The 55,281-nt window shown below is 72.4% G+C and carries 55 protein-coding genes and 1 riboswitch (1 of these 56 cut by a window edge); of the genes, 34 read left to right on the top strand and 21 right to left on the bottom strand.

The window, feature by feature from the left end:
- The 6 genes from ACYVM4_RS07605 to gcvP form a co-directional block, all read right to left on the bottom strand.
- Positions 1 to 1,003: the 5' portion of an SDR family oxidoreductase gene (locus tag ACYVM4_RS07605; RefSeq protein ID WP_460668138.1), read on the bottom strand. It extends 92 nt beyond the left edge of the window; the window shows 1,003 of its 1,095 coding nt (coding positions 1-1,003); the start codon lies at positions 1,001 to 1,003; its stop codon lies beyond the left edge, outside the window.
- Positions 1,004 to 1,094: 91 nt separating this feature from the next.
- Positions 1,095 to 2,525 carry an L-serine ammonia-lyase gene (locus ACYVM4_RS07600; RefSeq protein ID WP_460668137.1) on the bottom strand — a complete coding sequence of 477 codons (1,431 nt, stop codon included), beginning with the start codon at positions 2,523 to 2,525 and terminating at the stop codon, positions 1,095 to 1,097.
- Between the two features lie 118 nt (positions 2,526 to 2,643).
- Entirely contained in the window at positions 2,644 to 4,014 is a 1,371-nt protein-coding gene (glyA, locus tag ACYVM4_RS07595; protein WP_460668136.1) for a serine hydroxymethyltransferase, read from the bottom strand.
- A complete protein-coding gene (gene gcvH / locus ACYVM4_RS07590; protein WP_368821503.1) occupies positions 4,011 to 4,388 on the bottom strand; it encodes a glycine cleavage system protein GcvH in 378 nt (125 codons plus the stop codon). The genes glyA and gcvH overlap by 4 nt, the downstream gene beginning before the upstream one ends.
- 91 nt (positions 4,389 to 4,479) lie before the next feature.
- Positions 4,480 to 5,601 carry a glycine cleavage system aminomethyltransferase GcvT gene (gcvT, locus tag ACYVM4_RS07585; RefSeq protein WP_460668135.1) on the bottom strand — a complete coding sequence of 374 codons (1,122 nt, stop codon included), beginning with the start codon at positions 5,599 to 5,601 and terminating at the stop codon, positions 4,480 to 4,482.
- A gap of 56 nt (positions 5,602 to 5,657) precedes the next feature.
- The gene (gene gcvP, locus ACYVM4_RS07580; RefSeq protein WP_460668134.1) at positions 5,658 to 8,528 is read right to left on the bottom strand and encodes an aminomethyl-transferring glycine dehydrogenase; all 2,871 of its coding nucleotides are present in this window, start codon (positions 8,526 to 8,528) and stop codon (positions 5,658 to 5,660) included.
- Between the two features lie 150 nt (positions 8,529 to 8,678).
- A riboswitch (glycine riboswitch) is annotated at positions 8,679 to 8,781 on the bottom strand.
- Between the two features lie 202 nt (positions 8,782 to 8,983).
- On the opposite strand from gcvP, the gene ACYVM4_RS07575 reads away from it, so the two are divergent.
- The 3 genes from ACYVM4_RS07575 to ACYVM4_RS07565 are packed head-to-tail and all read left to right on the top strand — an operon-like array spanning position 8,984 to position 12,733.
- Complete coding sequence (locus ACYVM4_RS07575; protein WP_460668133.1) at positions 8,984 to 10,354, top strand: GntT/GntP/DsdX family permease; 1,371 nt, start codon at positions 8,984 to 8,986, stop codon at positions 10,352 to 10,354.
- Positions 10,355 to 10,379: 25 nt separating this feature from the next.
- Entirely contained in the window at positions 10,380 to 11,858 is a 1,479-nt protein-coding gene (locus ACYVM4_RS07570) for a four-carbon acid sugar kinase family protein (protein ID WP_460668132.1), read from the top strand.
- The gene (locus ACYVM4_RS07565) at positions 11,855 to 12,733 is read left to right on the top strand and encodes an NAD(P)-dependent oxidoreductase (protein ID WP_460668131.1); all 879 of its coding nucleotides are present in this window, start codon (positions 11,855 to 11,857) and stop codon (positions 12,731 to 12,733) included. Before ACYVM4_RS07570 ends, ACYVM4_RS07565 begins: the two co-directional genes overlap by 4 nt.
- Positions 12,734 to 12,810: 77 nt before the next feature.
- On the opposite strand, the gene ACYVM4_RS07560 is transcribed toward ACYVM4_RS07565, so the two are convergent.
- Together ACYVM4_RS07560 and ACYVM4_RS07555 are read right to left on the bottom strand one after the other, a co-directional pair.
- Complete coding sequence (locus tag ACYVM4_RS07560) at positions 12,811 to 13,047, bottom strand: DUF6953 family protein (protein ID WP_017831734.1); 237 nt, start codon at positions 13,045 to 13,047, stop codon at positions 12,811 to 12,813.
- Between the two features lie 171 nt (positions 13,048 to 13,218).
- On the bottom strand, positions 13,219 to 13,746 hold the full coding sequence (locus ACYVM4_RS07555) for a 2'-5' RNA ligase family protein (RefSeq protein ID WP_368821510.1): 528 nt from the start codon (positions 13,744 to 13,746) through the stop codon (positions 13,219 to 13,221).
- Positions 13,747 to 13,866: 120 nt separating this feature from the next.
- Between ACYVM4_RS07555 and ACYVM4_RS07550 the strand changes: the two genes are divergently transcribed.
- The 11 genes from ACYVM4_RS07550 to ACYVM4_RS07500 all read left to right on the top strand — a co-directional run bounded on the left by ACYVM4_RS07550 (position 13,867) and on the right by ACYVM4_RS07500 (position 24,760).
- Complete coding sequence (locus ACYVM4_RS07550) at positions 13,867 to 14,976, top strand: ABC transporter ATP-binding protein (protein ID WP_368821511.1); 1,110 nt, start codon at positions 13,867 to 13,869, stop codon at positions 14,974 to 14,976.
- Positions 14,973 to 15,647, top strand: a complete 675-nt coding sequence (locus ACYVM4_RS07545; protein WP_368821512.1) for an ABC transporter permease — start codon at positions 14,973 to 14,975, stop codon at positions 15,645 to 15,647. The genes ACYVM4_RS07550 and ACYVM4_RS07545 overlap by 4 nt, the downstream gene beginning before the upstream one ends.
- Positions 15,644 to 16,315, top strand: a complete 672-nt coding sequence (locus ACYVM4_RS07540) for an ABC transporter permease (protein WP_368821513.1) — start codon at positions 15,644 to 15,646, stop codon at positions 16,313 to 16,315. The genes ACYVM4_RS07545 and ACYVM4_RS07540 overlap by 4 nt, the downstream gene beginning before the upstream one ends.
- A 58-nt stretch (positions 16,316 to 16,373) precedes the next feature.
- On the top strand, positions 16,374 to 17,306 hold the full coding sequence (locus ACYVM4_RS07535) for an ABC transporter substrate-binding protein (protein WP_460668130.1): 933 nt from the start codon (positions 16,374 to 16,376) through the stop codon (positions 17,304 to 17,306).
- Between the two features lie 370 nt (positions 17,307 to 17,676).
- Positions 17,677 to 19,632 (top strand): amylosucrase, encoded by a 1,956-nt coding sequence (locus ACYVM4_RS07530; protein WP_438612822.1) that lies wholly within the window; start codon positions 17,677 to 17,679, stop codon positions 19,630 to 19,632.
- A 4-nt stretch (positions 19,633 to 19,636) separates the two neighbouring features.
- Positions 19,637 to 19,954 (top strand): DMT family transporter, encoded by a 318-nt coding sequence (locus tag ACYVM4_RS07525; RefSeq protein WP_460668129.1) that lies wholly within the window; start codon positions 19,637 to 19,639, stop codon positions 19,952 to 19,954.
- Positions 19,944 to 20,330 carry a DMT family transporter gene (locus ACYVM4_RS07520; RefSeq protein WP_368821516.1) on the top strand — a complete coding sequence of 129 codons (387 nt, stop codon included), beginning with the start codon at positions 19,944 to 19,946 and terminating at the stop codon, positions 20,328 to 20,330. Before ACYVM4_RS07525 ends, ACYVM4_RS07520 begins: the two co-directional genes overlap by 11 nt.
- Positions 20,327 to 21,631, top strand: coding sequence for an MFS transporter (locus ACYVM4_RS07515; protein ID WP_460668128.1), 1,305 nt, complete (start codon positions 20,327 to 20,329; stop codon positions 21,629 to 21,631). Before ACYVM4_RS07520 ends, ACYVM4_RS07515 begins: the two co-directional genes overlap by 4 nt.
- 422 nt (positions 21,632 to 22,053) lie before the next feature.
- Entirely contained in the window at positions 22,054 to 22,584 is a 531-nt protein-coding gene (locus ACYVM4_RS07510) for an SRPBCC family protein (RefSeq protein WP_368821518.1), read from the top strand.
- A 117-nt stretch (positions 22,585 to 22,701) separates the two neighbouring features.
- Entirely contained in the window at positions 22,702 to 23,322 is a 621-nt protein-coding gene (locus ACYVM4_RS07505; protein ID WP_368821519.1) for a superoxide dismutase, read from the top strand.
- Positions 23,323 to 23,578: 256 nt separating this feature from the next.
- Positions 23,579 to 24,760, top strand: a complete 1,182-nt coding sequence (locus tag ACYVM4_RS07500; protein WP_460668127.1) for an NAD(P)-dependent malic enzyme — start codon at positions 23,579 to 23,581, stop codon at positions 24,758 to 24,760.
- Between the two features lie 89 nt (positions 24,761 to 24,849).
- On the opposite strand, the gene ACYVM4_RS07495 is transcribed toward ACYVM4_RS07500, so the two are convergent.
- The 4 genes from ACYVM4_RS07495 to ACYVM4_RS07480 are packed head-to-tail and all read right to left on the bottom strand — an operon-like array spanning position 24,850 to position 28,436.
- On the bottom strand, positions 24,850 to 25,326 hold the full coding sequence (locus ACYVM4_RS07495) for a MaoC family dehydratase (RefSeq protein WP_460668126.1): 477 nt from the start codon (positions 25,324 to 25,326) through the stop codon (positions 24,850 to 24,852).
- Positions 25,327 to 25,373: 47 nt separating this feature from the next.
- Entirely contained in the window at positions 25,374 to 26,564 is a 1,191-nt protein-coding gene (locus tag ACYVM4_RS07490; RefSeq protein ID WP_460668125.1) for an acyl-CoA dehydrogenase family protein, read from the bottom strand.
- Entirely contained in the window at positions 26,561 to 27,406 is an 846-nt protein-coding gene (locus ACYVM4_RS07485) for an amidohydrolase family protein (protein ID WP_460668183.1), read from the bottom strand. Before ACYVM4_RS07485 ends, ACYVM4_RS07490 begins: the two co-directional genes overlap by 4 nt.
- A 58-nt stretch (positions 27,407 to 27,464) precedes the next feature.
- Entirely contained in the window at positions 27,465 to 28,436 is a 972-nt protein-coding gene (locus ACYVM4_RS07480) for an SDR family NAD(P)-dependent oxidoreductase (RefSeq protein WP_460668124.1), read from the bottom strand.
- Positions 28,437 to 28,645: 209 nt separating this feature from the next.
- Between ACYVM4_RS07480 and ACYVM4_RS07475 the strand changes: the two genes are divergently transcribed.
- Positions 28,646 to 29,104: a MarR family winged helix-turn-helix transcriptional regulator gene (locus tag ACYVM4_RS07475; protein ID WP_460668123.1), complete on the top strand. Its 459-nt coding sequence runs from the start codon at positions 28,646 to 28,648 to the stop codon at positions 29,102 to 29,104.
- Between the two features lie 96 nt (positions 29,105 to 29,200).
- Here the strand turns inward: ACYVM4_RS07475 and ACYVM4_RS07470 are convergent, their stop codons facing one another.
- Positions 29,201 to 30,538, bottom strand: a complete 1,338-nt coding sequence (locus tag ACYVM4_RS07470; RefSeq protein ID WP_460668122.1) for an MFS transporter — start codon at positions 30,536 to 30,538, stop codon at positions 29,201 to 29,203.
- Between the two features lie 308 nt (positions 30,539 to 30,846).
- Between ACYVM4_RS07470 and ACYVM4_RS07465 the strand changes: the two genes are divergently transcribed.
- The 3 genes from ACYVM4_RS07465 (at position 30,847) to ACYVM4_RS07455 (ending at position 33,584) form a co-directional block, all read left to right on the top strand.
- Positions 30,847 to 32,364 (top strand): acyl-CoA synthetase, encoded by a 1,518-nt coding sequence (locus ACYVM4_RS07465; protein WP_460668121.1) that lies wholly within the window; start codon positions 30,847 to 30,849, stop codon positions 32,362 to 32,364.
- Between the two features lie 278 nt (positions 32,365 to 32,642).
- Entirely contained in the window at positions 32,643 to 32,873 is a 231-nt protein-coding gene (locus ACYVM4_RS07460) for a hypothetical protein (protein WP_368821528.1), read from the top strand.
- A 159-nt stretch (positions 32,874 to 33,032) separates the two neighbouring features.
- A complete protein-coding gene (locus ACYVM4_RS07455; protein WP_460668120.1) occupies positions 33,033 to 33,584 on the top strand; it encodes a hypothetical protein in 552 nt (183 codons plus the stop codon).
- Positions 33,585 to 33,590: 6 nt separating this feature from the next.
- Here ACYVM4_RS07455 and ACYVM4_RS07450 read toward each other — a convergent pair whose 3' ends face one another.
- From ACYVM4_RS07450 to ACYVM4_RS07430, 5 genes are read right to left on the bottom strand one after another with little or no spacing between them, the layout of a single operon-like run.
- The gene (locus tag ACYVM4_RS07450) at positions 33,591 to 34,766 is read right to left on the bottom strand and encodes a cysteine desulfurase family protein (RefSeq protein ID WP_460668119.1); all 1,176 of its coding nucleotides are present in this window, start codon (positions 34,764 to 34,766) and stop codon (positions 33,591 to 33,593) included.
- Entirely contained in the window at positions 34,763 to 35,686 is a 924-nt protein-coding gene (gene nadC, locus ACYVM4_RS07445; RefSeq protein ID WP_460668118.1) for a carboxylating nicotinate-nucleotide diphosphorylase, read from the bottom strand. The genes ACYVM4_RS07450 and nadC overlap by 4 nt, the downstream gene beginning before the upstream one ends.
- Positions 35,680 to 37,494 (bottom strand): L-aspartate oxidase, encoded by a 1,815-nt coding sequence (locus ACYVM4_RS07440; protein WP_460668117.1) that lies wholly within the window; start codon positions 37,492 to 37,494, stop codon positions 35,680 to 35,682. Before ACYVM4_RS07440 ends, nadC begins: the two co-directional genes overlap by 7 nt.
- Positions 37,491 to 38,786 carry a quinolinate synthase NadA gene (gene nadA, locus ACYVM4_RS07435; protein WP_460668116.1) on the bottom strand — a complete coding sequence of 432 codons (1,296 nt, stop codon included), beginning with the start codon at positions 38,784 to 38,786 and terminating at the stop codon, positions 37,491 to 37,493. The genes ACYVM4_RS07440 and nadA overlap by 4 nt, the downstream gene beginning before the upstream one ends.
- The gene (locus ACYVM4_RS07430; protein ID WP_368821533.1) at positions 38,783 to 39,487 is read right to left on the bottom strand and encodes an NUDIX hydrolase; all 705 of its coding nucleotides are present in this window, start codon (positions 39,485 to 39,487) and stop codon (positions 38,783 to 38,785) included. The genes nadA and ACYVM4_RS07430 overlap by 4 nt, the downstream gene beginning before the upstream one ends.
- 272 nt (positions 39,488 to 39,759) lie before the next feature.
- Between ACYVM4_RS07430 and ACYVM4_RS07425 the strand changes: the two genes are divergently transcribed.
- The 8 genes from ACYVM4_RS07425 (at position 39,760) to ACYVM4_RS07390 (ending at position 45,198) form a co-directional block, all read left to right on the top strand.
- Complete coding sequence (locus ACYVM4_RS07425) at positions 39,760 to 40,374, top strand: DUF6318 family protein (protein ID WP_460668115.1); 615 nt, start codon at positions 39,760 to 39,762, stop codon at positions 40,372 to 40,374.
- A 259-nt stretch (positions 40,375 to 40,633) separates the two neighbouring features.
- A complete protein-coding gene (locus ACYVM4_RS07420; protein ID WP_460668114.1) occupies positions 40,634 to 41,458 on the top strand; it encodes a PKD domain-containing protein in 825 nt (274 codons plus the stop codon).
- A gap of 130 nt (positions 41,459 to 41,588) precedes the next feature.
- On the top strand, positions 41,589 to 41,978 hold the full coding sequence (locus ACYVM4_RS07415) for a hypothetical protein (RefSeq protein ID WP_460668113.1): 390 nt from the start codon (positions 41,589 to 41,591) through the stop codon (positions 41,976 to 41,978).
- Positions 41,979 to 41,998: 20 nt separating this feature from the next.
- Complete coding sequence (locus ACYVM4_RS07410; protein WP_460668112.1) at positions 41,999 to 43,375, top strand: M4 family metallopeptidase; 1,377 nt, start codon at positions 41,999 to 42,001, stop codon at positions 43,373 to 43,375.
- Between the two features lie 76 nt (positions 43,376 to 43,451).
- Positions 43,452 to 43,784, top strand: coding sequence for a protealysin inhibitor emfourin (locus ACYVM4_RS07405; RefSeq protein ID WP_460668111.1), 333 nt, complete (start codon positions 43,452 to 43,454; stop codon positions 43,782 to 43,784).
- 102 nt (positions 43,785 to 43,886) lie between these two features.
- Positions 43,887 to 44,159, top strand: a complete 273-nt coding sequence (locus tag ACYVM4_RS07400; protein ID WP_460668110.1) for a hypothetical protein — start codon at positions 43,887 to 43,889, stop codon at positions 44,157 to 44,159.
- 58 nt (positions 44,160 to 44,217) lie between these two features.
- Positions 44,218 to 44,403, top strand: a complete 186-nt coding sequence (locus ACYVM4_RS07395) for a hypothetical protein (protein ID WP_460668109.1) — start codon at positions 44,218 to 44,220, stop codon at positions 44,401 to 44,403.
- Positions 44,404 to 44,757: 354 nt separating this feature from the next.
- On the top strand, positions 44,758 to 45,198 hold the full coding sequence (locus tag ACYVM4_RS07390; protein ID WP_460668108.1) for a VOC family protein: 441 nt from the start codon (positions 44,758 to 44,760) through the stop codon (positions 45,196 to 45,198).
- A gap of 13 nt (positions 45,199 to 45,211) precedes the next feature.
- Here ACYVM4_RS07390 and ACYVM4_RS07385 read toward each other — a convergent pair whose 3' ends face one another.
- On the bottom strand, positions 45,212 to 45,736 hold the full coding sequence (locus ACYVM4_RS07385; protein WP_460668107.1) for a VOC family protein: 525 nt from the start codon (positions 45,734 to 45,736) through the stop codon (positions 45,212 to 45,214).
- A 74-nt stretch (positions 45,737 to 45,810) separates the two neighbouring features.
- On the opposite strand from ACYVM4_RS07385, the gene ACYVM4_RS07380 reads away from it, so the two are divergent.
- Positions 45,811 to 46,731: a helix-turn-helix domain-containing protein gene (locus tag ACYVM4_RS07380; RefSeq protein WP_460668106.1), complete on the top strand. Its 921-nt coding sequence runs from the start codon at positions 45,811 to 45,813 to the stop codon at positions 46,729 to 46,731.
- A gap of 25 nt (positions 46,732 to 46,756) precedes the next feature.
- Here ACYVM4_RS07380 and ACYVM4_RS07375 read toward each other — a convergent pair whose 3' ends face one another.
- A complete protein-coding gene (locus tag ACYVM4_RS07375) occupies positions 46,757 to 47,119 on the bottom strand; it encodes a rhodanese-like domain-containing protein (protein ID WP_460668105.1) in 363 nt (120 codons plus the stop codon).
- Positions 47,120 to 47,368: 249 nt separating this feature from the next.
- Here ACYVM4_RS07375 and ACYVM4_RS07370 point away from each other — a divergent pair, with 249 nt between their 5' ends.
- The 6 genes from ACYVM4_RS07370 to ACYVM4_RS07345 all read left to right on the top strand — a co-directional run bounded on the left by ACYVM4_RS07370 (position 47,369) and on the right by ACYVM4_RS07345 (position 52,506).
- Positions 47,369 to 48,454, top strand: coding sequence for an alkene reductase (locus tag ACYVM4_RS07370; protein WP_460668104.1), 1,086 nt, complete (start codon positions 47,369 to 47,371; stop codon positions 48,452 to 48,454).
- Between the two features lie 106 nt (positions 48,455 to 48,560).
- Positions 48,561 to 50,282: an HNH endonuclease signature motif containing protein gene (locus ACYVM4_RS07365; RefSeq protein WP_460668103.1), complete on the top strand. Its 1,722-nt coding sequence runs from the start codon at positions 48,561 to 48,563 to the stop codon at positions 50,280 to 50,282.
- Between the two features lie 301 nt (positions 50,283 to 50,583).
- On the top strand, positions 50,584 to 50,835 hold the full coding sequence (locus ACYVM4_RS07360) for a DUF3253 domain-containing protein (protein WP_368821547.1): 252 nt from the start codon (positions 50,584 to 50,586) through the stop codon (positions 50,833 to 50,835).
- 33 nt (positions 50,836 to 50,868) lie between these two features.
- Positions 50,869 to 51,597, top strand: a complete 729-nt coding sequence (locus ACYVM4_RS07355; protein ID WP_460668102.1) for a hypothetical protein — start codon at positions 50,869 to 50,871, stop codon at positions 51,595 to 51,597.
- Between the two features lie 9 nt (positions 51,598 to 51,606).
- Positions 51,607 to 52,122 (top strand): methylated-DNA--[protein]-cysteine S-methyltransferase, encoded by a 516-nt coding sequence (locus tag ACYVM4_RS07350; RefSeq protein WP_368821549.1) that lies wholly within the window; start codon positions 51,607 to 51,609, stop codon positions 52,120 to 52,122.
- A gap of 33 nt (positions 52,123 to 52,155) precedes the next feature.
- Positions 52,156 to 52,506 carry a cupin domain-containing protein gene (locus tag ACYVM4_RS07345; RefSeq protein ID WP_368821550.1) on the top strand — a complete coding sequence of 117 codons (351 nt, stop codon included), beginning with the start codon at positions 52,156 to 52,158 and terminating at the stop codon, positions 52,504 to 52,506.
- 54 nt (positions 52,507 to 52,560) lie between these two features.
- On the opposite strand, the gene ACYVM4_RS07340 is transcribed toward ACYVM4_RS07345, so the two are convergent.
- Positions 52,561 to 53,628 (bottom strand): spore photoproduct lyase family protein, encoded by a 1,068-nt coding sequence (locus tag ACYVM4_RS07340; RefSeq protein ID WP_460668101.1) that lies wholly within the window; start codon positions 53,626 to 53,628, stop codon positions 52,561 to 52,563.
- A 143-nt stretch (positions 53,629 to 53,771) separates the two neighbouring features.
- On the opposite strand from ACYVM4_RS07340, the gene ACYVM4_RS07335 reads away from it, so the two are divergent.
- The gene (locus tag ACYVM4_RS07335; RefSeq protein WP_460668100.1) at positions 53,772 to 55,271 is read left to right on the top strand and encodes an FAD-dependent oxidoreductase; all 1,500 of its coding nucleotides are present in this window, start codon (positions 53,772 to 53,774) and stop codon (positions 55,269 to 55,271) included.
- The last annotated feature ends 10 nt before the right edge of the window (positions 55,272 to 55,281 follow it).

Genomic DNA, 55,281 nt, shown 5'->3' with positions numbered 1-55,281 from the left:
TCTTGCTCATGTCGGCGACCACCTCGATGGGCCGGCCGAGGTCGGCGTCGGTGTGCCACCAGGAGGCCACGCGCGCCAGGTCCGGCTCCACGAGCCCGTGCTCCTCGACGATCCGGGCCCAGACGTCCTCGGCGCCGCGCATCTGCTCCTGGAGGGGCCGCGGCTGCCCGGCGAAGCCCTCCCACTCGAGGCCGAACCAGGCGGCCAGGGCCGGCCACATCCGGCGCCAGCGGAAGACGTCGCCGTTGACCACGTTGTAGGCCTCGTTCCCGGCGTCCTCCGTGGTCGCGGCCCAGACCATGTGCTCGGCCAGCAGGGACCCGTCGGTCATGTCGGTCAGGCTGTTCCACTGGGTCTCGGAGCCGGGGAACACGAACGGGCGGCTCGTCTCCCGGCAGATCGCCGCCTGCACGGCCAGGGTCAGGCCCATGTTCATGGCGTTGCCCACCGCGTGGCCGATGACCGTGTGCGCCCGGTGCACGGACCAGCGGAAGCCCTGGCGTCCGGCGGCCGCCCACAGCTCGTCCTCCTGGGCGTAGTAGAAGTTCTCCACCGGCAGGCGCGGCTCCTCCTCCCGGAAGGGGGTGTCCGGCATGGTCCCTCGGCCGTAGGCCTCGAACGGGCCCAGGTAGTGCTTGAGCCCCGTCATCAGCGCCACGTGCTCGAGCGGGGCGTGGTCCAGGGCGGCCAGGAGGTGGCGCAGCATCCCGGCGTTGACGGCGATGTTCTCCTTCTCGGTGGCCTGGCGGGACCAGGCGGTGAAGAACACGTGCGTGGGCCGCTCCCCGGCCAGGGCGGCGGCCAGGCTCTCCGGGGACCGGAGGTCGGCGCCGATGTGCCGGGCCGTGCTGCCGGGGACCGGGTTCCGGGAGAGACCGAGCACGTCCCAGCCCTCGGTGCGGGTCAGCTGCTCGACGATCGCCGAACCGGCGATGCCGCTGGCCCCCACCACCAAGGCGGTTCGGCGCGGTCGGGGGCGGGTGTCCGGGGCGGGGGCTGTCACGGTGCTGTCTCGTCTCCTCGGTGGGTGCAGGCGGTGCTCGCCGGTCCGCAGGGGCAGGGCCTTCCGGGCCGACGGGCTCAGCGTCTCACGGTCAGCACTCCACGACGTTGACGGCGAGCCCGCCCAGGGCGGTCTCCTTGTACTTGTGGCTCATGTCCCTGCCGGTCTCGCGCATGGTCACGATGACCTCGTCGAGGCTGACCCGGTGGGTGCCGTCGCCCCACATCGCCATCTTGGCGGCGTTGATCGCCTTGGCCGCGGCGATCGCGTTGCGCTCGATGCAGGGGATCTGCACCAGTCCGCCGATGGGGTCGCAGGTCAGCCCGAGGTTGTGCTCCATGGCGATCTCCGCGGCGTTCTCCACCTGGGCGGGTGTCCCGTCCAGGATCTCGGCGAGGCCGGCGGCGGCCATCGAGGACGCGGAGCCGACCTCGCCCTGGCAGCCGACCTCGGCCCCCGAGATCGAGGCCTGCTCCTTGTAGAGCACCCCGACCGCCCCGGCCGTGAGCAGGAAGCGGACCACGATGTCGCGCCTGGCCGCCTCGAGCGCCTCGGGACCCTCCGCGGCGGCGGCGCGGGCGGCGGGGGAGTAGTGGGTGGCGTAGAACAGCACGGCCGGGATGATGCCGGCCGCCCCGTTGGTGGGAGCGGTGACCACGCGCCCGCCGGAGGCGTTCTCCTCGTTGACCGCCAGGGCCACGAGGTTCACCCACTCCGGCCAGAAGCCCGGGTCCCGGTCCGGGTCCTCGGTGCGCAGGCGCCGGTGCCACTCGGGGGCGCGGCGGGCGACGTTCAGCCCGCCCGGCAGCGGGCCGGTGCGCTGCAGGCTGGAGTCCTTGCACTCCTCCATCACGGTCCAGATGTGCAGCAGCTGCTGCCGGATCTCCTTCTCGCCGCGCCAGGTCCGCTCGTTGGCCAGCATCACCGCGCTGATCGGCATGCCCGTGCTCCCGCAGTGGGCCAGCAGCTGCGCGGCGGTGCGGAAGGGGTGGGGCACCTGGGCGCTGGCGGCGTCCAGTTCGGCCGCGGCCGCGCCCTCCTCGCCCTCCTGGACGATGAACCCGCCGCCCACGGAGAACCAGGTCTCGTCGGCCAGCATGGCGCCGGAGGCGTCCAGCGCCTGGAAGCGCATGCCGTTGGTGTGCCGCTCCAGGACGGTCAGCGGGTGCTGCACCATGTCCTCGACCCGGTAGGGGAGGTCCTTGCGGTGCCCGAGGGCAGCGCACAGCCGCAGCGTGCCGGTGGCGGCGAGGTCGGCGAGCCGCTCGTCCACCTCGTCGGGAAGGACCGTCTCGGGGTCGTATCCCTCCAGACCGAGCAGGATCGCGGTGAAGGTTCCGTGGCCGCGGCCGGTCGCGGCCAGGGACCCGTAGACGTCCACGCGCAGGTCCGCGGTGCGCTCCAGCAGCTCGCCCGCGGCGAGGGTCTCGGCGAAGCGCCGTGCGGCGCGCATGGGGCCGACGGTGTGGGAGCTCGAGGGGCCGATGCCCACGGTGAACAGTTCGAAGACGCTGATGGCCATGACGGTGATGCTCCCAAGGAGGTGGTGCCCCGGTGCGGGGCGGCTGCGGGTGGAACGGTCGTGGTGCGGGCCGGGGCCCGCACCACGTCCCTCGACGGTGTCCGGGTGCGGCGCGCGCTCAGCCCTCGCCCAGCGGGGCCAGCCCCGTGTAGAGCGGGTGGTCCGCGGCCAGCTCCAGGACGCGCGCCCTGAGGCCGTCGAGCACGGCCGGATCGGTGCTCCCCGCCCCGGTGCCCTCGGCCCCGGTGCTCTCGGCCGCGGCGTCGGCGCCGGCGATGAGGGTCTCGGCGATGATGTCCGCGACCTCGGCGAAGGCCTCCGCGTCGAAGCCGCGGGTGGCCAGGGCCGGGGTGCCGATGCGCAGGCCGGAGGTGACCATCGGCGGGCGCGGGTCGAAGGGCACGGCGTTGCGGTTGACGGTGATCTCGACCTGCGCGAGCAGGTCCTCGCCCTGCCGTCCGTCCAGCGCCGAGCCGCGGAGGTCCACGAGGACCAGGTGCACGTCGGTGCCGCCGCTGACCACGGAGATCCCCCGGGACTGCACGTCCGGGGAGAGCAGCCGGCGGGCGAGGATCGCGGCGCCCTCGAGGGTGCGCTCCTGCCGGCGGCGGAAGTCCTCTCCGGCCGCGATCCCGAACGCCACGGCCTTGCCCGCGATCACGTGCTCGAGCGGACCGCCCTGCTGGCCCGGGAAGACCGCGGAGTTGAGCTTCTTGGCGATGCCGGCCTCGTTGCTGAGGATCAGGCCGCCGCGCGGGCCGGCCAGGGTCTTGTGCGTCGTGGAGGTCACCACGTGCGCGTGGGGCACGGGGTTGGGGTGCAGCCCGGCGGCGACCAGCCCGGCGAAGTGGGCCATGTCCACCATCAGATAGGCGCCGACCTCGTCGGCGATCGCGCGGAAGGCGGCGAAGTCCAGCCGCCTCGTGTAGGCGGACCAGCCGGCGATGATCAGCTGCGGACGGTGCTCCCGGGCGAGCCGGGCGACCTCGGCCATGTCGACCCGGTGGTCGTCCTCGGACACCCCGTAGGCGGCGACCTGGTAGAGCTTGCCGGAGAAGTTGAGCTTCATCCCGTGGGTGAGGTGCCCGCCGTGGGCGAGGTCCAGGCCCAGGATGGTGTCCCCTGGCTTGATCAGCGCGGACATGGCCGCGGCGTTGGCCTGGGCCCCGGAGTGCGGTTGGACGTTCGCGAAGCCGGCGCCGAAGAGGTCCTTGGCCCGGTCGATGGCCAGCTGCTCGATGACGTCCACGTGCTCGCAGCCGCCGTAGTAGCGGCGCCCCGGGTAGCCCTCGGCGTACTTGTTGGTGAGCACCGAGCCCTGGGCCTGCATCACGGCCACGGCGGTGTGGTTCTCGGAGGCGATCATCTCCAGGCCCTCGCGCTGCCGGCCGAGCTCCTGGTCGATCTGCGCGGCGACCTCGGGGTCGAGCACGGCGAGATCGGCGGTCAGGGTCTCGACGTCCTGCTGTGTTCCTGCGTGCGTGCTCATGCCTGCTCCTCCTGGGCCTGCGCGTACTGCTCGGCGGTGAGCAGCTCTCCCTCCTCGGTGACCTCGACGGTGAACAGCCATCCGTCCCCGTAGGGATCGGAGTTCACCAGACCGGGCTCGTCGACGACGGCCGCGTTGACCTCCGCGACCGTGCCGGAGACCGGAGCGAAGAGCTCGGAGACGGACTTGGTGGACTCCACCTCCCCGCAGACCTCGCCGGCGGTGACGGTGGAGCCGGCCTCGGGCAGGTCGAGGTAGACGACGTCGCCGAGGGCGTCGACGGCGACCGCGGACAGGCCGACCTTCACGGGGGAGGACTCGTCCACCCACTCGTGCTCGGCGGAGTATCGCAGGTGGGAAGGGATGGTGCTCATGGTCGGAAGCCTTTCAGTAGGAGGGGCGACGGGTGGCGGAACGGGCTGGACGGCGCGGGCCGGGCCGGATCGGGGCCGGCCCAGGCGCGGGTCACTGCCCGCGCTGGTAGAACGGCAGGGACACGACCTCGAAGGGCACCGGCTTGCCGCGCAGGTCGACCTGCACCTGCGTGCCGGGCTCGGCGTGCTCGTTGTCGACGTAGGCCAGGGCGATGGGGTAGCCCAGGGTCGGGCTCAGCGCCCCCGAGGTGACCTCCCCGACGACCTCGCCGTCCACGCTGATCGGGTAGTGGCCGCGGGCCGCGCGCCGGCCCTCGCCGCGCAGGCCGACCAGCGTGCGGCCCACGCCCGCGGCCTTGCGGGCCTCCAGGACCGTGCGGCCCACGAAGTCCTCCTCCTTCTTGAAGGAGACGACCCGGCCGAACCCGGCCTCGAAGGGGGTGATGTTCCGGGTGAGCTCCTGGCCGTAGAGCGGCATCCCGGCCTCCAGGCGCAGGGAGTCGCGGCAGGCGAGCCCGCAGGGGACGAGTCCGAGGCCCGGCCCGCTCTCCAGGAGCGCCTTCCACAGCGGCACGGCCTGGGCGTCGGGCACGTAGAGCTCGAAGCCGTCCTCCCCGGTGTAGCCGGTGCGGGCGAGCAGCACGTCGATCCCGGCGACCGTGGCCGGCGCGGCGGCGTAGTACTTCAGCCCGGCGATCAGCTCCTGCTGTTCGGCGGAAGCCAGCTCCTGCAGGATCGCCTGCGCGGCGGGCCCCTGGACGGCGACCAGCGAGGTGTCGGCGGACTCGTCGGCCACGATGACGTCGAAGCCGGCGGCCCGCTCCTGCAGGGCGGCGAGCACGTCCGGGGCGTTGCCGGCGTTGGGCACCACCAGGTACTCGTGCTCGGCCAGCCGGTAGCTGATCAGGTCGTCGATGATCCCGCCCTCGGGGGTGCAGATCAGGGAGTACTTGGCCCGGCCCACGGCGACGGCGGCGAGGTTGCCCACCAGGGCCGTGTTCAGGAAGCGCGCTGCGTCCGGGCCGGTCACCCGGATCTCGCCCATGTGGGAGAGGTCGAACAGGCCGGCGGCCGTGCGCACGGCGCGGTGCTCGGCGAGCTCGGAGCCGTACTTCAGGGGCATGTCCCAGCCCCCGAAGTCGGTGAAGGAGGCCCCCAGCACGGCGTGCTCGTCGTGCAGGGCGGTGTGTCGGGAGGTGGTGCTGACGCTCATGTCGAGCCTTTCGTGGCAGTGCGGTCCGTGTCGGGGCGATCCGGTGCGGTGTCGGATCAGTTCTCGAAGGCCTCGGGGGCCGGGCAGGAGCAGATGAGGTTGCGGTCCCCGGCGGCGCCGTCGATGCGGCCGACCGGCGGGAAGTACTTGTCCTGGCGCAGATCCGGGACGGGGAAGGCGCCCTGCTCGCGGGGATAGCGGCGGTCCCAGTCGCTCGCGGCCACGACCTCGGCGGTGTGCGGGGCGTGGCGCAACGGGCTGTCCTCGGCGCTGAGCTCGCCGCGGGCGACCTGCTCGATCTCCTCGCGGATGGTGGTCATCGCGGTGATGAACCGGTCGATCTCGGCGAGGTCCTCGGACTCGGTCGGCTCCACCATCAGCGTCCCGGCCACCGGGAACGACAGGGTCGGGGCGTGGAAGCCGAAGTCGATCAGCCGCTTGGCCACGTCCTCGGCGGTCACCTTGGTGCGGGCGGTGAGCGCCCGCAGGTCCAGGATGCACTCGTGGGCGACCAGCCCCTCGTTGCCGGTGTAGAGCACCGGGTAGTGCTCGTTCAGCGCGGTGGCGACGTAGTTCGCCGTGAGGAGCGCCGTCTGCGTGGCCCGGGTGAGGCCGTCGCCGCCCATCATCGCGATGTAGGCCCAGGAGATCGGCAGCACTCCGGCCGATCCGAACATCGTGGCCGAGATCGGCGCGCCGGCCGCCCCGTCCGCCTCGGCGCGGGTGGCGTCGCCGGGCAGGAAGGGGGCCAGGTGCGCGGCCACCGCCACGGGCCCGACGCCGGGCCCGCCGCCGCCGTGGGGGATGCAGAAGGTCTTGTGCAGGTTCAGGTGGGACACGTCCCCGCCGAACTGGCCCGGCTGGGCCAGGCCGACCAGGGCGTTGAGGTTGGCCCCGTCGATGTACACCTGACCGCCGGCGGCGTGGACGGCGTCGCAGACCTGGCGCACGTCGGCGTCGTACACCCCGTGGGTGGAGGGGTAGGTGATCATGATGGCGGCCAGCTGCTCGCGGTGGGTCTCGATCTTGGCGTCGAGGTCGGCGTGGTCGATGGTGCCGTCGGTGGCCGTCTTCACGACGACGACCTTCATCCCGGCCAGGACCGCGGAGGCGGCGTTGGTGCCGTGGGCCGAGGCCGGGATGAGGCAGACGGTGCGCTCCTCCTCGCCGCGCGACCGGTGGTAGCCGCGGATGGCCAGCAGACCGGCCAGCTCGCCCTGGGAGCCGGCGTTGGGCTGGAGGGACACGGCCGCGTAGCCGGTGATCGACTCCAGGCGGCCCTCCAGGTCGGCGATCAGCTCGCGCCAGCCGGTGGTCTGGTGGGCCGGGGCCAGCGGGTGGATCGAGGCGAACTCGGGCCAGCTCATGGCGGCCATCTCGGCGGTCGCGTTGAGCTTCATGGTGCAGGAGCCCAGCGGGATCATCGTCCGGTCCAGGGCCAGGTCCCGGTTCTCCAGGCGCGTCAGGTAGCGCAGCATCTGCGTCTCGGACCGGTGGGTGGAGAACACGGGGTGCGTGAGGAACTCCGTGGTCCGCCGCACCCCCGGGTCTAGCTCGAGGCCGCGCGGCCCGGCGGCGACCGCAGCGGTCGCGTCCGCCGCGCCGAAAGCCTCGGCGACGAGCACGAGGTGCTGCTCCGTGGTCGCCTCGTCGCAGGAGATCCCGACGTGGTCGGCGTCGACGTGCCGCAGGTTCACGCCGCGGTTCTCGGCCGCGCGGACCACCTGCTCCGCCCGCCCGGGGACCCGCACGGTGAGGGTGTCGAAGAACTGCTCCGCGACGAGCTCGTGACCGGCGCCCTGCAGCACGGTGGCCAGGGTCCGGGCGCGGTCGTGCACGCGCCGGGCGATGGCCGTGAGCCCTTCGGGTCCGTGGTAGACGGCGTACATGCCGGCCACGACCGCCAGCAAGGCCTGGGCGGTGCAGATGTTGGAGGTGGCCTTCTCCCGGCGGATGTGCTGCTCGCGCGTCTGCAGCGCCAGGCGGTAGGCCGCCCGTCCGGTGGCGTCCTTGGAGACGCCCACCAGGCGGCCGGGGAGGTTCCGCTCCAGGCCGGAGCGCACCGCCATGTAGGCCGCGTGGGGACCGCCGAAGAACAGGGGGACCCCGAAGCGCTGGGAGGAGCCCACCGCGATGTCCGCGCCCTGCTCGCCGGGCGGGGTGATGAGGGTCAGGGCCAGCAGGTCGGCCGCGACCGTGACCATCGCCCCGCGCTCCTTGGCCTCCGCGATCACCGCGGCGTGGTCGACGACGCGCCCCGAGACCCCGGGCTGCTGCAGGACCACGCCGGTGATCTCGCCCTCGGGCAGGCCCGCCGTCAGATCGGCGACTTGCACGGCGAAGCCCAGCGCCTCGGCGCGGGCCAGCACCACGGCCAGGGTCTGCGGCAGCGTGTCGGCATCGATGACGATCGTCCCGTTGCCGCGGGCCTTGTTGGCCCGGCGCATCAGCAGCACCGCCTCGACCACCGCCGTGGCCTCGTCCAGCAGCGAGGCGTTGGCCACCGGCAGCCCGGTGAGGTCGGCGACCATGGTCTGGAAGTTCAGCAGCGCCTCCAGGCGCCCCTGGGAGATCTCGGGCTGGTAGGGGGTGTAGGCGGTGTACCAGCCCGGGGACTCCAGCACGTTGCGCAGGATGACCGGGGGCGTGTGGGTGTCGTAGTAGCCCTGGCCGATCATCTGCACGGCCGTGGTGTTGCGGTTCGCGAAGGTGCGCAGCTGCTCGAGCACCTCCTGCTCGCTGAGGGCCTCCGGCAGGTCCAGCGGGGTGCGCTGACGGATGTCGGCGGGCACGGCGGCGTCCGCCAGGTCGTCGAGGCTGGTTCGGCCCACACGGGCGAGCATGGTCTGCACGGCATCGGAGCCGGCACCGATGTGCCGGTCGGCGAAGACCGTCGTCGGGGACGTGATCGCGAGCTGGATCGTCATGAGGAACTCCCGGGTGCTGCACGCCAGGGCGGCGTGGATCGGTTCGAGTTCCTCCCCGCTCTGTCTGGGACCTGAGAGATTCCGCGGCCGTGGGCCGCTTGCACCGTCGGTGAGTCCGGCGACGCGCGCCGGGCTGCTTTCCAGAGTTGCCGAACCGTGGTGGTACAGGGGCCTGAGAGTTTCCTGGGGAGGAATTGCTCCTACGGCGCCCTCCCGGCTGGGTGCACCGGAGGGACTCTCCCACCACAGTTCATGGGCGTCTTCTGCATCCAGGATAGCCGGATCCGGAAAGGAGTGTCCACCGTCACGGGGAGGGGACCGGCCGTGCTCGGGCCGGCGGCCGCGACTCCGGTCAGTCGACGCCAGGGCACTCGTTGACGATGTGGTCCAGCTCACATAAGATGTCTGACATCTTACAGGTGGGGCGTGCGCCCCCGCAGCTCATCGAGGACTTCATGACCACCACCACTCTCGTCCTACTGGGCCTGGCCGCCGTCGTGGTCATCCTGGGCCTCATCATCAAGGGCCGGGTGCACCCCTTCCTCGCCCTGATGATCGCGGCCGCGGGGCTCGCCCTCGCCGCCGGGATCCCGCTCGCCGAGGTCGTCCCCACGCTGACCACCGGCATGGGCAACACCCTGGGCAGCGTCGCACTCATCGTCACCCTGGGGGCCATGCTCGGCCGGATCATCGAGGTCTCCGGCGGCGCCGACGTCCTGGCCCGCTGGCTGCTCGACAAGTTCGGGGAGAAGCGCGCCCCCTTCGCGCTCGGCGCCACCGGCTTCATCTTCGGCATCCCCGTCTTCGTGGACGTCGGGCTGATCGTGCTCATCCCCATCGTCTTCGGCGTCGCCCGCCGGCTGGGCGGGAACATGCTCGCCTATGCCCTGCCGATCGTCATCGCCATGCTGACCGTGCACGTCATCGTCCCGCCCCACCCGGGCATCGTTGGCGGCTCCGAGCTGCTCGGCGCCGACATCGGACTCGTCCTGCTGCTGTCCTTCATCCCCGCGATCCCGATGTGGCTGTTCGGGCACTGGCTGGCCATGCGCCTCGCCCGCACCGCCCACGTGGAGATCTCGCGGGACGACGTCCTGCAGAGCGTCGGCGGCACGGGCCACACCGGCGTGGTGCAGACCAGGGCGCCCAGCACCGGTCTCGTGCTCGCGATGATCGCCGTGCCTCTCGCGCTCATCATGCTCCAGACCACCAGCGCACTGATGCTGCCGGAGGGCAACGCGGTCCGGACCGTGCTGTCCATGGTCGGCGCCTCGCCGATGGCGCTGCTGATCGGCGTGATCCTCGCCTCGATCCTGCTGGGCTACCGGCGCGGCTGGGGCCGCGAGGAGACCGAGCACGTCATCAACTCCGCGCTGCCCCCCGTGGCCGCCGTCATCCTCATCACGGGCGCCGGCGGCATGTTCGGCTACGTGCTGCGCGAGACCGGCGTCTCCGAGGCCGTCGCGGACGTCCTGGGCGGGACCGGTCTGCCCATCATCCTGCTGGCCTACATCATGGCCGCGCTCATCCGGGCGGCCCAGGGTTCGGCGACCGTCGCGATCCTCACCACGGCGCCGCTCATGGCTCCGCTGGCGGCGGCGCAGGACCTCACCCCCGTCCAGATGGCCATGCTCGCGCTGTCCATCGGTGTGGGCTCCATGGCCCTGAGCCACGTCAACGACTCCCTGTTCTGGGTGTGGAGCCGCTACTTCCGGGTCCCGACCGGGACCGCTCTGCGCACCTACTCCGTGCTGTGCACCGCCACCTCACTGGTCGGGTTCCTGGTGGTGTCCGTCCTGTGGTTCGCCCTTTCCGGGCTGTCCTGATGTCCCGCCGAAAGGAGTTCTGCGCATGATCGCCCCGCGCACCCTGCTCGTGCTCGACGACGACCCCACGGGGTCACAGTGCGTGCACGACGTCGACGTCGTCCTCGAGCTGGACCCCGCGCCCGTGCTGGACGTCGTCCGGCACTCGGGGCGCACCTGCTTCGTGCTCACCAACAGCAGGGCCCGGCCCGAGGCCGAGGCCGTGGCGCTCAACACCGCACTCGTCTCGGCGGTGCTGGGGAGCCTGCTGGCCGAGGACCTGCCCCTGCCGCACCTCGTCTCCCGCAGCGACTCCACGCTGCGCGGGCACGTGATCGCCGAGCCCACGGCCCTGGCGGACGTCCTCGAGCGGCACGGGGTGGCGGTCGACGGGTTCCTCTTCGCCCCGGCCATGATCGAGGCGGGACGGTACACCGAGGGCGACATCCACTACGCGGTCCTGCAGGGCCGCCCGATGCCCGTGGGGGAGACCGACTTCGCCGCGGACGCGACGTTCGGCTACTCCTCCTCGGACCTCAAGGACTTCCTCGTGGAGCGCTCCGGCGGAAGGCTGGAGCGCTCGGAGATCCTCTCGATCGGCCTGGACGACATCCGCTCCGGGGGCGTGCCGGCCGTCGCGCGGATCCTGCGCCGGGCACGGGACCGGGCGTGGGTGGTCGTCAACGCCACGAGCTACGCGGACCTCGACACCGTGGCGGAGGCGCTGGCCACCCTCGAGGCGGAGGGCCGCACGTTCGTCACCAGGTGCGGCCCCTCGTTCGTGCGGCCTCTCGCCGGCCTCGCCGACTCGCGCGAGCTGGGTCCCGAGGACATCGTCGTGGGCCCCGGGCGCCTCCCGCACGGGCTCGTGGCCGTGGGCTCCCACGTGGGGCTGACCAACCGCCAGCTCGCCGAACTGCGGACCCGGCGCGACCTCTTCGAGGTCGAGCTGCAGGTGCCCACCCTGCTCGACGACGACGCCCGCCCCGGCTGCGTGGCCGACGCCGTCGCGCGGATCACCGCAGCGCTGGAGACCAGCGACGCGGTCGTGTGGACGAGCCGCGAGCTGGTGCGCACGGACGACCCCGAGGAGTCGCTGGCCATCGCGCGGTCGGTCTCCGACGCGCTCGTGGAGGTCGTGCACGGGGTGGCGCGGGCCCGCCCGGCGTGGGTCGTGGCCAAGGGCGGGATCACCTCCCACGAGGTGGCCCACCGCGGCCTCGGGATCCGCCGGGCCACCGTGGCCGGCCAGTTCTTCCCCGGCCAGATCTCGATGTTCCAGCCCACCGACGCCCCGGACACCACGCGGGGAGGGCCCTACGTGGTCTTCCCCGGCAACGTGGGCGGCGAGAGCGCCCTCGCCGACGTCGTGGGCGTCCTCGACCGGGCGGCCGAGCGCGCCCGGTCGCTCGATCCGCGCCGCGGCCCCGGGGCCGTGCACGACTCCGGTCCGAACGACTCCGGTCCGAACGACTCCGATCCGGGCCGCACCGGCCCGAACGACTCCGAGGGGAACCTGTCATGAGCACACCGCTGTCCGTCGGCTTCCTGGGACTGGGCGCCATGGGTGCTCCCATGGCCCTCACCCTGGCCCGCGCCGGCTTCCCCGTCCGCGGCTTCGACGTCTCGCCCCGCGCCGAGGAGGTCGTGGGCGACGCCCTGGAGCTGCGGGCCGATCCCCGGGAGGCGGCGGCCGGCGCCGATGTCGTCGTCGTCATGGTCGCGACCGGGGCGCAGCTGCAGGACGTCCTGTTCGGCGAGCGCGGCATCGCCGGCGCACTGGGCGCGGACACGGTCCTGCTCGTGATGGCGACCGTCGGCCCGCAGGCCGTGGAGTCCTGCGCGCAGGGCCTCGAGGGTCGCGGCGTGCGGATCGTCGACGCACCGGTCTCCGGAGGGACGGCGCGCGCCGCCACCGGGGACCTGCTGGTGATGGTCGGCGGCGCGGAGGAGGACGTCGCCGTGGTCCGGCCGCTGCTCGACGCGATGGCCGGCAACGCACCGGTCGTCGGACCCCGGGTGGGCGACGGACAGCGCTTCAAGGTGGTCAACCAGCTGCTGTGCGGCGTGCACATCGCCGTGGCGGGCGAGGCGCTGGCCCTGGCGGACTCGATGGGCCTGGACCCGGCGCAGTGCCTCGAGGTCCTCTCGACCGGGGCCGCCACGTCCTTCATGTTCGAGGACCGCGGCCCGCGGATGCTGCAGGGCGACCAGGCCGAGGTCCGCTCCGCCCTGGACATCTTCGTCAAGGACATGGGCCTGGTCACCGACGCGGCCCGGGCGGTCGAGCAACCGGTGCCGCTGGCCTCGGCCGCCGAGCAGCTCTACGTGCGCGGCCGCCGGGAGGGCCACGGCCGGCACGACGACTCCGTGGTCTTCGACATCCTCCGCTCGCGCTGACCAGGGTTCCGTGCGGGGCGGCGGGCCGCCCCGCACGGAACCGGCTCCCGGGCGCTCCCGGGGAGCCGGCCGGCGGCTCAGCTCTTGAGGGACCAGAAGCGGCGGTCGCGGTCCCACTGCACCGTGCCGCCGTGGGCCTTGCGGAACTCCGCGAGCACCTCCTTGCTGATCCCGGTGTGCCCGTTCTCCAGGGTCCGGACCCACTCGGGGCCGAAGGTGCCGGGGATGTCCTGGACGGCCTGGTCCTGGGACAGCCGTCCCTCGGTCCGGATGCGGTCGATCATCCAGGTGGCGATGTCCTGTGCGCTCGTCATGCTCCGAGCCTACGCGGCTCCGCGCCCGCCGGAGCACGGCGCCGGGGGTGCCGTGCTCCCTCGAGGGACCGCGTCCGCGACGCCCGGTCCCGAGGCCGGGGCGCCGCCCGTGCCGGTCCCTGCGCGGCGGGCCGTGCGGCGACCGTGGCCGCACGGGGACCGGGCCGGCGCTCAGGCCAGGTGTACCACGGTGCGTGCGTCCGCGTCCCAGCGGCGCAGGGCCACGGCCCGAAGCGGCTCGGGGTGCGGGGCCAGGACGCCGAGCGCGGCGGCCACCTGGTCCGGGCGCATCCGGCGCGCCAGGGTGACGTGCGGCGTCCAGGCCCCGGGGAACGAGGTGCGCGCCTGCCCGGGGACCGCGCCCACGGCGTCGCAGACCCGCCGGTGCAGCTCGAGCAGCTCGGGGGTGGTCACGACCTGGCGGACCACCACGTAGCCGCCCCGGCCCGGGCCGAACAGCAGCACGCCCGCACTGATCAGCGGCAGGTCCACGAACCCGGCGGCCGCGGCGACCCGCTCGTCGATCCCCGGCACGGTCTCCGGGGCCAGGGACGGGGCGGCGACCAGGGTGATGTGGGGGCGGTTGGACTCGGAGCGGTGCCGGCCGGAGCTGGGCAGTCCCGCCTCGGCCAGCCGGTCCCAGTCGGCGCGCACGGCCGCCTCGGCGTCCTCGCCGAGCAGCAGCTCCAGGCTGTGCACCGTCCACCTCCTTGCGCGTTCGGCCGGCGGCCCCGCGGGAGCCGCTTCCGGTGGACGCGAGTCTAGCGGGGCGTCCGCCGCGCTTGCCTATACTGGCCGAACGGCAACGGGAGGATCTCCATGACCGACATCGCGATCCGTTTCGAGGGCGCCGGCAAGACGTACCCGGACGGGACCACCGCCGTCGAGGCTCTCGACCTCGAGATCCCCCGCGGGTCCCTCACCGTGTTCGTGGGGCCCTCCGGCTGCGGGAAGACCACCTCCCTGCGGATGATCAACCGCATGGTGGAGCCCACCTCCGGCACCGTCACGGTGGAGGGCCGCGACGTCACGTCCGTGCCCGCCCACGAGCTGCGCCGCTCCATGGGCTACGTCATGCAGCAGTCGGGCCTGCTGCCGCACCGGACCGTGGTGGACAACATCGCCACCGTCCCGCGGCTCAACGGCGTGCCGAAGAAGCAGGCCCGGGAACGGGCCCGCGGGCTGCTGACCACCGTGGGGCTCGACGAGGCCCTGGGCTCCCGCTACCCGTCCCAGCTCTCGGGCGGGCAGCAGCAGCGCGTGGGCGTGGCCCGGGCGCTCGCCGCCGACCCGCCGGTCCTGCTGATGGACGAGCCGTTCTCCGCCGTGGACCCCGTGGTGCGCCAGGACCTGCAGCGCGAGCTGCTGGACCTCCAGCGCCGGCTGCACCGCACCATCGTGTTCGTCACCCACGACATCGACGAGGCGATCCTGCTGGGGAACCGGGTGGCCGTCTTCGCCACGGGTGGGCGGCTGGCGCAGTACGCCACCCCGGAAGAGCTGCTGCGCGCGCCCGCCGACGACTTCGTGGCGGACTTCGTGGGCCGGGACCGCGGCTTCCGCTCCCTGACCTTCGACTCGGCCCACGACATCCCCGTGCACCCGGTGGCCGCCGTGCGCCCGGACGGCAGCCAGGGCGTGGTCGGCACCGGGGACGGGCCCGTCCCCGACGGGTGGACGCTGCGGGTCGACGACGACGGCGCCCCCCGCGGCTGGGTGCGGCCCGGCGCGGAGGACGACCCCGTGGTCGGCGGCACCCTGCACCGGCCCGGCAGCTCCCTGCGCAGCGCGCTGGACGCGGCCCTGTCCTCGCCGTCGGGGCTCGCCGTGGTCGTCGACGACCACGGCCGGGCGGTCGGGATCATGCAGCCGGGCGAGATCATCGCGGCCATCGAGGACGCGCGGCTCGGCGGGCGGACGCGCCGATGACCTGGACGAGCCGGAACTGGCCCTCCGTCCTGGAGCTCACGGGCACGCACCTCGTCCAGTCGGTGCTGCCCCTGCTGCTCGGCGCCCTGATCGCTGTCCCGGTGGCCCGGCTCGCGGCCCGCAACCGCACGCTGCGCCCGGTGTTCGTCACGGGCTCCTCCCTGCTCTACACCATCCCGTCCCTGACCCTGTTCGTGGTGCTGCCCCTGCTCCTCGGCACGCAGATCACCTCGGTGGTGAACGTGGTCGTGGCGCTGACCATCTATGTGGTGGCCATCCTGGTGCGCTCCTCCGTGGACGCCTTCGAGTCCGTGGACCGCGACATCCTGCAGGCCTCCACCGCGATGGGCTACCGCCCGCTGCGGCGCTTCTTCGCGGTCGAGCTGCCCCTCTCGGTGCCGGTGCTGGTCGCCGGGCTGCGGGTCGCCTCCGTCAGCAACATCTCCATGGTCAGCGTGGGCGCCGTGATCGGCGTCCAGTCCCTCGGCACCCTGTTCACCGACGGGCTGCGCCGGTCCATCCTCGAGGAGATCGCGGTGGGCATCGTCCTGACCGTGGTCCTGGCGGTGCTCCTCGACCTCGTGCTGCGGGGGGCCGGCCACGCGCTGACGCGCTGGCAGCGGGTCGGCGCGACTCCGGTGCCGCGGGTGCGGAGAGGGGCGGTCGCATGAGCCTCGTGGGCGCCGCCCTGGCGTGGCTGACCGATCCCGAGAACTGGGCCGGGGCCGGCGGCATCCCCGCCCGGCTCCTGGAGCACCTGACGTACAGCGGCGTGACGATGGCCGTGGCCCTGGCCGTGGCGGTCCCGCTGGGCCTGTGGGTGGGGCACACGGGGCGCGGGTCCGGCGTCGTCGTCGGCCTGGCGGGTGCGCTGCGCGCCCTGCCCACGCTGGGCCTGCTCACCCTCTTCACCCTGCTCCTCGGGCTCGGGCTGGTGCCGCCGATCATCGCGCTCGTCCTGCTGGCGATCCCGCCGATCCTGTCGGGGACCTACGCCGGGGTCGCGAACGTCTCCCCGGCCCTCAAGGACGCCGGGGCGGCGATGGGGATGACCGGGAGCCAGGTGCTGACCCGCGTGGAGGTGCCCAACGCCCTGCCCGTGATCCTGGGCGGGATCCGCAACGCCGCCCTGCAGGTCGTGGCGACCGTGACCGTGGTCGCCTACATCAACCTCGGCGGCCTCGGCCGCTACCTCATCGACGGCCTCGCGGTGCGCGACTACGACCGGATGCTCGGCTCCGTGGTGCTCGTGGCGGTCCTGGCGCTCGCCGTGGACGCCGTCCTGGCGCTGGCCCAGCGGCTGTCCACCTCGCCGGGCCTGCGCCTCGCCGCGCCCTGACCCGCCGCTGACCATGACCCACCGTCTTCCCGTGCCACCGACCGACAGGAGAACCACCATGACCACCGCTCCCGTGCTCCGCCGCGCCACCGCACCCGCCCTGGGCGCCGCCCTGCTGCTGGGCCTGACCGCCTGCGGCGGCGGCGACCCCCTCGCCGAGGGGGACGGGTCGGCGACCGCGTCCTCGGAGACCGTGACCGTGGGCTCCGCCGACTTCCCGGAGAGCCAGGTCGTGGCCGAGCTCTACGCCGGGGCGCTCGAGTCCGCCGGGGTCGAGACGGAGACGTCGCTGGGCATCGGCGCCCGCGAGGCCTACGTGGGGGCCGTGCAGGACGGGTCCGTGGACGTGGTCCCGGACTACTCCGGCAACCTCCTGCTCTTCGTGGACCCCGAGGCCACGGCGAGCTCGGCCGAGGAGATCATGACGGCCCTGCCGGACGCGCTGCCCGAGGGCCTGACCGTGCTGGAGGCCTCCGCGGCGGAGAACAAGGACGCCATGGTGGTCACCTCCGGGACCGCGGAGCAGTACGGGCTCACGAGCATCGCGGACCTGGCCGGGGTGTGCGGCGAACTGGTGATCGGCGGACCCCCCGAGTTCGCCGAGCGCGCCTACGGCCTCGACGGCCTGGAGGAGAAGTACGGCTGCGTGCCGGAGTCCTTCGAGCCGATCAACGACGGCGGCGGCCCGCTCACCGTCCAGGCCCTCCTGAACGGCGACGTGGACGTCGCCGACATCTTCACGACCACCCCGGCGATCGCCGACAACGACCTCGTGGTGCTGGAGGACCCGGAGAACAACTTCATCGCCCAGCAGGTCCTGCCGCTGGCCGCGGCGGACCGGCTGCCCCAGGAGGCGGTGGACGCCCTGAACGAGCTGTCCGGGAAGCTCACCACGGAGGACCTCATCGACCTGAACCGCCAGGTCAGCGGCGAGGACCAGGTCAGCCCGGCCGACGCGGCGCAGGAGTGGCTCTCCACCAACGGGTACTGAGCCCGGCACCGGGTCCCGGGGGTCCGCGCTCCCGGGACCCGGCGCCCGCCCTGCACAGGGTTCTCCACACGCGCGGCGGCATCCCCCGGGACCGCCGGCCCCGCCGGCCCGCTCCCGCAGGGCGGTGGCGGGCCTTCCTCGACGGTGTCCCCAGGACTCGTCCACACCTGTGGACAACTCTGTGCACAGGGATGTGGAGGAACGCCCGGGTCATCCGCTGAAAAGCCGGGGGCGCATCAGTATGCTGAGGGACGGACCGCTCCCGCCTGCCGGCGGAAGCGGGTCCCTGACCATCCGAGGGCTCGTCGTCAAGGAGGATCTCGAGTTCGGAGACCGCCCCGCCCCCGGGGTGGACGACCGAAGGAGCAGTGTGCCCACCACCAGTACGCCCGGGATCCCGGGCCTGTCGCCGGAGAACCAGGCACGCGTGATCACCGCGTGCGTACGCCAGAAGGTGCAGGAACGTCGCCCGGCGGACCTGCCGGGCACCGGATGGGCGGACTTCGACCGCCGGTTCGACGAGCACTTCCCCCGGTTGACGCTGCTCTTCGCCGAGATCTACGGCCACCGCGAGGACTTCCTCGAACAGCTCAGCGAGCTCGGACTGCAGCTGGCTCGCTCCTGGGCCGAGCGCCCCGACGACCTCAAGGCCCTGGACGCCCGGCGCGAGCAGGACCCCGCGTGGTTCGGCGCGCGGCAGATGCTCGGCGGCGTCTGCTACGTGGACCGGTACGCGGGGAACCTGCAGGGGATCCGGGAGCAGATCCCCTACTTCCGGGAACTGGGCCTGACCTACCTCCACCTCATGCCCCTGTTCGAGGCGCCGGAGGGCAACTCGGACGGCGGCTACGCGGTGTCGTCGTACCGCCGCGTGGCGCCGCAGCTGGGGACCATGGAGGAGCTCGCCGAGCTGAGCCGCGAGCTGCGCCGGAACGGGATCAGCCTGGTCCTCGACTTCGTCTTCAACCACACCTCCGACGAGCACGAGTGGGCGCGCCGGGCCGCCGCGGGGGAGCAGGAGTACGAGGACTACTACTGGATCTTCCCGGACCGCACCGTCCCGGAGCAGTTCGAGCGCACCACGCGGGAGATCTTCCCGGACGACCACCCCGGCTCCTTCACGCGGGTCCGCGCCACCGAGGAGGACCCCCGGTGGGTGTGGAGCACCTTCTACTCCTTCCAGTGGGACCTCAACTACACCAATCCCGCCGTCTTCCGGGCGATGGCGGCGGAACTGCTCTTCCTCGCCGCCCAGGGTGTCGAGGTGCTGCGCATGGACGCCGTCGCGTTCATCTGGAAGCAGCTGGGCACCACGTGCGAGTCGCTGCCCCAGGCCCACGTGCTGCTGCGCGCGTACAACGCGCTGTGCCGGATCGCCGCACCGGCCGTGCTGTTCAAGTCCGAGGCGATCGTCCACCCGGACGAGGTCGCCCGGTACATCGAGCCCGGACAGTGCCAGCTGTCCTACAACCCGCTGCAGATGGCCCTGACGTGGGAGGCGATGGCCACCCGCGAGCCGAAGCTGCTGGCGCAGGCCCTCGAGGAGCGCCACGCCCTCCCGCCCGGCACGGCGTGGGTGGACTACGTGCGCGGCCACGACGACATCGGCTGGACGTTCTCGGACGAGGACGCCGCCCGGCTGGGCGTGGACGGCCACGACCACCGCCGCTTCCTCAACGCCTTCTACACCGGGCGCCACCCCGGCAGCTTCGCGGACGGCGTCCCGTTCCAGGAGAACCCCCGCACCGGGGACTGCCGCGTGTGCGGGACCACGGCGTCGCTGCTCGGCCTCGCCGAGGACCCGGCGTCCGCGGTGGACCGGGTCCTGCTCGCGCACTCCGTGGCGATGAGCACCGGCGGCATCCCCCTGCTGTACCTCGGCGACGAGGTCGGCCAGCTCAACGACCCCGCGTGGAACGAGGACCCGGACCACGCCGGCGACGCCCGGTGGGTGCACCGCCCACCGCGGCCCGTCCAGGACTACGAGCGCCGCCACGAGCTGTTCTCCGTGCAGGGCCGGATCTTCGGGGGCATCCGCCGGATGGTCGAGCTGCGCCGGAACTCCCCGGAGTTCGACGGCAACACGCTCGTCCCGTTCGACACGCGCAACCCCCACGTGCTGGGCTACCAGCGACCCGGCGGCAACACGGTGGTGCTGTGCCTGGCGAACTTCTCCGACTGGTCCCAGTTCGTCACCGGCGAGACCCTCTCCGGGTTCCTGCCCCAGGCCGTCGAGCTGCACGGCAACACCGAGCTCGACCTGCGCCACGGCCTGCTGATCGACGCCCACGGGTTCCTCTGGATCCGCGTGCTCCCGAAGCGCTGACCCCGTGGGTGCGTGGACGGTGCTGGTGCTCTCGGGCGTCCTCGAGGCGGTGTGGGCGTCCGCGCTCGCGGCCTCGGACGGCCTCCGCCGGCCCGTGCCGACCGCGGTGTTCGCGGTGACGGCCGCCCTGAGCCTGGTCGGGCTGGCCTACGCCATGACCGATCTGCCCACGGGCACGGCCTACGCCGTCTGGGTGGGCATCGGCGCGGCCCTGACCGTGGCCTGGTCCATGCTGACCGGCCGCGAGCCAGCGACGCCCCTCAGGATCGTGCTGGTGCTCGGCATCGTGGGCTGCGTGATCGGGCTCAAGGTTGCCGTCTGAGGCCGGGGCGGCGCAGGCCGTGCGGGACCGGCGCAACCGTGCCTGGGCTCTGCTGGTGGTCAGCGGGGTCCTGGAGGCGGTCTGGGCCACGGCCCTGGGCGCGTCCGAGGGCTTCTCGCGGCCGGGCCCCGGCCTGCTCTTCGCCGTGTCCCTGGCGCTGAGCATGCTCACCCTGGCGCGCGCCGCCCGGGTGATCCCGATGGGCACCGCCTACGCCGTGTGGACGGGCATCGGCGCCGTGCTCACGGTCGCGTGGGCGGCCGGCACGGGGCAGGAACCCCTCTCTTGGGCGAAGGCCCTCTTCCTGGCGGGGATCGTCGCGTGCGTGGTCGGCCTGCACGCCGCCGACCGGACGTCCCCGGAGAAGGACCGGTGACCCGGGACCGCAGACCGGGCGCGCACCTCATGCTCGTGCTCACCGCCACCATGGCGGTGGGGCCGCTGCTCACCCACAGCCTCTCGGCGATGAGCCCCCTCGTGATCACGGACCTGGAGCTCACGGAGACGCAGTTCGGGCTGCTCGCCACCACCACCTTCTTCGTCGCGGCCCTCACCGCGGTGCGCACGGGCCGCTGGGCGGACCGGCTGAGCGCCCGCACCCTGCTGGTCGTGATGTTCGGCGGGGCCGCGCTGGCGATGCTCCTGACCGCCGCCGCGCCGGGCTACGCCATGCTGCTCGTGGCCATGGTGGTCTCGGGGCTCGGCCAGGTCATGGCCAATCCCGCGACCAACCGGCTCATCCGCCTGCACGTGCCCGCCGCGCGGCGCGCGAGCTGGCTCGGGATCAAGCAGGCCGGCGTGCAGGCCTCCCAGCTCGTGGCGGGCCTGACCTTCCCCGCGCTCGGCCTGCTGCTCGGCTGGCGCGCCGCCGTCCTGGTGGCCGCGGGCGCGGTACTGCTCCTGCTCGTGCACGGCTGGTGGACGGTCCCGGACAACCACCCCGGCACCCCGGTGGGACGCCCGTCCCCCACGGCGTCCCGGTCCTGGTCGACGCTGCCGGCCCGGTCCTGGGCGGCACTCCGGTCCCGGACCGTCACCCGGTCCCGGAGGGCGCAGACGCCCTCGTCCCGGACGGCACGCGCCGCCGCACGGCCCCCGATGCCCGGCGTCGTCCGGGCGTACGCCGCGGCCGCGGCACTGACCGGGCTGGGGGCTCAGGCCGCCAACGTCTACCTCCCGCTCTACGCCCACCGGGAGCTGGGTCTCGACGTCGTCACCGCCGGGGCCACCGTGTCCGTCTCCGCGCTCGTGGGCATCGCCTCCCGGGTGCTGTGGGCGCGCGTGATGGACCGGCCGCGCGCGGACGGCTTCGTCCTGCTGGCCGGCATGGCCCTGGGGGCGGCCGCGAGCGCCGTGCTGCTGGTGCTGGCACCCCTGCACCCCGGCCTCGCGTGGACGGTCTGGCCGGCGGCCGTCCTGCACGGGGGCGCGGCGCTCGCGGTGAGCGTGGTGGTGATGTCCGCGGCGATGCGCGCCGTGCCCGCCGACCGGGTGGGGGCCTCCACCGGGGTGGTGACCATGGGGCTGTACGCGGGGTTCTGCGCCGGTCCGTTCGTCCTCGGCGGTCTGCTCCAGCTCACGGGCTCCTTCGCGGTGGGCTGGGCGGTGGTGCTCGTGTGCTACCTGGCCTGCGCGGCGCTCGCCGTCCTCGTGCGCTCGCGCTCACGCCGCCCGTAGGTCCCCCGTCCGGGGGCGCTCCCGGCCTGTCGCGGAGCCGTGCCGTCCCCCGGCCGGGGGGACCACCGTGGCCCTGTGCGACGCTCCATGACGTCCGGGCGCGGTCTTCTCAACAGCTTCTCCACAGGCGTTGTCCACAGCGTGGATAACTTCCACCCGTGGAATTACGGCGTCGCCCACTCCGCCGACCGCTCGCTGACCTGCGACGGTGCCCCCCGCCGCGCGCAGGGCGACCCGATGCTCGCTCTCTGCCCGTGCCCCTCCACACCTGTGGACAACTTTCTCCACCCCCTGTGCACCCGAAGGGCGGGCGCCGCGGCGGTCGATCACTAGAGTAGGTGTGTGCACATGCGAATTGCTCCCGTCCGTGCGCCACGTCCGTCCGCCCCGGGCGCCGACCCGACCGGGGAGCGGAGGACACGATGCTGAAGGGCACCACGACGTTCCGGCTGGTGGACACCGCCCTGGTCTCGGCGGATCCCGCGCTGGTGGAGCGCTTCCTGCTCGACCCCGGCTGCCTGCGCCGCTGGAACCCCATCCCGGAGCGCAACTACCAGGTCAGCACGGCCGTGCTGCAGCTCGGCACGTCGATCGAGTCCACGGTCCGCGTGGGGCCCCTCCACTTCTCCTTCGTCAACATCGTCTCCGACCACGTCCCGGGCCGGCGCCTGGGGATGCGCACCACCAAGGGCGTGGTGGATCTGCTGGTGACCATCACCTGGGAACAGGTGGAGGGGGGCACCCGGATCGAGAAGGTCGTGGACGGGCGGTTCACGGAGTCCAAGGCCTGGCTCTGGCACCTGCTCGAACCGGCCGCCCGCCGGAGCGCCCGGCACGCTCTCGAGACGCTCAGGCGGATGATCGAGACGGGCGACTACGAGTTCACGGCCCCCTCCCAGCTGACCCCCCACCCGCCCCGCTGCCCGCTCGAGAGCCCGCCCGACTTCTTCTGAGTCCCCGGCGCGGCCCGCCCGGGAGCGCACCGTACGCTGGTGGCGGAACCTCCTTGACCCCTGCTCGCGCGCGGGACGAGGGTGGAACCACACGACAGCAATCGAAAGGACTCTCCTATGGCCGAGAAGTACACCCTTCCCGATCTCCCCTACGACTACGCGGCGCTCGAGCCCCACATCTCCGCGAAGATCATGGAGCTGCACCACGACAAGCACCACGCCACCTACGTGGCCGGTGCGAACACCGCCCTCGAGAAGATGGCGGAGGCCCGCGCGAACGGTGACGGCGCCGCGGCGGCCAAGCTGTCCAAGGACCTGCAGTTCAACCTCGGTGGCCACGTGAATCACTCGGTGTTCTGGCAGAACCTCTCCCCGGAGGGCGGCGACAAGCCGACCGGTGAGCTCGCTGCGGCCATCGACGACCACTTCGGGTCCTTCGACGCCTTCCGCGACCACTTCACCGCCGCGGCCACCACGATCCAGGGCTCCGGCTGGGCGATCCTGGCCTACGAGCCCATCGGCGGCAACCTGGTCATCGAGCAGATGTACGACCAGCAGAACGGCGTGCCGGTCGCCACGATCCCGCTGCTCCAGCTGGACATGTGGGAGCACGCGTTCTACCTCGACTACCAGAACGTCAAGGCGGACTACGTCAAGGCCTTCTGGAACATCGTGAACTGGGCCGACGTCCAGGAGCGCTTCGAGAAGGCGCGCACCGGGGGCCGGTCCATCATCTGATCCCCGCCCCGCACCGTCGGCGCCGCGCGCGTGCGACCCCGCGAGCAGAGCCCCCGGACCACACGGTCCGGGGGCTCTGTGCAGTGCGGGGCTCCATGCTGTGCGGGGCTCTGTGCCGCCCGGGGCCCCGCGCCGTCCGGGTCCGGAGCACCGCGGAGGTCCCGGGGCGTCATCCGGGCCGGGACGGGGATCCCGCCGTGGGGCACAATGGCCGGGACCCTGTTCGCACTCGACGACGAGAGCACGAGGACCCCGCATGAGCGACGAGAACCTCCAGCCCGGCCCGATTCCGCACGAGGAGATCCTCCGCGCCCACGAGGGCGGGAAGCTCTCCGTGGTCACGAGGTCCCCGCTGGCCACCCGCCGGGACCTGTCCATCGCCTACACCCCCGGGGTCGCCGAGGTCTCCCGGGCCGTCCACCAGGACCCCGCGATGGCGGCCACCCACACCTGGGCCGGTCGGCTCGTGGCCGTGGTCTCCGACGGCTCCGCCGTGCTGGGCCTGGGTGACATCGGCCCGGCCGCCTCGCTGCCGGTGATGGAGGGCAAGGCCGCCCTGTTCAAGACCTTCGCGGACCTGGACTCCATCCCGATCGTGCTGGCCACCCAGGACGTCGAGGAGATCGTGCGCACCGTGAAGCTGCTGCGCCCGTCCTTCGGGGCCGTGAACCTCGAGGACATCGCCGCCCCGCGCTGCTTCGAGATCGAGGCGAGGCTGATCGAGGAGCTGGACGTCCCGGTGATGCACGACGACCAGCACGGCACCGCCGTGGTTGTCCTGGCTGCCCTGCTCAACGCCGCGCAGGTGGTGGGCAAGGACCTGGCCGGGCTCAAGGTCGTGATCGCCGGGGCCGGTGCGGCCGGGATCGCGATCACCGAGATCCTGCTGGCCCAGGGCATCGATGATGTGGTGCTGATGGATTCGCGGGGCATCGTCTCGAGGGAGCGCGACGACCTGAACGCGATCAAGGCCGGCTACGCCGCGCGCACCAACCCGCGCGGGCTGATCGGGGGTGCCAAGGACGCCCTGGAGGGCGCGGACGTGTTCGTGGGCGTGTCGGGCGGGACGGTTCCGGAGGAGTACCTCACCGAGCTGGCGGACGAGGCGATCGTGTTCGCCCTGGCCAACCCGGATCCGGAGATCATGCCCGACGTCGCCGCCCGCCACGCCTCGGTGGTGGCCACGGGGCGCAGCGATTTCCCGAACCAGATCAACAACGTGCTGGCCTTCCCGGGCATCTTCCGCGGCGCCCTGGACGCCGGCGCGCGGCGGATCACCCCGGTCATGAAGCTGGAGGCCGCCCGGGCGATCGCGGCGATCGCCGCCGCGGACGGTCTGACCGCGGACCACATCGTGCCCTCCGTCCTGGACCCGAGGGTGGCCCCGGCCGTGGCGGAGGCCGTGGCGGCCTGCGCACGGGCCGAGACTGCCGTCTGACCCTGTCCGCACCCCCGGAGCCGTGCGGGCCCGGGTGACCACGGAATTCCATGGTCACCCGGGCCGTCACGGGTCAGGAGGCAGCGCGCTCAGGCGTAGAAGCGGTTGAGGAAGGTCGCGACGACGGCGGGCCGCTCCTCGCCCTCGATCTCGATGGTGCCGTCGGCCACGAGGTGCAGGCCGTTGCCCTTGACCTCCTGCACGTCGGTGATGGTCACGGTCATGCGGATCCGCGAGCCGACCTTGACGGGAGAGGTGAAGCGGACCTTGTCGAGGCCGTAGTTGACCTTGGTCCGCACGCCGGTGACGTCGAAGAGCTCGGACCACATCGGGATGAGCAGGGACAGGGTCAGGAAGCCGTGGGCGATCGGGGCGCCGAAGGGCCCCTCCTTGGCGCGCTCGGGGTCCACATGGATCCACTGGTGGTCGTCGGTGGCCTCGGCGAAGGTGTTCACCTGGTCCTGGGTGATCTCCCGCCAGGCGGAGTGCCCGAGGTTCTTGCCGACAAGGTTCTTGACCTCGTCGAAGGCGACCACGGTCTGGGGCTGGGTCTGTGCGTCGGTCATGGCGTGTCCTTACGTCGTGGTGGTTCGGGTGGCGTCGGGCGAGCGGCTCAGACGAACGCGCTCCGGCCGGTGATCGACCGGCCCACCACGAGCGCGTTGATCTCGTGGGTGCCCTCGTAGGAGTAGACGGCCTCGGCGTCGGCGTGGAAGCGGGCGACGTCGTGGGCCAGGGTGATGCCGTTGCCGCCGACCAGCTCGCGGGCCAGCGCCACGGTCTCGCGCATGCGCAGGCTGATCCACATCTTCGCCAGGGCGGAGTCCTCGTCCCGGTAGACGCCGTCCTGCTGCCGCTCGGCGAGTCCGGCGACCATGGTCAGGGACGCGGTGACGTTGCCGAGCATGCGGGCCAGCTTCTCCTGCACGAGCTGGAAGCTGCCGATCGGGCGGCCGAACTGCTCGCGCTCCCGCACGTAGCGCAGCGCGGCCTCGTAGGCGCCGGCCTGGAGGCCGGTGGCGATCCAGGCGACGTCGGAGCGCATGGCGCGCAGCATCGCGGCCACGTCCTTGAACGAGTTCACGTTCCCCAGCCGCATCGACTCGGGCACCCGCGCCCCGTCAAGGTGGATGTCGGCGTTTTGCATCATCCGCAGGGACGTCTTGCCGTGGATCTTCTCCAGTCGCACGCCCGGGGCCTGCCGGTCCACGAGGAAGCCCTTGACCTGCCCGTCGGCCTCGTCGCGGGCGAAGACGGCGAGGAGGTCGGCGGTGAAGGCGCCGCCGATCCAGCGCTTGGCGCCGGTCAGGACCCACTCGTCGCCCTCGCGCCGGGCCGTGGTGGCGAGCCCGCCGGCGATGTCGGAGCCGTGATCGGGCTCGGTCAGGCAGAACACCCCGGTCATCTCGAAGGACGTGATCCCGGGGTCCCACGCGGCGAACTGCTCCGGAGTGCCGCCCACCCGGCAGGCCGTGCGGAACAGCCCGGCCTGGGCGGTGTAGGACGTCGCGATCGAGGCGTCGGTGCGGGCGAGTTCGAAGATCCGGAACCCGTGGTACAGGGAGCGGGGCTGCGCGCCGCCGGCCGTGAGCTCGGGCGGGGTCATGAGGTCGAGGCCGTGCAGGGAGGGGGCGACCTGGTAGGGGAACTCCCCGGCCTCCCAGTACTCGGCCAGCAGGGGCCGCACCTCGTCCTGGAGCACCCGGCGCAGCCGACGCAGGGGGGCCTTCTCGGCCTCGGTCAGTCTCTCCTCGATCCCGTACGGGTCGCAGTCGGGGTAGAGGCGCTCGGCGTCCGTGCTCACGGCCGTGCTCCGTCCAGGCCGAGCAGGCGCACGGCGTTGTCCTTGAGGATCTTGGGGCGGACCTCGTCCGTGAAGGACTGCTCCTCGAAGGCGCTCAGCCACTTCTGCGGGGTGATCAGCGGGTAGTCGGTGCCGAAGAGCACCTTGTCCTGGAGCATCCGGTTGGAGGCCTTCACCAGCGACTCGGGGAAGTACTTGGGCGACCAGCCCGAGAGGTCGATCCAGACGTTGGCCTTGTGGGTGGCGATGGAGTTGGCCTCCTCCTGCCACGGCACCGAGGGGTGGGCCATGATGACCTGCAGCTCGGGGAAGTCCGCGGCCACCGCGTCCAGCAGCAGCGGGTTGGAGTAGCCCAGCTTGATCCCGCCCCCACCGGGCAACCCGGCGCCCATGCCGTTCTGCCCGGTGTGGAACAAGGCCGGCACGCCCAGGGCCTGGATCGCCGCATACAGCGGGTAGAACCGCTCGTGGGAGGGGTCGAAGCCCTGCAGGGACGGGTGGAACTTGAAGCCCTTGACGCCGTGCTCCTCGACGAGCATGCGCGCCCGCTCCACCGCCGCGGGGCCCTGGAGCGGGTCCACGGAGCCGAAGGGGATGAGCACGTCGTTGTTGCGGGCCGCGCCGGCGGCGATCTCCTCGATGGAGTTCGGCTCGTGGCCCAGGGCCGTGGTCGCGTCGACGGTGAAGACGACGGCGGCCATCCGCCACTGCCGGTAGCGCTCGGCGATGGTGTCCAGGGACGGGGAGCGGTCCTCGGACTTGAAGTACTTGGCCGAGGCCTCGGTCAGTGCTGCGGGCAGGGACGGGTGCCCGTGGTCGGAGCACTCGATGTGCACGTGCATGTCGATCGCGTCCACCGACGCGAGGTCGAGGCCGTATTCGTAGCGCACAGTGGTCCTCCTAGGACTGCTGGGTCGCGGACTCGGGCGCAAGCTCGGCCGGCAGCGGGGGCAGGGTCTCGCCGACCGGCTGGAGATTGCCCTCGAGGATCGCGGGGAGCTGCTCGCGCAGCGCCTGGAAGGTCCAGCCGCCGTCGCGGTACTCGGTGACCACGGGGCGCGGGTGGGAGAAGACCTGGAGGCGGTCCCCGCCGGCGCCGATGGCCTGGCCGGTGACGCCCGCGGCGTCGTCGGAGGCGAGCCAGGCGATCAGGCCGGCGACGTCGGCGGCGCCGCCGAAGCCGAGGTCCTTGCGGAAGAACTCGGGCATGGGCTCGCCGGCCCGGTCGGCCTGCACGGCGGAGGCGAAGTAGGGGATGGTCTCGGTCATGGCGGTGGCCGCCACGGGGATGACGGCGTTGGCGGTGACGCCGGCCTTCTTCATCTCCAGCGCCCAGGTGCGGACCATGCCCACGATCCCGGCCTTCGCCGCGGCGTAGTTGGTCTGGCCGAAGTTGCCGTACTGGCCGGTGGGGGAGCCGATGGTGATGATCCGCCCGGGGACCCCGTTGTCCTTGAAGTACCGGTAGGCCTCACGGGCGCAGGTGAAGGTGCCGCGCAGGTGCACCTGGATGACCAGGTCGAAGTCCTCGTCGGGCATCTTCAGGATCGACTTGTCGCGCAGCACCCCGGCGTTGGTCACCAGGACGTCGAGACGGCCGAAGGCCTCCACGGCCCCGGTCACGAGCGCGGTGGCGGTCTCGGTGGAGCCCACCGGCGCCACCACGGCCACGGCCTGCCCGCCGGTCTCGGTGATGGAGGCGACGGCGGTCTCGGCGATGGCCTGGTCGACGTCGTTGATCACCACGGCGGCGCCCTGGCGGGCGAGCTCCTGGGCGTAGGCCAGGCCCAGGCCCTGCCCGGAGCCGGTGACGACGGCGACCTTGCCGGTCAGGGGGGCGGTGCTCGCGGGTGCGGTGCTGTCCTGTGCCATGGAGTGGCTCCTTCGCTGGGGATCGGGCGGTGGGGATCGGGCGGTGGATCTCCGCCCGAGAACGGGCGGACGGGGTGACGCCCGTCACTGCTTCGGTTTCGTCCCCATTCCACCGCTATTCGTTGAAAATGTCAATGGTTAAGAACCTCCATCTATGCTGGAGGCACGGATTCCGTAGACTTGGGGTCCCCGGCCCCAGGAGAGACGCCATGACCATGCCCACCGATCCGTCCGCCGGCCTCGAGCGCCTCCTCGAGGCCGAGCTGACGACGGAGCCGGTCTTCCTGATGGCCCGCGCCGCCTCGACGGGCTCCTCCGCGGCCAACAGGAAGCTGGCGCAGCTGGAGCTGAAGGTGCGCCACTACTCGGTCCTGGCGCTGGCCTGCGGCGAGGAGCAGCTGACCCAGCGCGAGCTCAGCCAGTTCCTGGTGCTGGACCCCAGTCAGATCGTGGCCATCCTCGACGACCTGGAGCGGCGCGGCGCGGTGGAGCGCCGGACCGACCCGCGGGACCGCCGCTCGAAGATCATCGCCCCCACTGCGGACGGCCGGAAGCTGTACGCCCAGGCCAGGGTCCTGGTGGAGGACTCCACCGCGGAGTCGCTGTCCCCGCTCTCCCCGGCGGAGCGCGAGGAGCTGTCCCGGCTGCTGAAGAAAGTGGCCTTCTGACGGCAGGTGCACCCGGACGCTCGCAGGCCCCCCTGACGGATCAGGGGGGCCTGCGAGCGTCCGGGGCCGCGGTGCCGGTGGCGGCCCTGGCCCGGGTCAGTGCTCGTGGTTCTCCAGGTCGAAGTCCTTGGACTCGCGGGTGAGCAGGATGAACACCGCGCTGACCACCGCCATCCCCGCCAGGTACCAGACCACGGGGGCGATGGCCTGCCCTGAGGACGCGTAGATCGAGGCCAGGATCGTGGGGGTGAAGCCCGCCCCGATCAGGGTGGCGAACTGGTAGCCCAGTGAGGCGCCGGTGTAGCGCGACGACGTGCCGAACTGCTCGGCGATGAAGGCCGCCAGCGGCCCGTAGATCGCGGCGTGGCAGGCCAGCCCGATGGTGAAGGTCGCGAAGATCAGCAGCACGTTGCCGGTGGCCAGCCACGAGAACATCGGGAAAATGAGGGCGATGAACAGCGCCAGCCCGACGACCATGACCGGGCGCCGGCCCAGCTGGTCGGACAGGCGTCCCATCCCGACCACGAAGAACACGCTGAGCACGGAGGCGAGGGCGAAGGCGTAGAGGACCGGCTGCCGGTCGGCGCCGCGCTCGACCGCGTAGGCGACCGCGAAGGTGGCCAGGAAGACCTGCAGGGCGAACCCGGAGGCTCCCGCCAGCATCGTGAAGATCAGGGCGCGGGGGCGGCGCAGCACCTCGACGATCGGCACCTTGCGCCTGGCGGTGGGGCCCTCCGCGGCCTCCTTGGCCAGGGCGGCCCGGAAGATCGGGCTCTCGGACACCTGGGAGCGCACGAAGACGCCCACGGCCAGCAGCAGGACGGACAGCAGGAACGGGACGCGCCAGCCCCACGAGAGGAACTGCTCCTCGGGCATGGCGGCGAACAGGCCCAGGACGAAGGTGCCCACTGCGGCGCCGGTCGGGGCGCCGGCGTTGGTGAAGGACGCGGCGAACCCGCGCTTTCCCTTCGCGGAGTGCTCCAGGGCCATCAGCGCGGCTCCGCCCCACTCGCCGCCCACGGCGATGCCCTGGCACACCCGCAGGACGATCAGGACGACCGCCCCCCAGGAGCCGATGACGGCGGCGCTGGGGATGAGGCCGATGAGCGTCGAGGCGATGCCCATGATCAGCATCGAGATGATGAGCATCTTCTTGCGGCCCAGGCGGTCGCCGAAGTGGCCGAAGACCGCTCCGCCCAGCGGGCGGGCCAGGTAGCCGGCGGCGAAGGTGCCGTACGCGGCGATCGTGCCGGCCAGCGGATCGAGGTCGGTGAAGAACACGTACGGGAAGACCAGGGCGGAGGCCGAGGCGTAGAGCAGGAAGTCGTAGAACTCGATGGTGGAGCCGAGGTAGCTCGAGAAGATGACCTTGCGCGCCTCTTTGTTCCTGGCGCGGGCGTCCAGGGACGCCAGGGTGTCGGGTGCTGCTGACATGTCGGTTCCTTGCTCTGGGGCGGAAAGAGTGGGCGCGGCGCCGGGCTCGGGCGCCGGTGCGGTGGACGGGCCGGCCCCAGTCCTCGGGTGCGTCGTGACGAGCATGTGGGCCGGATCACAGTGCGACCATTGGAACAGCAATCAATTGAGGAAGTCAACAATTGAAAGCATGTCCTAAGTGGGGAGGTGTCGTGGGCTCCGGTGTGCGCACGGGTCTGGACAATGTGACCCAGCTCTCTCTACGCTGGAGAGCAAATAGTGGACGTTTTCAACTATTGACTTTGACGACTGCTTGAGGAGACGATCGCATGCGCAATCAGGGACTGGGATCCTGGCTCGTCCGGAGGCTCGAGAAGTCCGGGCCGAGGACGGCCGTGATCCACGGCGAGCGCACGCTGACCTACCGGGAGCTGCACGACCGGTCCCGGCGCCTGGCGACTGCCCTCTCCGCCCGCGGCGTGGGTCCCGGGGACCGCGTGGCCTTCCTCGGGGAAAACAGCCCGGCCTTCCTCGAGACGATGTTCGCGGCGGGCACGCTCGGCGCGGTCCTCGTCCCGCTCAACACGCGCCTGGCCGTCCCCGAGATCCGCTACCAGCTCGAGGACGCGGACGTCTCGGTGCTGATCCACGACGCCGCCCTGACGGGACTGGCCGCCCCCGCCGCCCGGGAGCTGACGCACGTGCTCCGCTGGGTCGTGGCCGAGGAGGACGTGGACGGGGTCCCCGCCCTCGAGACGGTGATCGCGGCGGCCGCGCCCTGGATGGAGGACGTCCCGGTGGACCTGGACGACCTCGCCGTGATCCTCTACACCTCCGGGACCACCGGGCGGCCCAAGGGCGCCTGCCTGACCCACGGCAACTTCACCTGGAACTGCTTCAACGTCCTGGTCGACTACGACGTGGCGGCCGACGACGTCGCGCTCATGATCTCGCCGATGTTCCACGTGGCCTCCCTCGGGATGGGGGTGCTGCCGACGCTGCTCAAGGGCGCCACGCTGGTGCTCGAGTCCAAAATCGTGCCCGGCCGGGTGCTGGAGCTCATCGAGCGGCACCGCGTCACCTGGCTGTCGGGGGTGCCGACCACCTACCAGTTGCTGTGCGAGCACCCGGACTGGGACGCCACGGACCTGTCCTCCCTGCGCAAGCTCACCTGTGGCGGCTCCGCGGTGCCCCTGCGGGTCCTGGACGCCTACGAGAACCGGGGGCTGGCCTTCACCGCCAGCTACGGCATGACGGAGACCTCCCCGGGGGCCACCAACCTGCCCGCGGCCAAGTCGCGCGAGAAGGCGGGCTCCTCCGGGCTGCCGCACTTCTTCTCCGACGTGCGGATCGTGGACGCGGCGGGGGAGCCCGCAGGGCCCGGCGAGACGGGGGAGATCCTGCTCTCGGGGCCCAACGTCATCCGGGAGTACTGGAACCGCCCCGACGCGGCGGCCTCCTTCGAGGGGGAGTGGTTCCACTCCGGGGACCTGGGCTACCTCGACGAGGACGGCTACCTGTTCGTCTCGGACCGGATCAAGGACATGATCATCTCCGGCGGGGAGAACATCTATCCGGCCGAGGTCGAGGCGGCCATCCTGGAGCTGCCGGAGGTGGCCGCCGTGGCGGTCATCGGCGTGCCCGACGAGAAGTGGGGCGAGGTGCCGCACGCCGTCGTCGTCCCCCGGGAGGGCCGGGAGCTCACCGCGGGCACGATCCAGGAGCACCTGGCCGGGCGGCTGGCCCGCTACAAGGTGCCCAAGACGCTCAGCCTCGTGGGCGAGATGCCCCGCACCGCGTCCGGCAAGATCCGCAAGAACGTCCTGCGCGAGCAGGCCGCCGGCTGAGGCGCGGAACCCGTCGCGCGATCCGCATGACGTCCCGCCGGCCCGGACGCGTGCCGCCGGACTGGACGCACCCACGCCTTTCATCAGCCTCCCCAGCACGGCCTGATGGCCGGACGCCTGTCGGGGGACAGGAGGAACTGGGGGAGCCCGAGTGGGGAAGAGACTGCTGGTCCGCGTGATGGCGGCCGCGACGGACGCCTCCGTCGGGCTGACGGCGCCGGCCGCGGCGGACGACGACGGCCCGGGCGGAGCTGGGCGCCGCCGCGCAGCGGAGCTCCGTGACGGGTGCGGTCACGGGCTTCGAGCTGCAGGGCTTCGCCGAGGACGCGGTGTCCGTTTCCGTGGTCGAGGGCCCCGACCTCGACGCCTGCCCCGGGAGCGAGGGCGAGGCCTGGTCGAGGGTGCCGCGGTCCACCGAGCGGGCGCAGTCGCACGAGGGGCCTGCTCTGGAGGTGGTCCACGAGGGTGTGGCACACCGGGTGCCCACCGAGCGGAATGCCGCGGCCTGAGGGCCGCACTGCGCGGCGCGGCATGTGTCGTCGCAGGTCGGACCAGGGGTCACAGAAGGGTCACGCCGTTGGATCCGACCCTGCACCTGCATTAGCGTTCGAAAAAACGGCCCGGGAGATCGCCCCCGGCGCCGGGGGGACCGGGGAACGGGGAAGCACATGCACAAGCTCATCGTGGTACTGGCGGCTCTCGCGGCGGCAGGGGTGTCGATCGGGCTGGTGGCGCCGGCCTGGGCGGCCACGCAGCTCCACGAGGACGGCACCGGCTTCGTGACGGGCGCCGACGCCAGGGCCGCGCTCGGCTGGGACGACGAGACGCTGCAGGCCAACGCGGCCTCCCTCGAGTTCGTGGCCGAGTCCGAGTCGGTGACCGAGATCTCGTGGGAGTGCGCCAAGCCGGGCACCTCCGAGGTCCTGGCGCGGCGGACGGACCTGGTGATCACCGAGACCCGGGGGATCGCGAGCACGCCGAGCACGCTGTGGGGGCGGACCGTCGTCGGCTTCCGGCTGGAGGGCTTCGACGGCCGGGGCGCCTCGAGCGCGGCCCCTGACGGGCCCGCCCCCCACTCCTGCCCAGACCCCTCGTGGCTCCTGGTGCCGGGGAGCTCGCGGACCGTGGAGGAGAAGGGTGAACCGGTCCTGGCGGTCGTGCACAGTGGGGTGCAGTACCCGGTGCCGTCCCCGGTGCCGTCCCCGGTGCCGGTCGGCTGAGCGCGTTCAGCCGCGGGTCGCGCCCAGCCGCTCGACGACGTCCCGGGTCGCCGTCACGATCCCGTCCACCTGCTCCGGGGTGACCTCGGCGGACAGCGTGAACCGGACCGCGGTGGTGGCGACCTCGGGCGGGAACCCCATGGCGGTCAGCACGTGGGAGGGCTCGGTGTCCCCGGCCGAGCAGGCCGAGCCCGAGGAGACGAGCAGTCCGCGCGCCTCCAGGTCCACCAGGACCGTCTCGCCGTTGACGCCGGGGAAGCAGAACGAGGCGTTGCCGGGCAGCCGCGCCGCCGGCCGCTCCCGCGGGTCCGGACCGGTCAGCACCGCCGAGGGCACGGCGGACAGGACCCCGGTGATCAGCCGGTCCCGCAGGGCGGCGAGCCGGGCCGCCCGGTCCGGGCGCTCCTCCGCGGCGAGCCGCAGGGCCGTGGCGAGACCCACGGCGCCGGCCACGTTCGAGGTCCCGGAGCGCCGGCCGCGCTCGTGCCCGCCGCCGCTCAGCAGCGGGCGCAGGGGCGTCCCCCGGCGCAGGAACAGCACCCCCACGCCCTTGGGCCCCCCGATCTTGTGCCCGGCGAGGCTCAGCGCCGCCACGTCGAGCGCTTGTACGTCCAGCTCCAGCGACCCGGCCGCCTGGACCGCATCCGTATGGAACGGGACGTCCCGCGCCCGAGCCACCGCAGCCAGCTCGGCGATCGCCTGGACCGTGCCCGTCTCGTTGTTCGCATGCATCACGGATACCACCGCGGTGCTCCGACGAACAGTCCCCTCCAGGGAGGCGGGGTCCACGAACCCCTCGGAGGACACGCCCAGCTCCGTGACGTCGAAGCCGTCCCAGCGGGCCAGGTCCCGGGCCGAGTCGAGCACGGCGGAGTGCTCGACCGCGCTCGTCACCACGTGCGTGCACGCGCGGTCCCGGTCCCGGCGGCCCAGCGCGATGCCCTTGACGGCCAGGTTGTCCGCCTCGGTCCCGCCGGACGTGAACACGACCTCGGCGGGCCGGCAGTTCAGCACCTGCGCGACTGTCCCGCGGGCCTGGTCGAGCCCGGCCAGCGCCCGCCGGCCCGCCTCGTGATGGCTCGAGGCGTTGCCGAACTCCTGCGTGAGGTAGGGCCACATGGCCTCCAGGACCTCCCGCCGGACGGGGGTGGTCGCGGCCGAGTCGAGGTACAGCACCGTCATCCCGTCCCGGTGCCGCGGCCGGTGCCGAGCCCGATGTCGAGACCCAGGTCCAGGTTCCGGGCGGAGTGGGTGAGCGCGCCCACCGAGATGACGTCCACCCCGGTGGCCGCGATGTCCCCGATGGTCTCCAGGCTCACGCCGCCGGAGGCCTCGACGGTGGCCCGGCCGTCGATGATGGCCACGCCGCTCACGAGGTCGTCCACCGAGAAGTTGTCCAGCAGGATCGTGTCCGCGCCCCCGGCCAGGACCGCCTCGATCTGGTCGAGCCGGTCCACCTCCACCTCGAGGTGCACCGTGTGGGGGAGACGACGGCGCAGCTGCCGCAGGGCGCCGGTCAGGTCGGTGCCGTCGGCCGTGAGCAGGGCCAGGTGGTTGTCCTTGGCCATCACGGCGTCCGAGAGGGAGTGCCGGTGGTTGTGCCCGCCCCCGCTGAGCACGGCGTGCTTCTCGAGCGCGCGCAGCCCCGGGGTGGTCTTGCGGGTGTCGGCCACCCGGGTGCGGGTGATCGTGCCGGGCGGGAGGTTCGCGGCCTGCTCCACGTGTGCCACCGTCTCCTCGACGGCGGCGACGTAGCGGGCGGTCAGCGTGGCGACCCCGCACATCCGCTGGGTCAGGTTCAGGGCCACGCGCTCGCCGGTCAGCACGGCACGGGCGGGACCGGTCACCACGGCCAGGGTGTCCCCGGCCTCGAAGCGGTCGCCGTCGGCGCGGACCAGCTTGACGGCCACCGCGGGGTCCGCGGCGGCGAACGTCGCGGCGAACACCTGGCCGCCGGAGAAGACGCCGGCCTCGCGCGCCACGAGCTCGGCCCGGGCGGCGGTGCCGGCGGGGATGAGGTGCTCGGAGGTGATGTCGCCCCAGGGGGCGTCCTCGGCGAGCCCCCGCTCCACGACCTCGGTGATGGCGGCTCGGGTCAGCATGCGGGGATCCTCTCCGGTAGGTCGAACATGTCGATGGCGGTATGTGCGCTGGTCAGCGAATCGTTGCTGACGGCAAGCCGGGGTGCGTCCAGACGCCAGAACGTGCGCCGCGCGCGGGCGGGATCAGGCGCCGGGAAGTCCTCCCGGAAGTGGGCCCCCCGGGACTCGGTGCGGTGCAGGGCCGCTGCGGTGACGGTGCGCCCCACGGTCAGCAGGTTGCGGTCCTCGACCGCGCGGCGGGAGAGGCCCGCGGGTGGGCGGAAGCCGTCCAGCCGCCGGGCCAGTGCCTCGAGCCGCGAGCGGTCGCGCAGGACGCCGGCGCCCGTCCACATGGCGGCCTGGAACTGCGCACGGTCGAACGGCACGGTGTCCCGCGGGACCGGCACCGCGCCCCTGTCGCCCTGCACCGTGTTCCCGTCGACCGGCACCGCGTTCCTGTCGAACGGCACAGGGCGCCCGGGACGGCCGCCCGCCGGCAGGAACTCGGTGCCGCCGGGCAGGACGAGACGCGCCGGGGCGTCGTCGTCCGTGCGGTCGTCCCGCAGGGCATCCGCCCGCAGCACGTCCGCCACGCGGGCCCCGAAGACGGCGCCCTCCAGCAGCGAGTTGGAGGCCAGCCGGTTCGCGCCGTGCACGCCCGTGGCCGCGCACTCGCCCACGGCGTAGAGCCCCCGGACGGTCGTGCGACCGAGACCGTCGGTGGCCACGCCGCCCATCAGGTAGTGGGCCGCCGGGGTGACCGGGACCGGCTCGCGGGACCAGTCGAGGCCGTGCGCCCGCAGGGCCGCGTCGATGGTGGGGAAGCGCCGGGCGAGGAACTCGGCGGTCGAGCCGCCCCCGTGCGTGCCACGGGCGGGCGGGGTCAGCCGGGTGCAGTCGAGCAGGACCGGCCGGCCGCCCTGGGCCAGGGACCGGCGGACGTTCTCGCGGGCCACGACGTCGCGGGGGGCGAGCTCCGCGCGCGGGTGCACGTCCTCGAGGTAGCGCCGGCCCGTGCCGTCCCGCAGCACCGCGCCCTCGCCGCGGACGGCCTCGGACACCAGGAAGCAGCCCGGGGCCGCCAGCGCCGTCGGGTGGAACTGCACGAACTCCAGGTCCGCCACGGCGGCGCCGGCGCGCAGGGCCGCGGCGATGCCGTCGCCGGTGGCCACGGCGGGGTTGGTGGTGTGCGGATAGAGCTGCCCGGCCCCGCCGGTCGCGAGCACCACGGCGTCGGCGGCCAGCTCGCGCAGCCGGTCCCCGGTGCCCGTCAGGACGAGAGCCCCCGCCGCGCGGCCGCCGGGGCCGAGCACGAGGTCGACCAGCATGGTGTGCCGGGAGATGGTCAGGCGCCCCGCGGCCTCGGCCGCCAGCGCGGCGGCCAGGAGGGCGCGCTGGATCTCGCGGCCGGTCGCGTCCCCGCCGGCGTGCAGGATCCGGGGCACGGAGTGGGCGCCCTCGAGGCCCTCCAGCCAGGGGGAGTCCGGTCCGGCCGCGCGGTCGAGGACGACACCGCGCGCCACGAGCTCGTCGATAGCGGCCGCCGAGTCGCGCACGAGGACGCGCACGGCGTCGTCGTCGCACGTCCCGGCCCCGGCGGCCAGGGTGTCCTGGACGTGCAGCTCCTCGGAGTCGCGGGGCTGGCCGGCCGGGAGCGCGGCCGTCATGGCAGCGATCCCGCCCTGGGCGCGGGCGGTGCTGGTCTCGTCGAGGGCGTCCTTGCTCAGCAGCGTCACGTCGAGCCCGTGGCGGACGGCGCCCAGGGCCGCGGTGAGACCGGCAATGCCGCTGCCCACCACGAGCACGCGCGGTGCCGGGTGCGTGCTCACCGCGGCAGCGCCGCCAGCATCCGCTCGAGCGCCACCTCGGCGTCCCGGGCGGTCGCGGCGTCCACGGAGATCTGGTTGATCACGCGCCCGGCCACGAGCTCCTCGAGCACCCATGCGAGGTAGCCGGGGTGGATCCGGTACATCGTGGAGCACGGGCAGATGACCGGGTCCAGGCAGAAGATCGTGTGCTCGGGGTGCTGGTCGGCGAGCCGGTTGACCATGTTGATCTCGGTGCCGATCGCGAAGGTGCTGCCGGGCTCGGCGGCCTCGATCGCCTTGCGGATGTAGTCGGTGGACCCGTTCTCGTCGGCGGCGTCGACCACCGGCATGGGGCACTCGGGGTGCACGATCACCCGCACCCCGGGTTGCTCGGCGCGGGCCTTCTCGATCTGGGCCACGGTGAAGCGGCGGTGCACGGAGCAGAAGCCGTGCCAGAGGATCACGCGGGCGTCCTGCAGGTCCTGTGCGGTGTTCCCGCCGAGGTCCCGGTGCGGGTTCCACATCGGCATCTGCTCGAGGGGGATCCCCATGGCCTTGGCCGTGTTGCGGCCCAGGTGCTGGTCGGGGAAGAACAGCACCCGCCGTCCGCGCTCGAAGGCCCACTCCAGGACGGTCGCGGCGTTGGAGGAGGTGCACACGATGCCGCCGTGCCGGCCGCAGAACGCCTTGAGCGCCGCGGAGGAGTTCATGTAGGTCACGGGGACCACGGTCTGCCGGCCGTCGTCGTCGGTCTCCCCGAGGACGTCCATGAGCTGCTCCCACGCCTCTTCGACGGAGTCCTCGTCGGCCATGTCCGCCATGGAGCAGCCGGCGGCGAGGTTGGGCAGGATCACGGACTGGTGGTCGCCGGAGAGGATGTCGGCGGTCTCGGCCATGAAGTGCACGCCGCAGAACACGATGGCTTCCGCCTCGGGCCTGCTCCTGGCGGCGCGGGCCAGCTGGAACGAGTCGCCGAGGAAGTCGGCGTGCTTCACGATCTCGTCGCGCTGGTAGAAGTGGCCGAGCACCACCGCGCGCTCGCCCAGGGTCTCCTTGGCGGCGGCGATCCGCCGGTCGAGCTCCTCGGCGGAGGCGTGCTGGTACTCCTCGGGGATCACGGGCTGGGCGGGCGCACCGGCGGGCACCGTGTCGGCCTCGGACGCCCCGGGGCCGTAGCCGGCGGCGACGGTGGGCGCGAAGTCCCACGGGCTCGCCGCGAGGTCGGTGCTGCAGGTGCTCGTGGCCGGGGCGGTGCCCGGGAGATCGGCCCGCTTCCCGGTCAGCAGGTCGATGCGGGTGGCGACGGAGGTCATGTCTGCTCCTGGGTGCTGCGGCCGGCCGGGGTGCGGTCGGCGAGGTCGAGGTCGTGGTTGTAGCGGTAGAGCCGGGGCGGGCGATGTCGCGTGCCCTCCAGGCGGGTGCCGGTGTCGAGGACGGCGCCGGACGCGAGCACCTGGCGCCGGAAGTTGGCCGGGTCCAGGGGGGTGCCGAGGATCGCCTCGTGGACCTCCCGCAGTGCGGCGAGGGTGAAGGTCTCGCCGAGGAAGGAGTGGGCCACGCGGCTGTAGGTGATCTTGTTGCGCAGCCGGTAGAGGGCGTAGGCCACGATGTCGCTGTGGTCGAACGCCAGAGGCGGCAGCTCGGTGGTGCGCATCCATGTGACGTTGAGGTCGGCGTGGAGGTCGGAGGCCTGGTCGGCGCGGATCGAGGCCCAGTAGACGATCGAGACGACGCGCTCCTCGGCGTTCGCCGAGCGGGTCAGGCCGCCGAAGGCGTAGAGCTGCTCGAGGTAGCCGGGCTGGAGGCCGGTGGTGAGCTGCAGGGACCGGGCGGCGGAGTCCTCGAGGTCCTCGTGCGGCTGGAGCGGTCCGCCGGGCAGGGCCCACATGCCCCGGAAGGGATCGCGGATGCGGCGGACCAGGGGCAGCCAGAGTTCTTTGCGGCCGTCGGGGCCGGTGTCCCGGGCGGCGAAGATGACGGTCGACACGGCCAGTGCCACGTTCTGCGCGGTCATCGTCACCTCCATCGCGTCTTCTGCCTTCTGGTTGCAGTGACTATAACACTGTTCGAGTCAGATTGACATTAACGAAGTCGTGACCATGGTGCCGCTGACCTGGCCCCATGAAAACGCGGGTTTCCCGGTGTCCACAGGGCTTGCAGTCGCACAGCGGAGGGCACTTACCATCTGACCCATCCAGCCGGCCCGTCCGGCCGCGGCAGAGCGAAGCGGGGAACTTCATGGTCCGGTCCAACCCAGTCGGCACGGCGGTCGGGGGCCTCGTCCTGATGGGACTGCTCCTCACGGGATGCGGCACCGACGACGACGTCGCCGAGACGCCGCCTTCCAGCTCTGCCTCGTCGGCCGCGGCGACCTCGGCGGAGCCCAGCCCTGACGCCACTCCTGCCGACTACGTGCCGGCCTCGCTCGACGGGCCCGCCCAGAACGTGCCCGAGCCCGTCATGCCGGACCTGGCGAAGGAGGAGTCCCGGGAGGGGGCGCAGGCATTCCTCGACTACTGGTCCGACGCCATGTGGTACGCCCATCAAACCGGTGATGCAACATACGCTCGCCAAGTCATTAGTGACGCCTGCGATATTTGTATGGAACAGTTAAAATTCGTGGAAGACGTTTACGCCGATGACGCTGGGTTCATTGGTGGTCGAGAAAATCCTGTTATTCAAGATTCGATTATTCAGCGTTCCTCGGATGGAGTATATAAGCCGATTGTCCTCGCGAACGCTGAAGGATTGAAGCTCGTCGAAGATGGCAAAGTTACATACGAAGCCCTTCCGCGGACAGGTCGAGGCGATCCATTCCCTGTCTATTTGGACCATTTTGAGGGATCGTGGGTGTACATAACTGCCGCAAATATGCCGGGGGCAGGGAAAAATGGTGGATAAGCGCAGAATTGTCGGGGTCATTACGCTTTCTCTATTTTTTCTCCAAATTGCAAACACTGGAGCCCTCGGGGAAAAAGACGACTGGGCGGATAAAGCCACTCGGCTAAATAGTGGATATTCCATGGAAGGCCAGCGAAATGTCGATATTTCGAAGTCGACTACTGCGGTTGCAGACGGGGACAAAATGAAACTGGAGGTCCGGCTCGACGAGGGACCGCCGCTTATGGCCGGCGGTGGTCAACGGGAAGGCGCAATTGCCGTGGGTACGCAACCGGTCGACTACGACCCCGACGAAGATCCTGCCTTCCAGAAAGCACTCCGCCAGTACCTGAGCGACCAGGGGATCGACCGGCCGTTCAACCCGGACACCATCGCGCAGTCGAAGTCGCAGACGTTCGGCCTGCAGAACCCGTGCACCAACCGGACAGGCGACATCCTCGAGGACTGCCTGGCCGAGCGGGACTGCACCACGGCCGACGGTGGGGAGGGCGTGTACATGAACGTCGTCGTGCGGCAGGGGGAAGGTCCCAGCACGCCGTGGGGAGAGCCCATGTGCGTGGCGGTCGCCGAGGCGGAGGGTGGCGAGGAGATCGTCGAGCTGCCGACCTTCACCCTGCAGGACTTCAGGACGCTGGCCGTCGCGCCCGCGGCCAGTGCCGTCCAGCCCGCGCCCGACACGCTGCGGGGCATGCACACCAACGTCTGGGCGGAGGCCCGGCCCCAGCAGTTCAGCACCGAGCTGGGCGGGTTCCCGGTGCAGGTGCGCGCCGTCCCGGTCCAGTACGCGTGGGACTACGGTGACGGCACCGCACTCGGTCCCACTGAGCTCAGCGGCGCCCCGCTCGCGGAGGGGGCGTGGGACGTGGAGACCGACACCAGTCACGTGTACACCGAGACCGGCGACTACGCCGTCTCGCTCACCACCTGGTTCTCCGGCGAGTACTCCGTTGCGGGCGGACCGTGGCTTCCGGTGGCCGGGCTCAACGACGTGCCGAGCGCGCCCGTGCCGATCAGCGTCTGGCGCTCCACGGTGCGCAACTACGCGGACGACTGCCTCGAGAACCCGCAGGGGACCGGCTGCTGAATTTCCGCGCCGACCGGTACGCCGTCGGATCCTGGTGGGATGATCGATGCACATGGTTCTCCGGTCTCCGGAGAACCCGGTCAGCGGTCCCGCCGGTGCTCGCGCAGCGGTTGGGGAAAGGGGCGGAACTGTGACGATTACCGGTCCGTGGGTGCTCCACTTCAGCTGGGGTTGCACCGACGACTACGGCAGGGTGGGCCTCGTGTTCAACCCGGACGGCACCTTCTCGGGCGGCGGCTTCTCCGGCGCCTGGCGGCAGCACGACGGCACCCTGCTGCTCCGCTTCGCCGACGGCCCCGCGCAGTACGGTGGCACGGTCACCGGCAGCGCGGGGGCAGGGGCGATGACCTCCTTCGACGGCTCGCCGGGCGGCTGCTGGTACCTGATCAGAAAGGGCTCCGGCGGCGGGCCGGAGTCCGCGGACAGCACCGCAGGGCAGCCTGCGGACGTCGCCGGGCGGAAGCTGGACGCCGCGGGGACGGCGCCCGGTGAGCTGGATGCCGCGGGCAACCGGATCTGATGCGGAGGGGTGGGGAAGCGATGACCAGGGACCACGGAGATCGACACGGGCACGGACCCTTCTGCGGCGTGATCCCGCCGTACGTGCACGAGCAGATGGCGGTGCACGGAGACGAGGAGACCCGCAGGAACGCTCTGGCCGCGCTGGCCGTGGACACCACGGTCCGGGCGGAGCGGCTGATCGCGGACCTGACCGCCCGTTCCGTCGCGGCGCAGGCGACCGCTCACAGGGAGCGCAGGGTGCACACGGCGGACAACACCGCCGAGCTGCCGGGAACGCTCGTGCGCTCGGAGGGGGACCCCCCCAGTGAGGATCCCGCCGTGGACGAGGCGTACGACGGACTGGGCTCCACGTTCGACCTCATGCAGGACGTCTTCGGGCGCAACTCCCTCGACGACGCCGGCATGCCCCTGCTCGGCACGGTGCACTACCAGAAGAAGTACAACAACGCGGCCTGGGACGGCGTGCAGATGATCTTCGGGGACGGGGACGGCCAGTACTTCAACCGCTTCACCGCCGCCGTGGACGTCATCGGGCACGAGCTCGCGCACGGCATCACCACGCACGAGTCCGACCTGCTGTACCTGTACCAGTCCGGGGCGCTCAACGAGCACTTCTCCGACGTCATCGGGGCCATGGTCAAGCAGTACGTGGCCGTTCCTCGCCAGACCGCGGCGGACGCCGACTGGATCATCGGCGCCGGCCTCTTCACGAGCGCCGTCAACGGCGTGGGCCTCCGGTCGATGAAGGCACCCGGCACCGCGTTCGACGACGACGTGCTCGGCAAGGACCCTCAGCCGGATCACATGTCCCGCTTCGTGCACACCCTGGACGACAACGGCGGGGTGCACATCAACTCCGGCATCCCGAACCGGGCCTTCTACCTCGCCGCGATCGGGCTGGGCGGCTTCAGCTGGGACAGGGCCGGCCGGATCTGGTACGCCGCGATGCGGGATCCGGAGCTGCGGCGCCTGCGGTGGATCGCGCAGTTCAAGGACTTCGCGCGTCTCACGATCAAGCACGCCACCGCCCTGTACGGACCCGCGGAGCAGTCCGCGGTGGCGGACGCCTGGCAGCAGGTGGGGATCACGCCCGAGGTGACCCGGCCCGTGGGCGCCCTCGCGGACGCATGGATGCTCCACTACAGCTGGGGCTGCACGGACCCCTACGCGCAGACGACACTGATGTTCCACGACGACGGGTCGTTCACCGGCGAGCTGTCCGGCAGGTGGCACCAGCAGGACGGCACCCTGCTCCTGTCCTTCGACGCCGGTTCGGCCCGGTACGCCGGCACGCTCGCGGGTGACGTCGCCACGGGCGTCATGTCCACCTTCGACGGAGCGGACGGGTGCTGGCGCCTGACCCGGAAGGGCGCCACGGGTATAGTCGGGAACTGATTCCTCACCGGCCCTGCCGGCCCCCGCGCGGGTCCGGCCCGGGCCATCCGCGTCCTACGGAGGGACGGTGCCGTTCATGGCGAGAGTCAGCTACCGCCTCGAGGGAGGCATCGCGTACTTCCCCGGGCTGGCCGTCGAGAGAAGCTTCGAGACCGAGTCCCTGCCCCGGGCGCAGCAGGACGCGCTCCTCGGCCTCTTCGAGACCGTCCGCGCGCACCGGTTGGGATCGGCCGCCCCGACGACCCGCCACGGAACCGCCGACCAGCAGTCCTACGTGATCGAGGTCCAGGAGAGCTCCGGAGTCCGGCGTCTTGTGGTGAGCGAGTTCGACCAGGACCCGGAGGCCCAGGAGCTCGTGGCCCGGCTGCGCGACTGCGCCGACCAGTGCGAGCGCGACGGGGAACAGTGAGGCGGATCCCGCAGTGAGGCGGACCCGGACGTCTACACCGTCGCGGTCGCCCGCAACGGCGTTCCCGAGCGGGGCGACGGCTTCGCGCTGGACGTGCAGGAGGTGGTCGACGCCTCACTGGAGGACCTGAAGTCCCTGGGATCCTCCCCCGGGGACCCCCTGCTCATGCTCAACCCCTTCGGCACCAACACCACCGGTGTGCACGCCCAGTTCGCCACCGAGGACGACGGCACCCTGACGGACACCGTCAGCTCTCCTGGCGCCGACGCCGAGACCTGCTCCTCGAGAAGGCGGGGGACTTCCCCGACACCGGTGGACAGAGCTGGGTGGTGCGCCACGACGACGAGGCGCTGGCGGACGGCCAGTACCACCTGACGATGTTCGACAACTCGTTCTGGAGGATGAGAGCAGCCGTCCGGACTGCACGGCCCCGGTGCCCACGGCGGACCCCTCCCTCCGCTCGGAGTGCCAGAAGTACCTCGTCGACGAGAACGCCGGGACCTACAGCGAGGTCGAGACCGTCCCCGTGCCCTGCTCCGCGATCGCCAGCAACGTGCAGGACCTCGGCGGTCCGCTCCTGGTCGACAGCGGCCAGGCCCTGACGTTCGCCGAGGACTGAGCCGGCGCGCCCATCACGGCGGGGACGGGCGGCACCACCGGGGCCAGTGCGAAGGGGTCCTGCTTCAGCTCGTGTTCAGCAGGAGGTGGTTGGCTGAAACGTGTGGGGGGATCCCCGGGACACAGGGAGAAGCTGACGGTCCCGGTCGGGGGCTGGAGAGCCGCGACCGGGACCCGTCCCGGAGACCGGGCCCCGCGCGCGTCCGAGGAGTTCGCGCGCGGGGCCCGACCCCTCGCCCGCAGGGGTGGAGACCCGTAGAGTGCGAGTCCTGGCACCGGGGGCGGACACCGCCGCCCGGTCCGCACGGCAGGACATCCCGCTCGAAGCGCCACCCCGACGACTCCGGAGAACACTGTGCCCATCAGCGCCACCGACTACGCCCACGTCCGGCTCACGGTCACCGACATCGACCGCTCCCGCGCCTTCTACGACGCCGTCTTCGGCTTCCCGATCGCCTTCGAGGCTCCTCCGGCGGACGCCGACCAGCAGACGAAGGACCAGCTGGCCTTCCTCTTCGGCGGTGTGATCTACCAGTTCGGCGGGGGCCTGCTGGGCCTCCGGCCGGTGGCGCCGGACGGGGACCGGCACGACGAGGACCGGGTGGGGCTGGACCACCTGTGCTTCACCGTGGCCTCGCAGGCCGATCTGCAGGACGCCGTCGTCGTGCTGGACGACCTGGGAATCGCCCACGAGGGGATCAAGGACATCGGCGTGGGTCACATCCTGGAGTTCCGCGACCCGGACGACATCGCCCTCGAGCTCCACGCACCGGCCGCCGGCCCCGAGGACGCCTGAGCCGCGCGGCGCCTCACTCCTGCCCCATGGACTCCGCCCACTCGGCGACACGGGCACTGCTCTGCTCCTCGGAGAGGTCCTCGACCCGGGTCATGACCGACCAGCGGACGCCGAACGGGTCGCGGATGCTGCCGAAGCGGTCGCCGGAGACGAACGTGCTGACGGGTTCGCGGACCGTGGCGCCGGCGTCGACGGCGCGCGCCACCACGTCGTCGACGTCCGGGACGTAGAGGCCCAGCGAGTAGCAGTCGTCGTCGCCCGCGGGCGGGGCCACGAGGTGGAAGGCGGGGTTCACCTCGCCCAGCTGGAGGCGTCCGTTGCCGAGGTCGAGGGTGGCGTGCACGACGACGGGCGCCCCGTCCGGCCCGGGCATGTCGGTGCGGTCGACGAGGACGGCGCCGAAGGTGCCGGTGTAGAAGTCGATCGCCGCGGCCGCGTCGACCACCGCGATGAAGGGGGTCAGGGACGTGAAGCCCCGGGGCGTCCCGTCGGTGGTGTGCGCTCCGGTGACCCCACGGAGGTTCTGCTCTGTGCTCATGCCCCGAGCCTAGGGATCCGGGCGGCGACCCGTCTTGAAGATTTCCGCCACCCCCGGATGACTACGCTCGTGCCATGAGCGAGCCGCCCACCACGCGGGGCCACCTCACCCCGGGACCGCACGCCACGGTCGTGCGCCTGCCCGCGCCCGACGACGTCGCCCACCTCGTCCGGCAGCTGTGGATCCCGGAGTGGGACCTGCCGGCGGGGGAGCGGGCCGAGCAGCTGGTGCTGGGCTATCCGGCGAGCAACGTGGTGGTGGAACCGCAGGGTGTGGCGCTGCACGGGCCCACGAGCCGCGCGTCCACCCGGGTGCTCACGGGCCGGGGCTGGGCGGTCGGCGCGCTGCTGCGACCGGCGGGAGTCCTGCTGTTCACGCAGCACCCGGCGGACCTGCTCGACGGGTCGGCGCCGGTCCGTGCACCCGGACTGCTCTCAGCCGTCACGGAGGCCATGACGGGGGCCGATCCGAGGGGCCGGCACGTGCAGGAGGCGGATTCGATCGGCGGGCCGGTGCCTGTCCGTGCGCCGGGGCCGCGCTCGGCTGCCGCCGAGACCGTGACGGGGGCCGATCCGGCCGGTCGGCACATGCGGGCGGCGAGACTGCTCCTGGACCACGTCCGGGTGTTGGCGGCGGAGGTGCCCCCGGCCGCGGTGCAGGACGGTGCCCTGGCCAACCGCATGGTCGACCTCCTCGAGGCGGGGGCCGATGCGCGGAGTCCGGCCGACCTGGCCCGGCAGCTGCACGTGTCCGAGCGCTCGCTGCAACGGCTCGCGGCCCGGTTCGTGGGGATGCCGCCGCAGCTGCTGCTCCGTCGTCGTCGGCTCCAGGAGGCGGCCGAGCGGATGCGCGCGGACCCGGCCGCGGACCTCGGGGCGCTCGCCGCGGAGCTGGGCTTCGCGGACCAGCCCCACCTCACCCGGGAGTTCCGGTCCGTGCTGGGCACCACCCCGCGCGGCTACGGCCGCGCCGGGTCCGGCCGGGAGGGCGGGTGAGGAACCGGGGAACCCGGACCGGGGCTCAGGCGACGGCGCCGGGCCGGCCGTGCTTGGCGACCACGCGCTCGCCGACGCGCTGCCAGGCCGTCATGCCGCCGCGGAGGCTGGCCACCTGGTAGCCGGCCCCGGCCGGCTGACGGGCGGCGTTCGTCGACCGGGCGCCGGAGCGGCAGACCGTCACGACCGGCCGGTCCTCGGACAGCTCCCGCTGTCGGGTGGCGAGGGCGTCCAGGGGGATGTGCCGGGCTGCCGGGGCGTGGCCCGCACGGTACCCCTGGGTGGTGCGGACGTCGACGAGCACGGCCCCGCTGTCCAGGAGCTCCCGGGCGCGTGCCACGTCCACGGTCTCGTAGGTGCTGCCGAAGAGCCGGCCGAGGAGGCCCATGGCTCAGTCCTCCTTCGCGATGACGGAGAGGGTCGTGTCGGGCCGGGCGTACGACCGGTCCGGGGTGGTGCTGGACTTCCTGAGGAGTCCTCCCGTCCGGCCCGGTGCGGGCGGGACGCCCGGATCCGGCAATACCCCAGGGGGTATCTGTGGTACCCGTTGTGAGGAACAAGACAGCGGCGGTGCAAATAACTCCGGGGCATCTTCCGTTGACACGGAAAGAACCAGTTCCCTGATGAAAGGTTTCCCATGTCGCACTCCACCTTGGCCACCTCCTTCACCCTTGGCTCCCTCGAGCTGCCGAACCGTCTCGTCATGGCGCCGCTCACCCGGATGCGCTCCGGCCGTGACGGGGTCCCCGGTGAGCTCAACGTGGAGCACTATGCCCAGCGCGCCTCGATGGGTCTCATCGTCACCGAGGGCACGTACCCCGACGTGGTGGGGCAGGGCTTCGCCTACCAGCCCGGCATCGAGACGACGGAACAGATCGAGGGCTGGCGCCGTGTGGCCGAGAGCGTGCACGCCGCCGACGGCCGGCTGTTCATGCAGGTCATGCACGCCGGGCGCGTCACGCACCCGGACATCAACGGCGGTTCCCGGCCGGTGGCCCCGAGCGCTGTCGCGATCGAGGGGAGGACGCACACCTACCAGGGCAAGGCCGACTACCCCGTCCCGCACGCCCTGACCGCGGAGGAGCTGCCGGCCGTGGTGGAGTCCTTCGTCCGGGCCTCGCGCAACGCGATCGAGGCGGGCCTGGACGGCGTGGAGATCCACGGCGCCAACGGCTACCTGCTGCACGAGTTCCTCGCGCCCGGCGCGAACCGGCGCACCGACGAGTACGGCGGCTCCCCGGAGAACCGCGCCCGCTTCGTGGTCGAGGTCGTCCGGGCCGTGGCCGAGGCCGTCGGCGCGGAGAAGGTCGGCCTGCGGATCTCGCCCGAGCACAACGTCCAGGACGCCTGGGAGACCGACCACGAGGACGTCCGGGCCACGTACGCCGCTCTCATCGACGGCGTCGAGGATCTCGGCCTGGCCTACCTCTCCGTGCTGCACAAGGATCCGGCAGGGGAGTTCGTGCAGGGGCTGCGCGCCCGCTTCGGCGGAGCCTTCCTGGCCAACAGCGGCTTCAGCGACGTCCCGACCACCCGCGAGGAGAGTGTGCAGCTGATCGAGGAGGGCGTGGCGGACGGCGTCGTCGTCGGGCGTCCGGCGATCGCGAACCCGGACCTGGTGCGGCGCTGGGCGGAGGGTCTTCCGGAGAACGTGCCGGACCCGCGGACCTTCTACACGCAGAGCGCCGAGGGGTACACGGACTACCCGTTCGCACAGGCCTGAGCAACTCCTCGCGTCCCGCGCGCCGTGCCGGGTGGGACGCGAGGCGGCCTTCGAGGGTGATCCACGTCATGTCCTAGCGTGTCGGAGCCGACTGGGACCATGAACCATGGCCGCCACCGCCGTTCCGCCGCGAAGCCTGGAGGACGCCCTCCGGGAGGAGACGGACCTGGCCGAGATCGGCGAGGAGTTCTCCGACGGCGTGCGGGCACTGGTCGAGGAGTCCCGTGCGGAGGCCCGGGCCGCGGGGCGCCAGTACCGGTGGCTCCACCGGCTCTGGCAGCTGCAGGAGGAGGCCCGGGAGCAGCGCTGGATGGTGGAGGCGCTCTGGATGCGCCCCGAGGCGGACCGGCTGGGCCCGCACTCCCTCGAGCCCGATGAGCAGACGATGCGGGACGTGGCCGATGAGATCGGTCCGGCCCTCCGGCTTCCCGCGGGCACCGCGCTGCGCCGTGTCGAGGACGCCGTGATGCTCGTGGAGTCCCTGCCCGAGGTCCTCGAGGCCCTTGAGCAGGGTCTCGTGGGAATCCGGCAGGCGGGAGTGCTCGCCGAGCTGTGGCGCGAGCTCGTGTGGGACGCCGACGGTCTCCCGCCGGAGCTGCAGGCGCCGGTCGCGCACGTCCGTCGGATCGTCGACGAGCTGCTCCTGCGAGCACCGGACAGCACCGTGGCCCAGTTGCGCGCCCTCGTCCGCCGACGCCGTGCGGGTCTGCTGCGGGAGACCGAGGAGCAGCGCCACCGGCTGGCGCTGCGGGACCGGCGCGTGTGGGTCGAACCCCGGGAGGACGGCATGGCACAGCTGTGCGCCCTCCTGGACGCGGCCACCGCGCACGCGATCCAGGACCGGATCGACACGTTGGTCGATCGCGCCGCCCCCACCTCCCCGGTCGAAGCCTTCACACCGCAGGCTCCGGCCGCGGCGTCGCCCGCGTCGGACGGCGGGCCGTCCGAACTCGCTGCGGGGGCTCCGGAGCACCGCACGGTCCCCCAGCTGCGGGCCGACGTGCTGGCGGACCTCCTGCTCGACGGCGAGCCACCCGACCTGCCCGACCACCTGCGCGGCATCCGCGGGCACGTGACGGTCACCGTGCCCGTCCTCGCGCTCCTCCGAGGCGCAGGGGAGGGGTTCTCCGGTCCCGTCGAGGACCTGCCGCGCAGCTCCCACTGCGCGGAACTGGAGGGCTACGGGCCCATACCGGTGGGTCTGGCCGAGCGGATCGCGGCACGCGCGCCGTCCTGGTCACGGATCCTCACCCATCCCGTCACCGGGACCGTCCTGGACCGGGACCGCAGCACCTATGCGGTGCCCGCGGATCTCAAGCACCGTCTGCGAGCCAGGGACGCCACCTGCCGCTTCCCGGGCTGCCGACGTCGGGCGTCGCGCTGCGACCTCGACCACACCATCGCCTGGGCGGACGGTGGCCGGACCTCGGCGGACAACCTCGCGCACCTGTGCCGGCACCACCACCTGCTCAAGCACCGGGACGGCCCGCTGGGCCGGTGGCGGGTGGAGCACGTGGCGCCCGAGCGACCTAACCCCCGGCACCCACAACTGGGGCCTGCGAATCCGGCCCCTGAGGAATGGGGACGTGCGGACTCCCTGCACCACCACGGCGTGCTGGAGTGGATCTCGCCTGCGGGACTGGTCCACCGGACCTATCCGCAGGAGCACCACCGTCCCGCTCCGGAGCGGGCACCGTACTTCGTCCGGCTCCCCGGTCCGCGCCCAGAGCCGGATCCCGCGCCGCGTCGTGCCCCGGACTCCGCTCCAGGCTCCGCGTCCCGGTCTGGTCCTCCATCCGATCCGGCCGGCGATCCGCCGCCGTTCTGACATCCTGGACCTGGACCTGGACCTGGACCTGGACCTGGACCTGGACCCGGACCCGGACCGCCGGTGAGCCCGGATCCAGCACCCGCCATCCGCCCCTGCTCCAAGCCCCCTGCATCCACTCACGGCCCGACCTGCCCGCACGCGCCCTGCGACCCAGGCTGCACGGCCCGACCTGCCCGCACGCGCCCTGCAACCCAGGCTGCACGGCCCGACCTGCCCGCACGCGCCCTGCGACCCAGGCTGCACGGCCCGACCGGCCCGCACGCACCCATGACCGTTACCGCACGGAGAAGAGCCGCCCGTGACCACCCCGTCGCCCACCGAGATGCGCTCGGTGCTGCTCGACCTGGTCCGCCGCCGCGGATCCGAGAAGACCGTCTGTCCCTCCGAGGCCGCGCGCGCTCTGGCCCCCGACGACTGGCGCGACCTCATGGAGGACGTGCGTCAGGAGGCGTACCGGATGGCGGACGACGGGCTGGTGGACATCACCCAGCAGGGTCGCGTGGTCGACGGCCGGACGGCCCGCGGTCCGATCCGCGTCCGGCTCCGCTGATCCGGACGCGGGCCTCCGGGTAGCGTGTGGGTCATGACGACCGCACCCATCAGCACCCTCCTCGGGTCCGCCGCCCGCGCGCCGTTCGTCCTGCTCAAGCAGTTCCGGCCCCAGCGGCCCATCCACTCGGAGGGCGTGGGGCTCGAAGGCGTCCTGACCCGGACGGGGGGCGGCACCAGCGGCATCCACTGGATCGACGACGCCGGTGAGGACCCTGTGCGGGCTCGCTTCTCCCGCTCCTTCGGCTTCCCGCAGGGGTGGCCCGACATCCTGGGGCTCGCGCTGCGCTGCCCCGTGCCGCCCTCCGGGCAGATGGAGGGCCGCAGCGACGGCCGGGCCGACATCCTCCTGGCGACCGCCGGCAGCGGGCGGTTCTCCCGCTTCGCCCCGACCTTCCACCGGCACGTGCCGGACAGTGCTTTTGCCTCCTTCATGCCCTACCGCGGTCTCGGCGGCCCCGTGCTGGTCACCGCGCACCCGGAGCCCCGCACGGGGCGCCTGCCGGCCCGCCCCGACCTCTTCCGGGCGTCGGTCGCGGCCGAGCCGTGGGTCCTCGGTCTGCACTGGGCCACGCCCCTCGGGCCGTGGCACCGATTCGGGACGGTCGAGCTCGGTCCCGGCGCGCCGTTCGGGGACGACGAACGCTTCGACCCCCTGCTCAACGTCCCCACGGGCGCCGAGAACTACGACTGGACCTACCGGCTCCGGGAGCCGTCCTACACCCTCGCCCGCAGACCGCGGAGGCAGCTGCGCCGGGCGTAGAATCGGCCCATGGGACTGAGACTGAGCCCGGCAGCCACCACCGCAACCGTCCGCCGTCACGCCGTCGTGGAGTCGCCCATCGGTCCGCTGGCACTCGTCGAGGAGGCGGGTGCGCTCGTGGCGCTCTCCGTCGAGGCAGCACGCCAGGGGCCGATCCCCACCTCCTTCGGGGCACGCGACGACAGCCTCCTCCCGCACGTCCGCGAGCAGCTCGGCGAGTACTTCGCGGGACGGCTGCAGGAGTTCGACGCCGACGTCGTCCTCCACGGGACGCCGTTCCAGGTGCGCGTGTGGAACGCCCTGGCGCAGATCCCGTACGGCACGACCGGCACCTACGGGCAGGTGGCCCGCGCCATCGGGGCGCCCCGGGCCGCCCAGGCGGTCGGGGCCGCCAACGGCCGCAACCCCGTCAGCCTCCTGGTCCCGTGCCACCGGATCATCGGCGCCAACGGGCGGCTCACCGGCTACGCCGGCGGCATGGAACGCAAGGAGTACCTGTTGCGCCTCGAGGGCGCGCTGCTCTGAACTCTCACCGCTGACGCGCCACCAGGAGGACCCATGACCCGCCTCGACGACCTCGCCACCGCCAACCTCGCGAAGGCGCGTGCCTCCGGCGCCGGGCGCAGCGCGGAGCTCGTGGTCCACGACGGCGTGCTTCGGCAGACGATGATGGCGCTGTGCGCCGGCAAGGAGCTCGCCGAGCACGTCTCCCCGCCCGCCGCCACGCTGCAGCTCCTCCTCGGCCGGGTCCGGGTGCTCAAGCGCGGTCAGCTCGCCGAGGAGCTCACGGCCGGGGAGCTGCTGTCCCTCACCGACTCCCGCCACTCGGTGGAGGCGCTGGAGGACTCGGTGTTCCTGCTGACCACGGTCTCCCGGCCGTCGGACGGCTACGACCCCCGGGTGGCGTGAGCCGGAGGCTCCGGTCCTGAACGCGGGCTCAGGACGGGGCGGCAGCCCCCGGGCTCAGAACGCGTAGCGGACGTCGCAGTACGGCAGCTTCTCGTGCAGCAGGTCCAGGAACTGCTCCAGGTAGCGCTGCTTGTCCCGGAACCGGTACCGCACGTTCAGGGCTCCGTTCTGGGAGCGCTTCGTCTCCTGGAGATCCGGGCGCCACAGCACCTCCTCGGCCTTGGGGTGCCACTGCGTGTTGACCTCGTGGAGCTGGGCGTTGTGGGTCAGGAAGATGACCTCCGAGGCCAGCTGCTCCTTGGCCGCCGCGCTCAGACCGTCGTCGAGCTGCTCGAAGAGCTCGGCCCAGTCCTCCAGCCACGTGTCCGTGACGATCACCGGCGAGAAGTTCACGTGCACCTCGTACCCGGCCGCCACGAAGTCGTCGATGGCGGCGATCCGCTCCGGCACCGGCGTGGTCCGGATGTCCGTCAGCTTGGCCAGGTGCGCCGGCATCAGCGAGAACCGCACCCGGGTCCGCCCCTGCGGGTCCCAGTCCAGCAGCTCCCGGTTGACGTACTTCGTGGCGAAGGACGCCTTCGCCGTGGGGTGGCGGCGGAACAGGTCCACGAGGTCCTGCACGTTGTCGCTGAGCAGCGCGTCCACCGAGCAGTCGCTGTTCTCCCCGAGGTCGTAGACCCACGCGTCCGGGTCGCACTGGTTGGGCTCCGGCTTGGTGCCCTGCCGGCCGATGTGCCGGTCCAGGTAGCCGGTGATCTGCTCGATGTTGGCGAAGACCGTCACCGGATTGCTGTAGCCCTTCCGGCGGGGCACGTAGCAGTAGGCGCACGCCATGGCGCACCCGTTGGCCGTGGACGGCGCGATGAAGTCCGCCGACCGGCCGTTGGGCCGCGCCGCCAGCGACTTCTTGACCCCCAGCACCAGGGCCTCGCGCTTGATCCGCACCCACCGCCGCGCGTTGGTCTCGTCCCCGTGCAGCTCCGGGATCTGCCAGTGGCTCGGCACCTCCACCAGGGTGGCGTCCGGCCACCGCTCGAGGACCTGCCGCCCCCGGGGCAGCTCGGCGGCGGCCGGCTCGTAGTAGATGCGGGTGATGTCGACCATGGACGGTTCCGGGGGCATGAGGACGAGTCTAGGAACCGCCTCCGACAGCCGGTTCGCCGAATCCTCCCCGGGATTGGACAGTGGACTTCACACCGGGTGGCCGCCAGGATGGCATCAGGGTCGGACCGCGCCGACCGCACCGACCCCGAGGGAGCTCCTCCATGAAATCCGTATGGCTCGACACGTACGAGGTGCCGTCCACCGCGTCCGACCAGTTCGTCCCGGGGGCGCACTACGACACGGTCGTGGCGGGTGCCGGGCTGACCGGGCTGACCACCGCGGTGCTGCTGGCGCGTGCGGGCCAACGGGTCGCCGTGCTCGAGGCCCGCTCCGTGGGGGCCGTCACCACGGGCAACACGACGGCGAAGCTGTCCCTGCTGCAGGGCACCACGCTCTCCCAGATCCACCGGCACCAGTCGGACAAGGTGCTGCGCGCCTACGCGGACGGGAACCGCGAGGGCATGGACTGGCTGGTCCGCTTCCTCGAGGAGCGCGGGGTCCCGTTCCAGCGCCGCGCCGCGTACACCTACGCCACGACGTCCAAGGGCGCCTCCGCCCTGCGCAAGGAGCTCGAGGCCGCCCGCGTCGCCGGTCTGCACATGAACTGGACCCGCGACACCGGCCTCCCCTACAAGGTCTCCGGTGCCATCACGATGCCGGACCAGGTCCAGTTCCACCCCATGGAGGTGCTCGGCGCCCTCGTCGCCGAGCTGAAGGAGCGCGGGGGCACGCTCGTGGAGGGCGTCCGGATCACCGGCGCCGGCGTCCGCTCGCCCCTGACGGTGCAGACCTCGAAGGGGCCGGTGCGCGCCGACCGGCTCGTGCTCGCCACGGGCACCCCGGTCCTGGACCGCGGCGGGTACTTCGCGAAGCTCTCCCCGAACCGCTCCTACGCCCTGACCTACCGGGTGCCCGGGGCGCCGGGGTCCATCCCGGAGGGCATGTACATCACCGCGGACAGCCCCGCACGAACCCTGCGCACCGTGCCGGTCGACGGGGAGGAGCTGCTGCTGGTGGGCGGCAACGACCACGTGGTGGGGCGCTCCGCCTCCCCGCAGGCCGCCGTGGACGACCTCGAGTCCTGGACGCAGCGCTGGTTCCCCGGGGCCGAGCGCACCCACGCGTGGGCGGCGCAGGACTACCAGTCGGTCAACCTGATCCCCTTCATCGGCGCCCTGCCCCGCGGCGGCGGCAACATCTACCTCGCCACCGGATACAACAAGTGGGGGATGAGCAACGCCGTCGCCGCGGCGATCGCGCTGAACGCCGAGATCACCGGCGGCAGCGTGCCGTGGGCCGAGACGCTGGGGCGGCGGGTGACCTCGCCGTCGGACATCCTCACCGCTCTGCGCGTCAACGCGGGCGTGGGTCTCAACGCGCCCAAGGACTGGCTCAAGGCCGAGCTCAAGGAACTGCCCGGTGGGGCGCCCGCGGAGGGACAGGGCGTCGTCGGCCGTGAGCACGGCCGTCCTGTGGCCGTGTCCACCGTCGACGGGACCACCTGCAAGGTCTCCGGCGTCTGCACGCACCTCGGCGGCGTGCTGCGCTGGAACGACGCCGAGCGCTCGTGGGACTGCCCCCTGCACGGTTCCCGGTTCGCCGCCGACGGCTCCCTGCTCGAAGGTCCTGCCGTGAAGGACCTGCCCCGCCCCGGGCACTGACCCGGTCGCG

The organism is Kocuria himachalensis (assembly GCF_054784195.1).
This window is presented reverse-complemented; position numbering and strand designations above follow the sequence as displayed.

Bases quoted from the DNA above. Each gene is read 5' to 3' on its own strand.
- ACYVM4_RS07600 (WP_460668137.1), bottom strand. From the start codon at position 2,525: ATGGCCATCAGCGTCTTCGAACTGTTCACCGTGGGCATCGGCCCCTCG.
- glyA (WP_460668136.1), bottom strand. From the start codon at position 4,014: ATGAGCACGCACGCAGGAACACAGCAGGACGTCGAGACCCTGACCGCC.
- gcvH (WP_368821503.1), bottom strand. From the start codon at position 4,388: ATGAGCACCATCCCTTCCCACCTGCGATACTCCGCCGAGCACGAGTGG.
- gcvT (WP_460668135.1), bottom strand. From the start codon at position 5,601: ATGAGCGTCAGCACCACCTCCCGACACACCGCCCTGCACGACGAGCAC.
- gcvP (WP_460668134.1), bottom strand. From the start codon at position 8,528: ATGACGATCCAGCTCGCGATCACGTCCCCGACGACGGTCTTCGCCGAC.
- ACYVM4_RS07575 (WP_460668133.1), top strand. From the start codon at position 8,984: ATGACCACCACCACTCTCGTCCTACTGGGCCTGGCCGCCGTCGTGGTC.
- ACYVM4_RS07570 (WP_460668132.1), top strand. From the start codon at position 10,380: ATGATCGCCCCGCGCACCCTGCTCGTGCTCGACGACGACCCCACGGGG.
- ACYVM4_RS07565 (WP_460668131.1), top strand. From the start codon at position 11,855: ATGAGCACACCGCTGTCCGTCGGCTTCCTGGGACTGGGCGCCATGGGT.
- ACYVM4_RS07560 (WP_017831734.1), bottom strand. From the start codon at position 13,047: ATGACGAGCGCACAGGACATCGCCACCTGGATGATCGACCGCATCCGG.
- ACYVM4_RS07550 (WP_368821511.1), top strand. From the start codon at position 13,867: ATGACCGACATCGCGATCCGTTTCGAGGGCGCCGGCAAGACGTACCCG.
- ACYVM4_RS07545 (WP_368821512.1), top strand. From the start codon at position 14,973: ATGACCTGGACGAGCCGGAACTGGCCCTCCGTCCTGGAGCTCACGGGC.
- ACYVM4_RS07540 (WP_368821513.1), top strand. From the start codon at position 15,644: ATGAGCCTCGTGGGCGCCGCCCTGGCGTGGCTGACCGATCCCGAGAAC.
- ACYVM4_RS07535 (WP_460668130.1), top strand. From the start codon at position 16,374: ATGACCACCGCTCCCGTGCTCCGCCGCGCCACCGCACCCGCCCTGGGC.
- ACYVM4_RS07510 (WP_368821518.1), top strand. From the start codon at position 22,054: ATGCTGAAGGGCACCACGACGTTCCGGCTGGTGGACACCGCCCTGGTC.
- ACYVM4_RS07505 (WP_368821519.1), top strand. From the start codon at position 22,702: ATGGCCGAGAAGTACACCCTTCCCGATCTCCCCTACGACTACGCGGCG.
- ACYVM4_RS07500 (WP_460668127.1), top strand. From the start codon at position 23,579: ATGAGCGACGAGAACCTCCAGCCCGGCCCGATTCCGCACGAGGAGATC.
- ACYVM4_RS07495 (WP_460668126.1), bottom strand. From the start codon at position 25,326: ATGACCGACGCACAGACCCAGCCCCAGACCGTGGTCGCCTTCGACGAG.
- ACYVM4_RS07485 (WP_460668183.1), bottom strand. From the start codon at position 27,406: ATGCACGTGCACATCGAGTGCTCCGACCACGGGCACCCGTCCCTGCCC.
- ACYVM4_RS07480 (WP_460668124.1), bottom strand. From the start codon at position 28,436: ATGGCACAGGACAGCACCGCACCCGCGAGCACCGCCCCCCTGACCGGC.
- ACYVM4_RS07475 (WP_460668123.1), top strand. From the start codon at position 28,646: ATGACCATGCCCACCGATCCGTCCGCCGGCCTCGAGCGCCTCCTCGAG.
- ACYVM4_RS07470 (WP_460668122.1), bottom strand. From the start codon at position 30,538: ATGTCAGCAGCACCCGACACCCTGGCGTCCCTGGACGCCCGCGCCAGG.
- ACYVM4_RS07465 (WP_460668121.1), top strand. From the start codon at position 30,847: ATGCGCAATCAGGGACTGGGATCCTGGCTCGTCCGGAGGCTCGAGAAG.
- ACYVM4_RS07455 (WP_460668120.1), top strand. From the start codon at position 33,033: ATGCACAAGCTCATCGTGGTACTGGCGGCTCTCGCGGCGGCAGGGGTG.
- ACYVM4_RS07450 (WP_460668119.1), bottom strand. From the start codon at position 34,766: ATGACGGTGCTGTACCTCGACTCGGCCGCGACCACCCCCGTCCGGCGG.
- nadC (WP_460668118.1), bottom strand. From the start codon at position 35,686: ATGCTGACCCGAGCCGCCATCACCGAGGTCGTGGAGCGGGGGCTCGCC.
- nadA (WP_460668116.1), bottom strand. From the start codon at position 38,786: ATGACCTCCGTCGCCACCCGCATCGACCTGCTGACCGGGAAGCGGGCC.
- ACYVM4_RS07430 (WP_368821533.1), bottom strand. From the start codon at position 39,487: ATGACCGCGCAGAACGTGGCACTGGCCGTGTCGACCGTCATCTTCGCC.
- ACYVM4_RS07425 (WP_460668115.1), top strand. From the start codon at position 39,760: ATGGGACTGCTCCTCACGGGATGCGGCACCGACGACGACGTCGCCGAG.
- ACYVM4_RS07410 (WP_460668112.1), top strand. From the start codon at position 41,999: ATGACCAGGGACCACGGAGATCGACACGGGCACGGACCCTTCTGCGGC.
- ACYVM4_RS07405 (WP_460668111.1), top strand. From the start codon at position 43,452: ATGGCGAGAGTCAGCTACCGCCTCGAGGGAGGCATCGCGTACTTCCCC.
- ACYVM4_RS07385 (WP_460668107.1), bottom strand. From the start codon at position 45,736: ATGAGCACAGAGCAGAACCTCCGTGGGGTCACCGGAGCGCACACCACC.
- ACYVM4_RS07380 (WP_460668106.1), top strand. From the start codon at position 45,811: ATGAGCGAGCCGCCCACCACGCGGGGCCACCTCACCCCGGGACCGCAC.
- ACYVM4_RS07375 (WP_460668105.1), bottom strand. From the start codon at position 47,119: ATGGGCCTCCTCGGCCGGCTCTTCGGCAGCACCTACGAGACCGTGGAC.
- ACYVM4_RS07370 (WP_460668104.1), top strand. From the start codon at position 47,369: ATGTCGCACTCCACCTTGGCCACCTCCTTCACCCTTGGCTCCCTCGAG.
- ACYVM4_RS07365 (WP_460668103.1), top strand. From the start codon at position 48,561: ATGGCCGCCACCGCCGTTCCGCCGCGAAGCCTGGAGGACGCCCTCCGG.
- ACYVM4_RS07355 (WP_460668102.1), top strand. From the start codon at position 50,869: ATGACGACCGCACCCATCAGCACCCTCCTCGGGTCCGCCGCCCGCGCG.
- ACYVM4_RS07350 (WP_368821549.1), top strand. From the start codon at position 51,607: ATGGGACTGAGACTGAGCCCGGCAGCCACCACCGCAACCGTCCGCCGT.
- ACYVM4_RS07345 (WP_368821550.1), top strand. From the start codon at position 52,156: ATGACCCGCCTCGACGACCTCGCCACCGCCAACCTCGCGAAGGCGCGT.
- ACYVM4_RS07340 (WP_460668101.1), bottom strand. From the start codon at position 53,628: ATGCCCCCGGAACCGTCCATGGTCGACATCACCCGCATCTACTACGAG.
- ACYVM4_RS07335 (WP_460668100.1), top strand. From the start codon at position 53,772: ATGAAATCCGTATGGCTCGACACGTACGAGGTGCCGTCCACCGCGTCC.